Origin of the sequence: Sphingopyxis sp. H115, from assembly GCF_001468465.1 — a bacterium.
GTDB lineage: Bacteria > Pseudomonadota > Alphaproteobacteria > Sphingomonadales > Sphingomonadaceae > Sphingopyxis.
The window spans coordinates 1-48,953 of the sequence record NZ_LNSA01000031.1 but is presented as its reverse complement, the minus strand read 5'-3'; the positions used below and the strand labels follow the sequence as shown (position 1 = coordinate 48,953).

Annotated in this window: 64 protein-coding genes; 34 read left to right on the top strand and 30 right to left on the bottom strand. The window is 65.4% G+C overall.

Annotation, left to right across the window (positions count from 1 at the left end):
• The coding region (locus ATE71_RS17985) for a hypothetical protein (RefSeq protein WP_058804716.1) at positions 1-387 on the top strand (387 nt) is incomplete at its 5' end.
• 437 nt (positions 388-824) lie between these two features.
• Here ATE71_RS17985 and ATE71_RS17980 read toward each other — a convergent pair.
• The gene (locus tag ATE71_RS17980) at positions 825-1,259 is read right to left on the bottom strand and encodes a hypothetical protein (RefSeq protein WP_152998832.1); all 435 of its coding nucleotides are present in this window, start codon (positions 1,257-1,259) and stop codon (positions 825-827) included.
• Positions 1,260-1,366: 107 nt separating this feature from the next.
• Here ATE71_RS17980 and gyrB point away from each other — a divergent pair, with 107 nt between their 5' ends.
• Positions 1,367-3,943 (top strand): DNA topoisomerase (ATP-hydrolyzing) subunit B, encoded by a 2,577-nt coding sequence (gene gyrB / locus ATE71_RS17975; protein WP_058804714.1) that lies wholly within the window; start codon positions 1,367-1,369, stop codon positions 3,941-3,943.
• A gap of 100 nt (positions 3,944-4,043) precedes the next feature.
• Positions 4,044-4,448, top strand: a complete 405-nt coding sequence (locus ATE71_RS17970; RefSeq protein ID WP_058804713.1) for a septal ring lytic transglycosylase RlpA family protein — start codon at positions 4,044-4,046, stop codon at positions 4,446-4,448.
• Here the strand turns inward: ATE71_RS17970 and ATE71_RS17965 are convergent.
• Both ATE71_RS17965 and ATE71_RS17960 read right to left on the bottom strand, forming a co-directional pair.
• Positions 4,445-4,993 carry a putative immunity protein gene (locus ATE71_RS17965; RefSeq protein WP_058804712.1) on the bottom strand — a complete coding sequence of 183 codons (549 nt, stop codon included), beginning with the start codon at positions 4,991-4,993 and terminating at the stop codon, positions 4,445-4,447. The genes ATE71_RS17970 and ATE71_RS17965 overlap by 4 nt on opposite strands.
• Positions 4,994-4,996: 3 nt before the next feature.
• Complete coding sequence (locus ATE71_RS17960; protein WP_235588065.1) at positions 4,997-5,890, bottom strand: glutaminase; 894 nt, start codon at positions 5,888-5,890, stop codon at positions 4,997-4,999.
• Positions 5,891-6,026: 136 nt separating this feature from the next.
• Between ATE71_RS17960 and ATE71_RS17955 the strand changes: the two genes are divergently transcribed.
• The 3 genes from ATE71_RS17955 to ATE71_RS17945 are packed head-to-tail and all read left to right on the top strand — an operon-like array spanning position 6,027 to position 7,305.
• Positions 6,027-6,500, top strand: coding sequence for a VOC family protein (locus ATE71_RS17955; protein WP_058804710.1), 474 nt, complete (start codon positions 6,027-6,029; stop codon positions 6,498-6,500).
• Positions 6,497-6,841, top strand: coding sequence for an ArsR/SmtB family transcription factor (locus tag ATE71_RS17950; protein ID WP_058804709.1), 345 nt, complete (start codon positions 6,497-6,499; stop codon positions 6,839-6,841). Before ATE71_RS17955 ends, ATE71_RS17950 begins: the two co-directional genes overlap by 4 nt.
• Positions 6,838-7,305, top strand: a complete 468-nt coding sequence (locus tag ATE71_RS17945; RefSeq protein WP_058804708.1) for an SRPBCC domain-containing protein — start codon at positions 6,838-6,840, stop codon at positions 7,303-7,305. Before ATE71_RS17950 ends, ATE71_RS17945 begins: the two co-directional genes overlap by 4 nt.
• 271 nt (positions 7,306-7,576) lie before the next feature.
• Here the strand turns inward: ATE71_RS17945 and ATE71_RS17940 are convergent, their stop codons facing one another.
• Complete coding sequence (locus ATE71_RS17940; protein WP_058804707.1) at positions 7,577-8,305, bottom strand: Bax inhibitor-1/YccA family protein; 729 nt, start codon at positions 8,303-8,305, stop codon at positions 7,577-7,579.
• A gap of 199 nt (positions 8,306-8,504) precedes the next feature.
• On the opposite strand from ATE71_RS17940, the gene thpR reads away from it, so the two are divergent.
• Positions 8,505-9,119, top strand: coding sequence for an RNA 2',3'-cyclic phosphodiesterase (gene thpR / locus ATE71_RS21865; protein WP_082665292.1), 615 nt, complete (start codon positions 8,505-8,507; stop codon positions 9,117-9,119).
• Here the strand turns inward: thpR and ATE71_RS17930 are convergent.
• On the bottom strand, positions 9,029-9,517 hold the full coding sequence (locus ATE71_RS17930; RefSeq protein WP_058804705.1) for a low molecular weight protein-tyrosine-phosphatase: 489 nt from the start codon (positions 9,515-9,517) through the stop codon (positions 9,029-9,031). The genes thpR and ATE71_RS17930 overlap by 91 nt on opposite strands.
• Before the next feature lie 107 nt (positions 9,518-9,624).
• Here ATE71_RS17930 and ATE71_RS17925 point away from each other — a divergent pair, with 107 nt between their 5' ends.
• Entirely contained in the window at positions 9,625-11,220 is a 1,596-nt protein-coding gene (locus tag ATE71_RS17925) for an MFS transporter (protein WP_058804704.1), read from the top strand.
• Positions 11,221-11,272: 52 nt separating this feature from the next.
• On the opposite strand, the gene ATE71_RS17920 is transcribed toward ATE71_RS17925, so the two are convergent.
• Complete coding sequence (locus ATE71_RS17920; protein WP_058804724.1) at positions 11,273-11,848, bottom strand: superoxide dismutase family protein; 576 nt, start codon at positions 11,846-11,848, stop codon at positions 11,273-11,275.
• A gap of 182 nt (positions 11,849-12,030) precedes the next feature.
• On the opposite strand from ATE71_RS17920, the gene ATE71_RS17915 reads away from it, so the two are divergent.
• The 7 genes from ATE71_RS17915 to ATE71_RS17885 all read left to right on the top strand — a co-directional run bounded on the left by ATE71_RS17915 (position 12,031) and on the right by ATE71_RS17885 (position 17,384).
• The gene (locus ATE71_RS17915) at positions 12,031-12,783 is read left to right on the top strand and encodes an alpha/beta fold hydrolase (protein WP_058804703.1); all 753 of its coding nucleotides are present in this window, start codon (positions 12,031-12,033) and stop codon (positions 12,781-12,783) included.
• A gap of 75 nt (positions 12,784-12,858) precedes the next feature.
• Positions 12,859-14,694, top strand: coding sequence for a M2 family metallopeptidase (locus ATE71_RS17910; RefSeq protein WP_058804702.1), 1,836 nt, complete (start codon positions 12,859-12,861; stop codon positions 14,692-14,694).
• A 111-nt stretch (positions 14,695-14,805) separates the two neighbouring features.
• Positions 14,806-15,519, top strand: coding sequence for a uracil-DNA glycosylase (gene ung / locus ATE71_RS17905; RefSeq protein ID WP_058804701.1), 714 nt, complete (start codon positions 14,806-14,808; stop codon positions 15,517-15,519).
• Positions 15,516-16,274 (top strand): sulfite exporter TauE/SafE family protein, encoded by a 759-nt coding sequence (locus tag ATE71_RS17900; RefSeq protein WP_082665291.1) that lies wholly within the window; start codon positions 15,516-15,518, stop codon positions 16,272-16,274. The genes ung and ATE71_RS17900 overlap by 4 nt, the downstream gene beginning before the upstream one ends.
• 16 nt (positions 16,275-16,290) lie before the next feature.
• Positions 16,291-16,572 (top strand): DUF427 domain-containing protein, encoded by a 282-nt coding sequence (locus tag ATE71_RS17895; RefSeq protein ID WP_058804700.1) that lies wholly within the window; start codon positions 16,291-16,293, stop codon positions 16,570-16,572.
• Between the two features lie 10 nt (positions 16,573-16,582).
• Positions 16,583-17,044 (top strand): YaiI/YqxD family protein, encoded by a 462-nt coding sequence (locus tag ATE71_RS17890; RefSeq protein WP_058804699.1) that lies wholly within the window; start codon positions 16,583-16,585, stop codon positions 17,042-17,044.
• A 154-nt stretch (positions 17,045-17,198) separates the two neighbouring features.
• Positions 17,199-17,384: a hypothetical protein gene (locus tag ATE71_RS17885; protein ID WP_152998831.1), complete on the top strand. Its 186-nt coding sequence runs from the start codon at positions 17,199-17,201 to the stop codon at positions 17,382-17,384.
• A 107-nt stretch (positions 17,385-17,491) separates the two neighbouring features.
• Here ATE71_RS17885 and ATE71_RS17880 read toward each other — a convergent pair whose 3' ends face one another.
• On the bottom strand, positions 17,492-17,713 hold the full coding sequence (locus tag ATE71_RS17880; RefSeq protein WP_058804697.1) for a hypothetical protein: 222 nt from the start codon (positions 17,711-17,713) through the stop codon (positions 17,492-17,494).
• 114 nt (positions 17,714-17,827) lie between these two features.
• On the opposite strand from ATE71_RS17880, the gene ATE71_RS17875 reads away from it, so the two are divergent.
• From ATE71_RS17875 to ATE71_RS17865, 3 genes are all read left to right on the top strand, one after another.
• On the top strand, positions 17,828-18,175 hold the full coding sequence (locus tag ATE71_RS17875) for a DUF962 domain-containing protein (RefSeq protein ID WP_058804696.1): 348 nt from the start codon (positions 17,828-17,830) through the stop codon (positions 18,173-18,175).
• Positions 18,176-18,247: 72 nt separating this feature from the next.
• Positions 18,248-18,451: a DUF2061 domain-containing protein gene (locus tag ATE71_RS17870; RefSeq protein WP_058804695.1), complete on the top strand. Its 204-nt coding sequence runs from the start codon at positions 18,248-18,250 to the stop codon at positions 18,449-18,451.
• A 51-nt stretch (positions 18,452-18,502) separates the two neighbouring features.
• Positions 18,503-18,931, top strand: coding sequence for an OsmC family protein (locus ATE71_RS17865; protein ID WP_058804694.1), 429 nt, complete (start codon positions 18,503-18,505; stop codon positions 18,929-18,931).
• On the opposite strand, the gene ATE71_RS17860 is transcribed toward ATE71_RS17865, so the two are convergent.
• From ATE71_RS17860 to ATE71_RS17845, 4 genes are all read right to left on the bottom strand, one after another.
• Complete coding sequence (locus tag ATE71_RS17860) at positions 18,928-19,503, bottom strand: 2'-5' RNA ligase family protein (RefSeq protein WP_160328062.1); 576 nt, start codon at positions 19,501-19,503, stop codon at positions 18,928-18,930. The genes ATE71_RS17865 and ATE71_RS17860 overlap by 4 nt on opposite strands.
• Positions 19,504-19,618: 115 nt before the next feature.
• Positions 19,619-20,176, bottom strand: a complete 558-nt coding sequence (locus ATE71_RS17855) for a hypothetical protein (RefSeq protein ID WP_058804692.1) — start codon at positions 20,174-20,176, stop codon at positions 19,619-19,621.
• A 73-nt stretch (positions 20,177-20,249) separates the two neighbouring features.
• On the bottom strand, positions 20,250-20,708 hold the full coding sequence (locus tag ATE71_RS17850) for a nuclear transport factor 2 family protein (protein ID WP_058804691.1): 459 nt from the start codon (positions 20,706-20,708) through the stop codon (positions 20,250-20,252).
• 28 nt (positions 20,709-20,736) lie between these two features.
• Positions 20,737-21,591 (bottom strand): hypothetical protein, encoded by an 855-nt coding sequence (locus tag ATE71_RS17845; protein ID WP_058804690.1) that lies wholly within the window; start codon positions 21,589-21,591, stop codon positions 20,737-20,739.
• Between the two features lie 202 nt (positions 21,592-21,793).
• On the opposite strand from ATE71_RS17845, the gene ATE71_RS17840 reads away from it, so the two are divergent.
• The 5 genes from ATE71_RS17840 to ATE71_RS17820 all read left to right on the top strand — a co-directional run bounded on the left by ATE71_RS17840 (position 21,794) and on the right by ATE71_RS17820 (position 24,694).
• Positions 21,794-22,672, top strand: coding sequence for an arylamine N-acetyltransferase family protein (locus ATE71_RS17840; RefSeq protein WP_082665290.1), 879 nt, complete (start codon positions 21,794-21,796; stop codon positions 22,670-22,672).
• 73 nt (positions 22,673-22,745) lie between these two features.
• Entirely contained in the window at positions 22,746-23,609 is an 864-nt protein-coding gene (locus tag ATE71_RS17835) for a TauD/TfdA dioxygenase family protein (RefSeq protein ID WP_058804689.1), read from the top strand.
• Between the two features lie 7 nt (positions 23,610-23,616).
• Complete coding sequence (locus ATE71_RS17830) at positions 23,617-24,045, top strand: DUF1801 domain-containing protein (RefSeq protein WP_058804688.1); 429 nt, start codon at positions 23,617-23,619, stop codon at positions 24,043-24,045.
• A gap of 8 nt (positions 24,046-24,053) precedes the next feature.
• Positions 24,054-24,452, top strand: coding sequence for a DUF1801 domain-containing protein (locus tag ATE71_RS17825; RefSeq protein ID WP_058804687.1), 399 nt, complete (start codon positions 24,054-24,056; stop codon positions 24,450-24,452).
• Positions 24,449-24,694 (top strand): hypothetical protein, encoded by a 246-nt coding sequence (locus ATE71_RS17820; RefSeq protein ID WP_058804686.1) that lies wholly within the window; start codon positions 24,449-24,451, stop codon positions 24,692-24,694. The genes ATE71_RS17825 and ATE71_RS17820 overlap by 4 nt, the downstream gene beginning before the upstream one ends.
• Here the strand turns inward: ATE71_RS17820 and ATE71_RS17815 are convergent.
• The 4 genes from ATE71_RS17815 to ATE71_RS17800 form a co-directional block, all read right to left on the bottom strand.
• Positions 24,691-25,509: a ThuA domain-containing protein gene (locus tag ATE71_RS17815; protein ID WP_058804685.1), complete on the bottom strand. Its 819-nt coding sequence runs from the start codon at positions 25,507-25,509 to the stop codon at positions 24,691-24,693. The genes ATE71_RS17820 and ATE71_RS17815 overlap by 4 nt on opposite strands.
• A 75-nt stretch (positions 25,510-25,584) precedes the next feature.
• Positions 25,585-26,040, bottom strand: a complete 456-nt coding sequence (locus ATE71_RS17810) for a glycine zipper 2TM domain-containing protein (protein WP_058804721.1) — start codon at positions 26,038-26,040, stop codon at positions 25,585-25,587.
• 97 nt (positions 26,041-26,137) lie between these two features.
• Positions 26,138-26,575, bottom strand: a complete 438-nt coding sequence (arr, locus tag ATE71_RS17805; RefSeq protein WP_058804684.1) for an NAD(+)--rifampin ADP-ribosyltransferase — start codon at positions 26,573-26,575, stop codon at positions 26,138-26,140.
• A complete protein-coding gene (locus ATE71_RS17800; protein ID WP_201022980.1) occupies positions 26,575-27,114 on the bottom strand; it encodes a hypothetical protein in 540 nt (179 codons plus the stop codon). The genes arr and ATE71_RS17800 overlap by 1 nt, the downstream gene beginning before the upstream one ends.
• 126 nt (positions 27,115-27,240) lie before the next feature.
• On the opposite strand from ATE71_RS17800, the gene ATE71_RS17795 reads away from it, so the two are divergent.
• The 3 genes from ATE71_RS17795 (at position 27,241) to ATE71_RS17785 (ending at position 28,889) form a co-directional block, all read left to right on the top strand.
• Entirely contained in the window at positions 27,241-27,693 is a 453-nt protein-coding gene (locus tag ATE71_RS17795; RefSeq protein ID WP_058804683.1) for a DUF6265 family protein, read from the top strand.
• A 16-nt stretch (positions 27,694-27,709) separates the two neighbouring features.
• The gene (locus ATE71_RS17790) at positions 27,710-28,405 is read left to right on the top strand and encodes a helix-turn-helix transcriptional regulator (protein WP_058804682.1); all 696 of its coding nucleotides are present in this window, start codon (positions 27,710-27,712) and stop codon (positions 28,403-28,405) included.
• 79 nt (positions 28,406-28,484) lie between these two features.
• On the top strand, positions 28,485-28,889 hold the full coding sequence (locus tag ATE71_RS17785) for a GFA family protein (protein ID WP_058804681.1): 405 nt from the start codon (positions 28,485-28,487) through the stop codon (positions 28,887-28,889).
• A 3-nt stretch (positions 28,890-28,892) separates the two neighbouring features.
• Here ATE71_RS17785 and ATE71_RS17780 read toward each other — a convergent pair whose 3' ends face one another.
• The 4 genes from ATE71_RS17780 to ATE71_RS17765 are packed head-to-tail and all read right to left on the bottom strand — an operon-like array spanning position 28,893 to position 30,809.
• On the bottom strand, positions 28,893-29,348 hold the full coding sequence (locus ATE71_RS17780; RefSeq protein ID WP_058804680.1) for a DMT family transporter: 456 nt from the start codon (positions 29,346-29,348) through the stop codon (positions 28,893-28,895).
• The gene (locus tag ATE71_RS17775) at positions 29,345-29,572 is read right to left on the bottom strand and encodes a tautomerase family protein (protein WP_058804719.1); all 228 of its coding nucleotides are present in this window, start codon (positions 29,570-29,572) and stop codon (positions 29,345-29,347) included. The genes ATE71_RS17780 and ATE71_RS17775 overlap by 4 nt, the downstream gene beginning before the upstream one ends.
• A 2-nt stretch (positions 29,573-29,574) precedes the next feature.
• Complete coding sequence (locus ATE71_RS17770) at positions 29,575-30,180, bottom strand: glutathione S-transferase family protein (RefSeq protein WP_058804679.1); 606 nt, start codon at positions 30,178-30,180, stop codon at positions 29,575-29,577.
• 2 nt (positions 30,181-30,182) lie between these two features.
• Complete coding sequence (locus ATE71_RS17765) at positions 30,183-30,809, bottom strand: pyridoxamine 5'-phosphate oxidase family protein (protein WP_058804678.1); 627 nt, start codon at positions 30,807-30,809, stop codon at positions 30,183-30,185.
• Positions 30,810-30,952: 143 nt separating this feature from the next.
• Here ATE71_RS17765 and ATE71_RS17760 point away from each other — a divergent pair, with 143 nt between their 5' ends.
• Positions 30,953-31,843 carry a LysR family transcriptional regulator gene (locus ATE71_RS17760; RefSeq protein ID WP_058804677.1) on the top strand — a complete coding sequence of 297 codons (891 nt, stop codon included), beginning with the start codon at positions 30,953-30,955 and terminating at the stop codon, positions 31,841-31,843.
• A 100-nt stretch (positions 31,844-31,943) separates the two neighbouring features.
• Here ATE71_RS17760 and ATE71_RS17755 read toward each other — a convergent pair whose 3' ends face one another.
• Positions 31,944-32,945, bottom strand: coding sequence for a MipA/OmpV family protein (locus ATE71_RS17755; RefSeq protein WP_058804676.1), 1,002 nt, complete (start codon positions 32,943-32,945; stop codon positions 31,944-31,946).
• 265 nt (positions 32,946-33,210) lie between these two features.
• Between ATE71_RS17755 and ATE71_RS17750 the strand changes: the two genes are divergently transcribed.
• Genes ATE71_RS17750 through ATE71_RS17740 form a run of 3 tightly spaced genes read left to right on the top strand, consistent with a single transcriptional unit; the run spans position 33,211 to position 36,138 of the window.
• Positions 33,211-33,462, top strand: a complete 252-nt coding sequence (locus ATE71_RS17750; RefSeq protein WP_152998830.1) for a hypothetical protein — start codon at positions 33,211-33,213, stop codon at positions 33,460-33,462.
• 46 nt (positions 33,463-33,508) lie between these two features.
• Positions 33,509-35,437 (top strand): 1-deoxy-D-xylulose-5-phosphate synthase, encoded by a 1,929-nt coding sequence (gene dxs, locus ATE71_RS17745; protein WP_058804674.1) that lies wholly within the window; start codon positions 33,509-33,511, stop codon positions 35,435-35,437.
• 32 nt (positions 35,438-35,469) lie between these two features.
• Positions 35,470-36,138 (top strand): hypothetical protein, encoded by a 669-nt coding sequence (locus tag ATE71_RS17740; RefSeq protein ID WP_058804673.1) that lies wholly within the window; start codon positions 35,470-35,472, stop codon positions 36,136-36,138.
• Positions 36,139-36,194: 56 nt separating this feature from the next.
• On the opposite strand, the gene ATE71_RS17735 is transcribed toward ATE71_RS17740, so the two are convergent.
• From ATE71_RS17735 to purE, 9 genes are all read right to left on the bottom strand, one after another.
• Entirely contained in the window at positions 36,195-36,614 is a 420-nt protein-coding gene (locus ATE71_RS17735) for a DUF3035 domain-containing protein (protein ID WP_058804718.1), read from the bottom strand.
• Positions 36,615-36,641: 27 nt separating this feature from the next.
• On the bottom strand, positions 36,642-37,163 hold the full coding sequence (gene lspA / locus ATE71_RS17730) for a signal peptidase II (RefSeq protein WP_058804672.1): 522 nt from the start codon (positions 37,161-37,163) through the stop codon (positions 36,642-36,644).
• Positions 37,160-40,156, bottom strand: a complete 2,997-nt coding sequence (gene ileS, locus ATE71_RS17725) for an isoleucine--tRNA ligase (protein ID WP_058804671.1) — start codon at positions 40,154-40,156, stop codon at positions 37,160-37,162. Before ileS ends, lspA begins: the two co-directional genes overlap by 4 nt.
• 70 nt (positions 40,157-40,226) lie before the next feature.
• Positions 40,227-41,273: a glycerophosphodiester phosphodiesterase family protein gene (locus ATE71_RS17720; RefSeq protein ID WP_058804670.1), complete on the bottom strand. Its 1,047-nt coding sequence runs from the start codon at positions 41,271-41,273 to the stop codon at positions 40,227-40,229.
• A 43-nt stretch (positions 41,274-41,316) separates the two neighbouring features.
• Positions 41,317-42,246: a bifunctional riboflavin kinase/FAD synthetase gene (locus ATE71_RS17715; protein WP_058804669.1), complete on the bottom strand. Its 930-nt coding sequence runs from the start codon at positions 42,244-42,246 to the stop codon at positions 41,317-41,319.
• Positions 42,243-43,424, bottom strand: a complete 1,182-nt coding sequence (locus tag ATE71_RS17710; RefSeq protein ID WP_058804668.1) for a dipeptidase — start codon at positions 43,422-43,424, stop codon at positions 42,243-42,245. The genes ATE71_RS17715 and ATE71_RS17710 overlap by 4 nt, the downstream gene beginning before the upstream one ends.
• Positions 43,425-43,428: 4 nt before the next feature.
• The gene (locus ATE71_RS17705) at positions 43,429-43,920 is read right to left on the bottom strand and encodes a dihydrofolate reductase (RefSeq protein ID WP_058804667.1); all 492 of its coding nucleotides are present in this window, start codon (positions 43,918-43,920) and stop codon (positions 43,429-43,431) included.
• Positions 43,917-44,990, bottom strand: a complete 1,074-nt coding sequence (locus ATE71_RS17700; protein WP_082665288.1) for a 5-(carboxyamino)imidazole ribonucleotide synthase — start codon at positions 44,988-44,990, stop codon at positions 43,917-43,919. Before ATE71_RS17700 ends, ATE71_RS17705 begins: the two co-directional genes overlap by 4 nt.
• Positions 44,991-44,995: 5 nt before the next feature.
• A complete protein-coding gene (purE, locus tag ATE71_RS17695; protein ID WP_058804666.1) occupies positions 44,996-45,493 on the bottom strand; it encodes a 5-(carboxyamino)imidazole ribonucleotide mutase in 498 nt (165 codons plus the stop codon).
• A gap of 189 nt (positions 45,494-45,682) precedes the next feature.
• Between purE and ATE71_RS17690 the strand changes: the two genes are divergently transcribed.
• The 4 genes from ATE71_RS17690 (at position 45,683) to ATE71_RS17675 (ending at position 47,886) form a co-directional block, all read left to right on the top strand.
• Positions 45,683-46,327 (top strand): GGDEF domain-containing protein, encoded by a 645-nt coding sequence (locus ATE71_RS17690; RefSeq protein WP_058804665.1) that lies wholly within the window; start codon positions 45,683-45,685, stop codon positions 46,325-46,327.
• Positions 46,328-46,378: 51 nt separating this feature from the next.
• On the top strand, positions 46,379-46,708 hold the full coding sequence (locus tag ATE71_RS17685) for a hypothetical protein (protein WP_058804664.1): 330 nt from the start codon (positions 46,379-46,381) through the stop codon (positions 46,706-46,708).
• A 32-nt stretch (positions 46,709-46,740) separates the two neighbouring features.
• Complete coding sequence (locus tag ATE71_RS17680) at positions 46,741-47,310, top strand: TMEM165/GDT1 family protein (protein ID WP_058804663.1); 570 nt, start codon at positions 46,741-46,743, stop codon at positions 47,308-47,310.
• 114 nt (positions 47,311-47,424) lie between these two features.
• Positions 47,425-47,886, top strand: coding sequence for a Dps family protein (locus ATE71_RS17675; RefSeq protein ID WP_058804662.1), 462 nt, complete (start codon positions 47,425-47,427; stop codon positions 47,884-47,886).
• Between the two features lie 287 nt (positions 47,887-48,173).
• Here the strand turns inward: ATE71_RS17675 and ATE71_RS17670 are convergent.
• A partial coding sequence (locus tag ATE71_RS17670; protein ID WP_152998829.1) for a class I adenylate-forming enzyme family protein occupies positions 48,174-48,953 on the bottom strand: 780 nt, incomplete at its 5' end.

The following is a 48,953-nucleotide window of genomic DNA, read 5'->3' as shown; positions in this document are numbered from 1 at the left end:
ACACCAGCCCCCGCGCCGCTCCCGACCCCGACCGCAGGCTGGGAAGATCGCGCGGTCGACGCCGGCGCCTGGCGCTACGACGCGAACAGCCGGACGGCGGCCTTCGTCGCGACGGGCAGCGCCAGCCCGCTACTCAGCATGATTTGCAGCGGCGGCGCTATTCGCATGACCTCGGCGCTTGCGGGCAATGTCAGTCTCCGGACGAGCGCTGGAACAGACCAGATTCGCTTCGACGGCGGCAGCGCGAGCCTGCCGACCCGCGACCCGCGGCTCGACCGCATCGCCTTCAGCCGCGGCCGCTTCGCGCTCGAGGCGCCGGGCGGTGGCGCGCTGACGCTGCCTGTGCAGTCGGAGATCGGGCGCGTGATCGAGGATTGCCGGGGATGATTGCAGGGGCGGCTTTGTTGTGGGAAGTCGTCACCGTCAGCCGCCCCTCGTCACCCCGGACTTGATCCGGGGCCCATGACTTCGACGCCGCGCTGGATCCCGGGTCAAGTCCGGGATGACGAGGGGTGGCATATCCTCCCTGTGGCGCAGCCATGGGGAGGACTTTACGTCCGCAATCGGTCGTTACTCGCCGTCCTTCGATATCCTCGGCAAAGAAGGGTCCCGAAACGGTCCGAAAATCCGCTTTCCTACATTATCCCGCCGTGCCAGCCTGACCGCTGGCTCTTTGAACCGTTGGCCTTCCCGTCCGCGAGCATGTCCGATATCGCCCTTAAAGCGACAAAGGAGACAGTTTCGGCGCGCTGATGCCTGTCCTTTGTCGCCTTAAAGCCACAAAAGACACAATTTGAACGCGCGCATGCGGGGCTTTTGTGGCTTTAACCGCCCAGCTGGACCGTGCCGCCCTTGATCCAGCCCCAGCGGCAGGGGCCCTGATACTCGCGGACATTCTGCACCGACTTGCCAACGCCGCACATGTCGGGATCGGTTCCCGGCGCGGCAAAGACGATACCAAACCAGGCATCATTGTCCGCCGCCTCGCATAGCGACACGCGCGCGCCGCCGGCCAGCTTCGCCTTCACCGCGCGCGTTTCACCGGGCGCCCAATAGACGTCGGTGCCACCGCCCTTGACCCGGCTGATGCTCGAGCAGGCGGGCAGGCTCGGTCCCTCGGTCCCGATCATCACCGCGCGCGTTGCAAGCGGCTCGCCCGCGACAGCGGGGGCGTTGTCGGCAGGCGGTGCGGGCTGGCTGCACGCGGCGAGCGAGAGGATCAGAATGGCGGCGAGGGGGGATGCGAGACCTTGGTTCATGCCGCCGAAACTAGCCGCCGCGACGCGCCCGCGCAACGCCCGTCGCCCAAGGGCCGAGATCCGCATTTTCGCTTGGGTTTTGCGGCCTTCGACCCTATATAATCGATATGACAGACACCCCCGAGAACAGCGCGCCCGAAAGCGCCGCCAAACAGCCCAACGCCAATGCCTATGGCGCCGATTCGATCAAGGTGTTGAAGGGCCTCGACGCCGTGCGCAAACGGCCGGGCATGTATATCGGCGACACCGACGACGGATCGGGCCTGCACCACATGGTGTTCGAGGTGTCGGACAATGCGATCGACGAAGCGCTCGCGGGGCATTGCGACCTCGTCCTGATCACGCTCAACAGCGATGGCTCGGTCAGCGTCGAGGACAATGGCCGCGGCATTCCGACGGGCATCCACGCCGAAGAAGGCATTTCGGCTGCCGAGGTCATCATGACCCAGCTCCACGCCGGGGGTAAGTTCGAAAATACCAGCGACGATAACGCCTATAAGGTGTCGGGCGGCCTGCACGGCGTCGGCGTCAGCGTCGTCAACGCCCTCAGCGAATGGCTCGAACTGACGATCTGGCGCGACGGCGAAGAACATTGGATGCGCTTCGAGCATGGCGATTCGGTCGCGCCGCTGAAGGTCAACGGCCCCGCACCGGCGGGCAAGAAGGGCACGCGCGTGACCTTCATGGCCTCGACCGAGACGTTCAAGAATGTCACCGAATTCGATTTCGAAAAGCTCGAGCACCGCTACCGCGAACTCGCGTTCCTCAATTCGGGTGTGCGCATCAAGCTGGTCGACGCACGCCACGCCGAGCATGAAACGCACGACCTCTTCTATGAAGGCGGGATCGCGGCGTTCGTCAAATATCTCGACCGCAACAAAAATGCGCTGTTGCCCGATCCGATCGCGATCAGCAGCGAACGCGATGGCATCGGCATCGACGTCGCCTTGGAGTGGAACGACAGCTATTATGAAAATGTCCTCTGCTTCACGAACAACATCCCGCAGCGCGACGGCGGCACGCACCTCGCGGCGTTCCGCGCCGCGCTGACGCGCACGTTGAACGGCTATGGCGAAAAGTCGGGGATGCTGAAGAAGGAGAAGGTCAGCCTGACCGGCGAGGATATGCGCGAGGGCCTGACCGCGATCGTCTCGGTCAAGCTGCCCGATCCGAAGTTCAGTTCGCAAACCAAGGACAAGCTGGTTTCCTCGGAGGTCCGCCAGCCGCTCGAGAGCCTGATGGCCGACCGGATGAGCGAATGGCTCGAGGAAAATCCCGCGCATGCGAAGGCGGTGATCCAGAAGGTGATCGACGCCGCCGCGGCGCGCGAGGCCGCGAAAAAGGCGCGCGAGCTGACCCGGCGCAAGGGCGCGATGGATATCGCCTCGCTCCCCGGCAAGCTTGCGGACTGCCAGGAACGCGACCCCGCCAAATGCGAACTCTTCCTCGTCGAGGGTGACTCGGCAGGCGGATCGGCCAAACAGGGCCGCGACCGCCATGTGCAGGCGATCCTGCCGCTGAAGGGCAAGATTTTGAATGTCGAGCGCGCACGTTTCGACCGCATCATCTCGTCGAAGGAAGTCGGCACGCTGATCCAGGCGCTCGGCACCGGCATCCGCGACGAGTTCAACCTCGATAAACTACGCTATCACAAGATTGTGATCATGACCGACGCCGACGTCGACGGCGCGCATATCCGCACACTGCTGCTCACCTTCTTCTATCGCCAGATGCCCGAAATCATCGAGGGGGGGCACCTCTACATCGCCCAGCCGCCGCTCTACAAAGTCGCGAAGGGGCGGAGCGAGGTCTATCTGAAGGACGATAGCGCGCTCGAAAATTACCTCGTCGATGGCGGCATCGACGCGCTGATGCTCGAAACCACCGGCGGGGCGCGGTCGGGCGCCGATTTGCGCGGCTTGATCGAGCATGGGCGCCGCCTGCGCGCGCTGATGCGCTATGTCCCGCGTGGCCATAATTATGACCTGGTCGAGGCGCTGGCGCTGAACGGCGCGCTCGATCCGGCGCTCGACAGCGCCGGTCGCACCGCCGCGGCCGCGCGCGCGGCCGAATGGCTCAATGCCGCCGAACGCGCGCTGACCGGCGGCGCCGAGGCGAAATGGACGATCACTGCCGCGGGCGGCGGCTACACGCTCGAAAAGCGCTGGCGCGGGGTCAGCGACCATCATGCGATCGACGCCGCCTTCCTCGCCAGTCAGGAGGCGCGCCGGTTGCACACGCTTGCCGCCGAACAGGCCGAAACCTATGCACACCCCGCGCGGCTGGTGAAGGGCAGCAGCGCCGCGGCGCTCGCCGCCGATGCCGCCGCGCTTGCTGCGGCCGAGGCTGCCGAGGACGATGTCGAAGCGAGCGACAGCGACCTGCCCGCCGCGAGCGTCGGCAAGATCACGCCGATCACCCGCCCGTCCGAGCTGCTCGAAGCCATTTTTGCGCACAGCCGCAAGGGGCTCGCGATCAGCCGCTATAAGGGGCTGGGCGAGATGAATGCCGAGCAGCTTTGGGAAACGACGCTCGATCCCGCCAACCGTTCGCTGCTGCGCGTCGAAGCCGAACAGGCCGACGTCGCGCATGAAATCTTCGAACGGCTGATGGGCGACGAGGTCGAACCGCGGCGCGATTTCATTCAGACGAATGCGCTGTCGGTGGCGAATCTCGACGTCTAAAAGCGCATCCGACCGCAATTTCGGTTCCGTCTAACGCGCGGCGGCTTGCCTCGGCAGGCCGCCGCTGCTTTTGGCCCTCCACCGAAAAGGGGAGGATGTCATGCGGGTCTTTTCAACCCTGTTGATACCGATGATGCTGACGGTTTCGGCCGCGGCGCAGGACTTGGACGTCATCGACGAAGCGGCGATCGAGGTCCCCGACTTCACCGAAATCGACGGCGGAATGGCGAGCTATTATGGTAACGAACTTGCCGGCAACCGCACAGCGAACGGCGAACGTTTCGATCCCGGCCAGCTCACCGCCGCGCACCGCACCCTGCCCTTCGGCAGCATGGTGCGCGTCACCAACATGTCGAACGGCGACAGCGTAATCGTCCGCATCAACGACCGCGGCCCCTTCTCGCGCGGCCGCGTGATCGACGTCAGCCAGGCCGCCGCCCGCGAAATCGGCATGCACCGCAGCGGCACCGCGCGGGTGAAGCTGGCGTTGCTCAGCGACGACTAGGATCTATCGCTTTCCGGCGCATTGCCGCGAAGCTTCCGGTCGAGTATCCGCAACAATTCACCCGCCCGTCCTCCGCCCTGTGGCGGGGCGGGATAGCGGCACAATATCCCGATAAGCTGCGGCGTCCCCCGGGACGCGGCGCGCTCGATAAGACCGCGCCCCACGGTCGGATCGTTACCCATGGCCAGTTCCCCCGCCCGGGCGGCGTGCGCGGCGGCACCGAGAATATGGCGAACCTGCGCCGGACGCGCCAGGGGATGCAGGAAGGCTGCAGCCGGAGCGCACATGGCAGCCCGCGCTGCCTCGCTAGCCGCAGGATCGTGGGTTTCCTGCGCGGCTTTGTGCGCCGCCCAAGCGGTAGCGCGGAGCGCCTTCACGCGCTCACCTCCGCGCGCGAATGTCCACGCCGCTGCGATGGCCTCGCTCGGACGACCGTCTGACGCGTGGCCTCGTTCGAAGATGGCCAGCACCTGCTCCGCGTTACCGACCGCATAGGCCACAACCTCGCGAAGATCGGCCAGATCCAGATCGACTTCGGCAGCCATGGGCTAATCGAACACCGACCAGCCGGCGGCATAAGCGAAATGTTCGAGCGCCACGGCGCCGGCCAGCGAGGTTCCTGCCTCGTTGAGCGCGGGCGACCAGACCGCGATCGAGCCCTGCCCCGGCGCGATGCAGAGGATGCCGCCGCCGACCCCGCTCTTGCCGGGAAGGCCGACGCGGAAGGCGAATTCGCCCGAATTGTCATAATGGCCGCAGAGCATCATGATCGCGTTGATCCGCCGCGCGCGGTGCGGTTCGACGAGTTGCTCGCCGGTGAGCGGATCGCGGCCTTCCATCGCCAGGAACAGCCCGGCGCGTGCAAGCTGGCGGCACGACATCGCGATCGCGCACTGGCGGAAATAGACGCCGACGACCGACTCGACCGGATGCGTCAGATTGCCGAAGGCGTCCATGAAATGCGCAAGGCTGCGATTGCGCGCGCCGGTTTCGGATTCGGAAAAAGCGACGTCGAAATCAATTTCGACGCTGTCGTCGCCTGCACGGGCGCGCATGAAGTCGACGATCTCGTCAATCGTCGCATCGCCGCTGCGCCCGTCGATTAGCCGGTCGGTCGTCGCGATCGCGCCTGCGTTGATCAACGGATTGCGCGGGATGCCCTGTTCGCTTTCGAGCTGGACGATCGAGTTGAACGCCGACCCTGAAGGTTCGCGACCGACGCTGTCCCATAGCGAGCTGCCGACGCGGCGAAGGGCGAGCGCCAATGTGAAGACCTTCGACACCGACTGGATCGAGAAGGGCTCGTCGGCATCGCCCGACGCATGGACGGTGCCGTCGGGCAGCGCGAGTGCGAAGCCGAGCTTGTTAGGGTCTAAGTTGGCGAGCGCCGGAATATAGTCGGCGACGCGCCCTTGGCCGAGTTGCGCGGAGGCGAGCTTCATCGCTTCTTCGATATGGCTTCCGAGGTTGTCGGTCATCGGCTTCGCCTAGCATAATCGCCGCGCAATGCATGTATTTTCATTTTACTAGAAATATTCTATATATTCGAAATTATATCGCCGAATCGGGAGACGAGACATGGCCGATCATCCGCGTTCCAAGGGGCTTTCGAGTGCTGTCTGCTACAAGGACGCAAAAGCGGCGTTCCGCTGGTTGGAGGAGGCCTTCGGGTTCGAACCAACCTTCGTGCTGCTCGATGCCGATGGCAATCTGGCGCACAGCGAGATGGAATATGGAAATTCGTCGATCATGATCGGCAATGAATGGTCCGACGATCATCGAAGCCCCGCAAACCTTGGCGGCAAGAATACGCAGACGGTCCATGTCCAGCTGGGCCAAGGCGAGGACATCGACGCGCATTGCGAGAAGGCGCGCGCAGCGGGGGCGGACATCATCGCCGAACCCGAAACGCAATTCTATGGCGACCGCACCTACCGCGCGAAGGATTCCGAAGGGCATATCTGGACCTTTGGCGTGACGGTTGCGGAAAAGACGTCGGACGAATGGGACGCCGAAGGCGGCTTCACGACCAAGACGCGGCTCGACGATTGAGCGCCGCGGTCGACCGCACGCTCGCCGCGCTCGCCGACCCCGTTCGCCGCCGCGCGGTCGAGCTGCTTGGGCAGCAGCCGCGCAGCGCGGGCGAGCTGGCGGGCGCCCTCGGGCTCGCACCGCCGGCGATGAGCCGCCACCTGCGCGCGCTGAAGGACGGCGGGCTGGTCGAGGATGGGCATCCTCATTTCGACGCGCGCGTGCGCATCTACAGCCTGAAGGACGGCGCAACCGACGGGCTGAAACAATGGCTCGCCGAGACCGAGGCGCTGTGGACGCACCAGCTCGCAGCGTTCAAGCGCCATGTTGAGAACGGCCTCGAGGGTGGGGACCAAGGATGAGCGCGGCGGTGATCGTCGCGTTGCGCGTTGCCGCGACGCCCGAAGCCGCGTTCACCGCCTTCACGCGCGACATCGGCAAGTGGTGGAAAAGCCACCCGCTGTTCCAGCTTACCCGCAAGGGCGACGGCGCGCTGCGCTTCGACCCCTCGGGGCCCGGCGGGCGACTTGTCACGCGCTTCGACAACGGGAAAGAGTGGGAAATTGGCAAGGTACGGCATTGGCTGCCCGGCGAGCGGCTGGCGTTCGGATGGCGGCTACCGAACTTCAAGGCCGAGCAGACGACCGAGGTCGATGTCCGCTTCGAGGCGGTCGGTGCCGAAACGCGCGTGACGGTCGAGCATTGCGGCTGGGATGCCATCCCGCAGCAACATGTCGCGCGGCATGGCTTCGAGCTGATGCTGTTCCAGCGGCGGCTCGGGGAGCATTGGCGGGCGTTGCTCAAGGGGATGCAAGCCGGAATATGAAGAAAGGCAGGTTTGCGGTGGTGAGCTGCTATCTCGTGAACCCCGGCGAAAGCCGGGGCCCAGCGCGGAAACGCAAGGTTGGTGTCGGAATTCTGGGGGCCGGCTTTCGCCGAGGTTCACATCTCTGTTGGCCGCTCCCGGTCGGAATCGGCCGTGGGCGCGGCTGCCCTATGCGTGCGGGCGCGCAAATTTCGGAACGGCGCTAACGTCAAAAGAAAACCCGGCGAATCGCTCCGCCGGGTTTCCCCATTTTCGTTCCTCGTTGGTCCGCTTATTCGCGGCTGCCCAAGAGGTTGAGCAGGAAGGTGAACATGTTGACGAAGTCGAGATAGAGCGTCAGCGCGCCCATGATCACCGACTTGCCGACAAAGTCAGTCCCGCGGACATAGAAATACATGCTCTTGATCTTCTGCGTGTCATAGGCGGTAAGCCCCGCGAAGAGCAGCACGCCGATCACGCTGATCGCAAGGCCGAGCGCGGTCGACTGCACGAACATGTTGATCAGCATCGCGACGAGGATGCCGACGACGCCCATGATCAGGAAGGTGCCGAAACCCGACAGATCCTTCTTGGTCGTGTAGCCATAGAGGCTGAGGCCGAGGAAAGCCGCGGCGGTCGCGAAGAAGGTCGTCGCGATCGAGGTCGCGGTAAAGGCGAGGAAGATCGTCGACATCGACAGACCCATCACCGCGGCATACACCCAGAACAGCGCCTGTGCGGCAGCGGTCGACAGCTTGTTGATGCCGAAGCTCAGCACGAGCACAAAGGCCAGCGGCGCGAGCATCACCACCCACATCAGCGGGCTGCCGATCATCGAGGCGGTGAAGCCCGAGTTGAAAGCCAGCATCGCGACGATGCCGGTCAGTAGCACGCCCGAGCCCATATAATTGTAAACCGACAGCATGTACGACCGCAGACCGGCATCGACGGCCTGGTCCATTGCGTTCGCGCCGGCCCCGAAACCGGAAGCCGCCATATTGGGGTCGTTCCAATTCGCCATTTTTCATCTCCATCACCGGCCAGCCCATACCGGCCGTATCGGCAATATCGGGGGTTTGCCCCCGTGTTTCAAGCGAAACCGGACGCCAGCAACAATCCGGCAACATATTAGGGTCTGACCCTGGCGTCAGCGCGTCCGGAGCCTGACCCCCGCGCCCCGGGGTCGCGCTTCCGCGCATCGCGCCTTATGCTGCCTTGCCATGGCCTCCCACCGCCTGTTCGTCGCGCTGCGTCCGCCGCGCCTGGTTCGCGCCCTGTTGACCGCCGCGATGCACGGTATTGCGCGCGCACGCTGGCAGGACGACGACCAATTGCACCTGACGTTGCGCTTCATCGGCGAGGTCGATCGGCACCGCGCCGAGGATATCGCCGCCGCGCTCGGCGCCCTTTACGCTCCCTGTGTCACGGCCCGGATCGCCGGGGTCGACGTGTTCGACCATCAGGGACGGCCGCATATGGTGTGGGCGAGGGTCGAACCGCACGAGCCGCTCGCGGCGCTGCACCGCAAGGTTGACCAGCTGCTCGCGCGGGTCGGTGTCGGGCCGGAAACGCACAGCTTCACGCCGCATGTCACACTGGCACGGCTGAACCGGGGGGCGGGGCCGGTTGCGCCGTTCCTCGCGCTGAACAGCGACCTGGCCAGCCCGGCCTTCTGCTTCGACCGGGTGATATTGTACGAAAGCGAGCTGGGACATGGCGGATCGCGCTATCATCCCGTGGTGCGTTATCCGTTGGGCGAAAATTCAGCGACGAGCGCCGCGGCGACCGCCGAGACGTCGGCCCATGTCGCGGCGAAGCCGTCTTCCCTGCCATAATAGGGGTCGATGACGCCCTCGCCGCCGCGGTCGGGGATGAGGTCGAGCATCAGCCGGACTTCGGCGGTCGCATCGGTCGGACGGATCGCCAGCGCATCGCGCAGGTTGTTTTCGTCGGCCGCGAGGATCAGGTCGAAGCGATAGAAGTCGGCGGCCGACAATTGCCGCGCGCGCAGCGCCGATATGTCTGTGCCGCGGCGGTGCGCCTCGGCCTGCGCGCGGTGATCGGGCGGGTGGCCGACGTGCCAGTCGCCCGTGCCGGCCGAATCGAACGTCGCTTCGATCCCTGCTGCGGCGAACGCCGTCCGCGCGGCGCCCTCGGCAAGGGGCGAACGGCAGATGTTGCCGAGGCAGAGGAAGAGGATCGCGGGTTTGGCGGTTTCCCGGTCTTCGCGCATTCGACTAGCCTCCGTCTAAAGTTGAACCGACTTTCAACTTGCGCCAGCGCATGGCTCTGCTAGCCATGAGCGAACAAGAGATAGAGGGTCAGGGAGAGGGTTGCCAGATGGCCGATACCGCCAGCGAGAATATCATGCCCGGTGCACCGGCAGCCGAACCGAAAGCCACGGGGTACAGCTGGTATGTCCTGTCGGTGCTCGTCGTCGTCTATATCCTGAATTTTATCGACCGGCAGATCATCAGCATCCTCGCGGTCGACATCAAGGCCGATCTCAAGCTCTCCGACGGCGACATGGGTTTTTTGGGCGGCGCCGCCTTTGCGGTCTTTTACGCTCTGTTCGGCATTCCGCTTGGTCGGCTCGCCGACAATTGGAACCGCGTCAAGCTGCTGTCGATCGGGCTGACCTTATGGTCGGCGATGACAGCGTTTTCGGGCCTTGCTTATAACCAACTCACCCTGACGCTCGCGCGCATGGGGGTCGGCGTCGGCGAGGCCACCGCGAGCCCGACCGCTTATTCGCTGATTTCCGACTATTTCCCAAAGCGGCAAAAGGCGACCGCGCTCGCCATCTATTCGTCGGGGCTCTACCTTGGCGGCGGCGTGTCGCTGTTCATCGGTGCGCTGATCGTCGAGGCATGGAACAAGGCCTATCCGGCGGGCGGGCCGCTGGGGCTCGTCGGTTGGCAGGCGGCATTCCTCGCCGTCGGCATTCCCGGCCTGCTGCTGGCTTTGTGGGTCGCGAGCCTGCGCGAACCCGTGCGCGGTGCGATGGACGGCGCCCCGACGCACGGATCGCCGACGCCGTTCCGGGAATTCGGCAGGGATCTGTCGATGATCGTGCCGCCGCTGACGCTGTGGGGCGCGTGGAAGCGCGGGCCAGCGGCGCTCGCTATCAATATCGGCGTCGCGGCGGCGCTCGCCGGCTTTGCCTGGTGGATGATCGAGCTAACCGACAAATTGCCACAATGGTCGGCGGTCGCGCTCGGCTATTATGCCGTATTCTCGTGGGCGAGCACGCTGCGCGCGGACGATCCGGCGACCTTTCGGCTGATCTGGGGCACTCCCGCCTTCATCTGCACGACGTTGGGGTACGGCCTCGTCGCGCTCGCCGCTTACGCGCTCGCCTTCTGGTCGGCGCCCTATGCCGAGGTCGTGCTGGGGCTGCCCAAGCAGGAGCTGGCCTTCATTCTCGGGGCCAATGGCGCGGCGAGCGGTTTCATCGGCGTGATCATCGGCGGCCGCATCGCCGACGCGCTGCGCGCCAAAAATCCGGCGGGCCGCATCCTGATGATCATTTTTGGGGTCGTCGCGCCGGTCGTGCCGATCTGGATCGGCTATACGACCCCCGATCCAACGCTTTTCTACACCATGAACTTCCTCGCCGGGCTGTTCGGCGCGGCAGCGCTCGGCGCGGCGGCGGCAACGACGCAGGACCTGGTGCTGCCGCGCATGCGCGGCACCGCGACGGCGGCCTTCTTCCTCGGCACGACGCTCGTCGGCCTGTCGTTCGGCCCCTATATGGTCGGGCAGATTTCGGATCTGGCCGGCACGGTCGTCGACGGCAAGCCGGTCGGCGACCTGCGCACCGGTATATTGTCGCTGATCGGTGTCGCGCCGATCGCGCTCGGCCTGCTGATCTATGCCTATCGCGCGGTGCCCGCGGCCGAAGCGACGATCGCCGAGCGCGCCGCCAGCGCGTGACGAGAGGATCGACGGGACGCGCGCCGGATGGCAACGCCCCGCCTTGCCGGGTTCAGTTGGCGGGCGGGGTGACGATCACACCGCAGGCGATCCGATCGCCGCTGTTGCCGCTGGGATCGGTCCGGTAATCGTCGGGACCGGCATGGATGACGAAGGCGGCGCCGTCGGCATCGATCATCCCGCCCTCGCCGAGCAGGCGCGTACCAACTAGTTGGAAGGAGGCGCGGCCGATCGTGTCGGGTTCGACGACGAGGTTGGGCAGGTCGCCATGATGCGCGCCCATTGGATTGTCGCGGCCATGCTGCGCGCCCGTCGGGTTCCAGTGCGGGCCGGCGCTGGTGAATTTGGGGGCGTCGCAGCGGCCGACGGCATGGACGTGCATGCCATAGGTGCCGGTACCGAAACCGCGCGCGACGACCTCGAGCCGCAGCCCGCTACCGTCCTTGAAAATATCGACGCGGCCGCGATCGGCGCCGCGCGCGTCGGTCAATTCGGCATAGGCGTCGGGGACGGGAAGATTGGTGGCGGGATCCTTGCCGCCCATGCCCGCGCAGCCGGCGAGCGCGAACGCGCCGATCAGGACGAGCGCCCCGGTCTTGGTCTGTTTGCGGCGCGAACCCATCGTCATCATCTTGCTCCCTGTCGATCGAGACGGGAATCAAAACGTCCTTCCGGCGCGTTTCGATCCCTTCGGCGCAACGATGGCGCGTTTCGGCGCAAGTTCCAAGGGGATAAGTCGGCTTTTGGCGCCCGCAAGGTCGCCGCTTGCCCGGTTGCGCAAGTCCGCGCCAAGCGCGTAAGGGCAAGGGTATGACCATCGAACCGGAATTTTTCGAAGCGCGCGACGGCGTGCGGTTGGCGTGGCGCGCGACGGGCGAGGGCGCCCCGATCATCCTGCTCCACGGGCTGTTTTCGAATGCCGAGGTCAACTGGATCAAATTCGGCACCGCGGCGCGCGTTGCCGCCGAAGGCTATTGCGTGATCATGCCCGACCTGCGCGTTCACGGAGCGAGCGACGCGCCGCACGAGGAGGAATTTTATCCGCCCGACGTGCTGGTGCACGACCTTGAGGACCTGGTCGCGCACCTCGGCTTAGGCGGTTTCGACCTCGGCGGCTTTTCGCTCGGCGCACGGACGAGCGCGCGCGCGGTCGTCGCGGGGATGAGGCCGCGCCGGCTGATCCTCGGCGGCATGGGGCTTGCGGGGCTTGCGGGCTGGCAGCGGCGCGGGCGCTTTTTCAAGCGCGTGATCGCCGAATATGAAAGTGCGAAGCGCGGCGACGACACCTGGCTGTCGATCCAGTTCATGAAGACGATGAAGGTCGACCGTATCGCCGCGGGGCATTTGCTCGACAGTTTCACCGACACCACCCCCGAAATGCTCGCGGCGCTGACGATGCCGACGCTCGTCGTTTGCGGCGAGCAGGACCAGGATAATGGCTCGGCCGAAGAGCTGGTCGCGGCGTTGCCCGACGCGCGGCTGGCGACGATCCCGGGCACGCATATGTCGAGCGTGACCGAGGCCGAACTGGGCGAAGCGATCTCGGCTTTCCTGACGGCTTGACCCGGCGCGCGGCGGGCGCCAAGCTGCTGGCATCGCGCCACAGAGCGCTGTCAGAACATCCAGAGGACGCACCCCATGAAAGCCATGATTTCGACGCTGTCGCTTGCCCTGTCGCTCGCGATAGCAGCCCCCGCGCTTGCGCAGGCGGCCCCCGCCAAGCCTGCCGCAGCGCCGACAGCTGCCGATGCCGACGCCTTTATCGCTGCCGCCGAAAAAGATTTGTTCGACTATACGGTCGAGGCGAGCCAGGTGAATTGGGTCAACGCGACCTACATCACCGAAGACACCGATGCGATGGCGGCCCGGATCAATGCTGTGGGGACCGAAAAATCGGTCAAATATGCGCTGGAAGCCGCCAAATATAAGGATGTGCCGGGGCTGAGCGCCGATACCAAGCGCAAGCTTGACATCCTGCGCACCGGCCTGGTCCTTCCCGCGCCGACCAAGCCCGGCGCGGCGACCGAACTCAACCAGATCGCGACCGATCTCCAGTCGCAATATGGCAAGGGCCGCGGCACGCTGAACGGCAAGGAAATTTCGGGTTCGGACATTGAGGCCGAGATGGGCAATCTCGAGAACACGCCCGCCCAGTTCGCCGAAATGTGGACGAGCTGGCACGACAATGTCGGCGCGCCGATGAAGGACGATTATGCTCGCATGGTGGGTATCGCCAACGAAGGGGCGAAGGAGTTGGGCTTTGCCGACACCGGCGCGATGTGGCGGTCGGGCTACGACATGTCGCCCGAGGAATTCGCCAAGACGACCGAGCGTTTGTGGCAGGAAGTGAAGCCGCTCTATCTCGCGCTCCACACCTATGTCCGCTGGAAGCTGAACGAGAAATATGGCGATGCGGTGCAGCCCAAGACGGGCCCGATCCGTGCCGACCTGCTCGGCAATATGTGGGCGCAGGAATGGGGCAATATCTATCCGCTTGTCGCCCCGGCGGGCGCCGGCGATCTAGGCTATGACGTCGGCGACCTCTTGACCGCGCAGGGCAAGAGGCCGATCGACATGGTAAAGGCGGGCGAGAATTTCTATTCGTCGCTGGGCATGGCGCCGCTGCCCGAAACCTTCTGGAAGCGCAGCCAGTTCGTGAAGCCCGCCGACCGCGAGGTCATCTGCCACGCGTCGGCTTGGGATATCGACAACAAGGACGATATCCGCATCAAGATGTGCATCAAGGTGAACTCGGATGATTTCACGACGATCCATCACGAGCTGGGCCATAATTATTACCAGCGTGCCTATAATAAGCAGCCGTTCCTCTATCTGAACGGGGCGAACGACGGCTTCCACGAGGCGATCGGCGATTTCGTCGCGCTGTCGATCACGCCGCAATATCTGGTCGACATCGGCCTGCTCGACAAGGCGAAGGTGCCGAGCGCTGACAAGGATATCGGACTGCTCTTGCGGCAGGCGATGGACAAGGTCGCGTTCCTGCCGTTCGGCCTGCTCGTCGATCGCTGGCGCTGGGGCGTGTTCGACGGCACGATCAAGCCCGCCGATTACAACACGGCGTGGACGCAGCTACGCACCCAATATCAGGGCATCGTTCCGCCGGGCGAGCGGTCGGCGAACGCGTTCGATGCGGGGGCGAAATATCATATCCCGGGGAACACGCCCTATACGCGCTATTTCCTCGCGCGCATCCTGCAGTTCCAATTCTACGAAGCCGCGTGCAAGCAGGCGGGATGGACGGACCCGCTCCACCGCTGCTCCTTCTATGGCAACAAGGAGGTCGGCGCGAAGCTCAATGCGATGCTCGAAATGGGGGCGTCGAAGCCATGGCCCGACGCGCTCGAAGCCTTCACCGGCAATCGCGATATGTCGGGCAAGGCGATGGCCGACTATTTCGCGCCGCTGAAAGCGTGGCTCGACGAACAGAATAAGGGCAAGCCGTCGGGCTGGTAAAAGCGGCAGGGCGACAATAGAGAGGGCCGGGGGGCGACCTTTGGCCCCCATTGTCCGGGACTGCGGGCAAGGGGGCTGGACAAGCCCGTGCGGGTCTGGTGAAGGCCGGGCATGGCCGATGTTAAACTGCATCCCGACTGGCTCGCGGCAATCGGCGGCGAGTTCGAGCAGCCCTATATGGCGGCGCTCAAGCAGTTCCTCGCGGACGAACGCGCGAAGGGGAAGGCGATCTTCCCGCGGCCGCGCGACTGGTTCGCCGCACTCGACGCGACGCCGCCGCAGCAGGTGCGCGTCGTGATATTGGGGCAGGACCCCTATCATGGGCCGGGGCAGGCACATGGGCTGTGCTTTTCAGTGCAGCCGGGGGTACGGACGCCGCCGAGCCTCGTCAATATTTATAAGGAAATGCGCAGTGACCTCGGCATTCCGCCCGCGCCGCACGGCAATCTGCAGCATTGGGCGGAGCAGGGCGTGCTGCTGCTCAACAATTGCCTGACGGTCGAGAGCGGCATGGCGGCGTCGCACCAGGGCAAGGGGTGGGAAAAATTCACCGATGCGGTGGTCGCGACGGTCGCGACCGACCCGGCGCCCAAGGTGTTCATCCTGTGGGGCAGCCATGCGCAAAAAAAGGCGGCGAATGTCGCGGGGCTGGGGACCGGAAGCCCGCACCTGGTCCTGCGCGCGCCGCACCCGTCGCCGCTATCGGCGCATAACGGCTTTTTCGGCTCGCGTCCGTTCAGCCAGGCGAACGAATTTCTGGAGGCGCAGGGGCGCGGGGGCATCGACTGGCGATTGCCCGAAACGCCCGGGATCGCTGCGGCGTGAGCATCTTGGCCGATCCGGTGACGCTGGCGGCGCTGATCGCCGCGGTGATCCTGCTCGGTATGGCGAAGGGCGGACTCGCCGGGGTCGGCGCGCTCGCGACCCCGGTCGCCGCGTTGGTGCTGCCGCCCGCGACCGCGGCGGCGCTGCTGCTGCCGATTCTAATCGTTCAGGACGTGATCAGCGTCTGGTCGTTCCGCAAGACGTGGGATGGGTGGATCATCGGCTGGATGCTTCCGGGTGCTGCGGTCGGCATCTTTGCGGGTTGGTTCTATGCCGACCGCGTGAACGAGGCGCAGTTGATGGCGGCGCTCGGCGCGATCACGCTGGCCTTTGGTCTCTATCGCCTGTGGATCGAACGCGGCGGTCGCGTCGCCCAGGCATCGACCTCGCCGGGCTGGGTCGGCACGATCTTCGGCGGGTTCATGGGTCTGACGAGCCAGATCGCCCATGCTGGCGGGCCGCCATTCCAGATGTGGGTGACGCCGCGCAAGTTGCCACACCTGACTTTCATCGGCACCAGCGCGATCCTGTTCGCGATCGTCAACTGGATGAAGGTGCCTGCCTATCTGGCGCTCGGGGCCTTTCCGCACGAGGTGGTGGTGGCGGCCTTGTTGCTGATGCCGCTGGCGATCGGATCGACGCTGCTGACGGTGCGCTGGCTGAGGCGCATCGACGGCGCGCGTTTCTATGTTATCATCTATCTGCTGATGGTCGCGCTCGGCGCGAAGCTGCTGTGGGACGGGCTTGCGGGCTGACGCTGGGGGCGGATCGATGGTACAGGCACGGTGGAACGGCGCGGTAATCGCCAACAGCGACGACACCGTCGTCGTCGAGGGTAATCATTATTTTCCGCGGAATGCGGTCGCCGCAGGCGTGCTGGCGGACAGCGCGACGACAAGCGTCTGCCCGTGGAAGGGCATCGCCCATTATCATCATGTCGTGGTGGATGGCGCGGCGAACCGCGATGCCGCCTGGTATTACCCCGACCCCAAGGAGGCGGCGGAGGCGATCCGCGATCGCATCGCCTTCTGGAAAGGCGTCGCGGTCGGCTGACCGCTTTCTTATGCCCGAACCCATCCAGATATTGGTCGATGCCGACGCCTGTCCGGTGAAGGACGAAATCTATCGTGTCGCCTGGCGGTACGAGGTGGCGGTGAAGGTCGTGAGCAACAGCCGACTGCGCGTGCCCGAGCACCCGCTGATCGAGCGTATCACCGTGTCCGACGGCTTCGATGCCGCCGACGACTGGATCGCCGAGGCCGCGACCGCCCGGTCGATCGTCGTCACTGCCGACATCCTGCTCGCCGACCGCGCCTTGAAGGCGGGGGCGAGCGTGCTCAGCCCGAACGGCAAGTCCTTCACTATGGCGTCGATCGGCCCCGCGATCGCAACGCGCGCGATCATGGCCGATCTGCGTTCGGGAATGGGTGAGAACATGGGCGGGCCGCCGCCCTTTTCGAAAGCCGACCGCTCGCAATTCCTGCAGGCGCTCGACGCGGCGCTGGTCCGGCTGAAGCGCGGATAGAATTTTCTTTTCTTTCTTTTCAGCGGTTTGTGAAGATTATTCGCGCCAGTGACGACGATCACCGCCGCGCGCCCGGTCGCGCGGCATAAGCGGGTCATCGGGGACGCCCCGAGCCAGTTTTGAAACACCCGAACCGATTTGAAAGGAAATGACGATGACCAAGACGAAGATTTTCGCGCCCGTGCTCGCCCTCTCACTTCTCGCGTCGGCGACCCCCGCGATGGCGCAGTCGGCGCAGCCCGCGCAGGGCGGCATGACGATGACCTCGAACCCGCTTCAGATCTTGATCGGCCTGCTTTTGCCTGCCGTGCAGAAGGTGCGCGAAGCCGCGGCGCGCTGACACGCGGCTCGCGCCATTCGCATCGGGGCCGGTTCAACCAAGCCGCCCCCGCGCCGCAGCCCTTCCGCCCTTGCGACCCGGGCGGGAGGGCTGTCGTGATTCGCTCGCTAATTCCCCGCGCGTCGGTGCGCGGCGAAGGCGAGTAGCAGGGCGACCGAGATCACGCCGACGAGCATGCCTGCGGTCGTCGTCACCATCGTGATCGATCCGGCGGGATCGTTCGAGTTCCATGCGCCGCTTTGCGTCCGGTCTATCATCCACCAGGCACCCGCAACGACGATCAGATCGAGCAGCACCAGCCCGAGCAACGCACGCGTCGATTTTTTCATCGAGAATCCTCTCCCTTGTTTTTCTGGCGGCGAGCGTAACAGGATATCGGACGGCGGCCATGGGGAAATCGCCGCCGACTTGACCGCGCGGCGCGACCGCGACATCTTTCTCCCATGTCCCGGCTTTACACGAGCTTCGCCGACTTCTGGCCCTTTTACCTGCGCGAACACAGCAAGGCATCGACGCGCGCGCTCCATTATGTCGGGACTAGCCTTGTCCTGCTCATCGCCGTCGCTACCGTGCTGAGCGGGCGCTGGGGGTGGCTGATCGCGCTGCCGGTCGCGGGCTATTTCTTCGCATGGGTCGCGCATTTCGGGGTGGAAAAGAACCGGCCGGCGACCTTTACCTATCCGCTGTGGAGCCTCGCCGCCGATTTCAAGATGTGGGGGCTGTGGCTGACGGGCGGGCTGGGTCCCGAACTCGACCACGCGGGGGTGTCGCGGAAAAATCGATCAGACTGACCGAAACCGCTGTCTGGCACTTATTGCGAATCATTCTTAAATTCTTCGGGTTCGCAATGCTGGAGACGGGCCATGCCCACCGACCTGATCAAGACTTTCACTTACCTAACGATCCACCTGACGATCGGGTTCAGCGTCGCTTATGTGCTGACCGGATCGATCGCGCTCGCGGGCGGGATCGCGATCATCGAGCCCTGTATCAACGCTGTCGCATTCTTCTTTCATGAAAAGGCGTGGAAGCGCGTCGGTGCGCGGCGTAAGCTGCTCGCTGCTTAGGGCCCGCGATTCCCCGCCCTTTCCGCTTTGCCCCTCGAAGGAGATACGAGCATGACTGTCAATCGCGCATCCGCCCGCTACGAAGGCTTTGGCAAGGAAGGCAAGGGGTCGATCACGACCAAATCAGGCGTGCTGAACGCCCAGCCCTACGGGTTCGGCACGCGCTTCGAAGGGCAGCCGGGGACGAACCCCGAGGAGCTGATCGCGGCGGCTCATGCGGCCTGCTTCACCATGGCGCTGTCGTTCGGGCTCGCGCGCGCGGGTTATAACGGCGACACGCTCGAAACCAGCGCGGCCGTGACGCTCGAGCAACAGGACGGCGGCTTTACGATCACCAAATCGGTGCTGACGCTGACCGGCAAGGTGCCGGGCATAGACGCCGAAGAATTTGCCGCGATCGCCGCCGAGGCGGAGAAGAATTGCCCGGTGTCGAAGCTGTTGAACTGCGAGATCACGCTCGAGCATAGCCTGGAAGGTTAAGCGGCGTAGCGCAGGGGTGGGGGCATCTCGTCTTCCATGAAGGCAAAGGCACCCTGCGGCGGCGGCAGCAGCGGCCAGCGCTGCAGCACGCGGTGGCGGCGATGGCCGACATGGCTTTCGATCAGGGCGAGCTCGCGCGGCGCCCAGTTCCACGCGGCCGGCACCGGGTCGAAGTCGCACGCGCCATAGCCGAGCGTGATATGCGGCCGGAGCCCCGACTTGCGATGCATCGGCTCGATCCCCTGCGCGCCCAGAAGCGCGACGATGCGGTCGTAAAGATGGCGCACGCCGCCGATGCTGCCGACGGTGGTGAGCTCGGCGCCGGAATCGCGGCTCATGATCCGTCCGAACGGAATATGGCTCGCTGCGGGAAGTCCCGATGCAAAGGCCGCCGCGACGCGGCTGCGCAGGAAGGGCTGCGCCTCGGCCGTTTCGGCGATCGTGCAGAGCGTGAGGTGATAATTTTGCGGCTTGAGCCCCGCGAATAGGTCGCCCGACACGGGCGGCAACTGACGCGCGAGCCAGCCGGCGCGATCGGCGGCCACCTGAAACCCCAGAAAATAACGGAACATCGGGTCCATCGTCTATTTCTCCGAATCGGATTAATGTTCCTATTATGTTCTCTCTTCGGGCGAGAGTCGAATCCTATCCGTCGCCGGATAATTGCCGCGGTGCCCGAACGCGTTATCAGCCCTTTTCGGCGGCGCAGTCGCCCTTGCGCCTTTCTTCCTTGCCACCCGCGAGGAACCAGCGCGAATCGTTCGTCATCGCGGGATCGTTGACATAACAGACGTCGGTCGCGCCGGTGGCGGGGTCGACGAATATGGTCCATTGATGCTCGCCGCATTTATGCTGCTGGCACGACCAGGACGCGACCTTGCCGTCGATCATCTCGATCGGCGACGAGGGGCCGGCGGTGGTGGTGATCGCGGTGCGCACGCGCGCGTCGGTGACCGTCGCAGCGATGCCCGCCTTGACGAGCGGATGGTCGCCGAAGGCGACGCCGTCGACCTTGTCGAACGGATATTTGCCGACATAGGCGGCAAGGTCGGGCGCGCTGGCCTTGACCGGCGCGGCGGTTGCCGGAGCCTTCGCCGCCGGGGAGTCGGTCGCCGCCGCCGCCGCCGACACTTTGCTGTCGGGCGCCGGTGCGGCCGGGGCCCTTTCAGAGCTGCAGGCGGACAGCGCCAGCGCGGCACCGCCGATCAGCAGCACGATGGCGAAGGGCGAACGGGAAAGGCGCATGACATACCTCCTGCGGAAATGGGTGTGTGACTATTGGCGCAATGCGGCGCCAGGGCAATCGGTCGGGCGGGTGTCAGGAGGGCGGGCTGTCCGCGATCGCCATCCGCGTGACGTGAATATAGCTCGCTTGCCAGCCGTCGTCGTGGCGCCGGAAGATGTCGGTGAACCGGATCCGCACGCGGAACGGCTTGCCCGCCGAGCGGCCCGAGAGGATCGCCTCGGCGCTGGCAAGGCCGGCGTCCCGCCCGAGCGGCAGGATGACGCGATCGGTCAGCGCAACCGGGTCATAATCGTCGTCGGCCCCGGTCCATCCGGCGATGAAGGCCGCCTTGTCCAAGCGTTGGCCGCTGCCGTCGATGAAGACAAGGTCGTCGGCGACCATGGTTTCGAGCGCGGCGCGATCCTGCGCGATCTGCGCCGCGTCGAAGGCGTCGGCAAAGGCGCGGAGGCCCGCAGTCTCGCGTTCGGGCGTCTGGGCAACGGCGGGTGCCGCCATGCCGAAAACCAGCACTGCCGCTATCGTGTCGCGCATGGCGTCCCTTCCCGTCGTTATCGCCCGATCATTGCGCCGGGCGACAATCCTTCAGCCAGATCACATGCTTATATTCGTCGAAATCCTCGACTGTTCCGGTCAGCTTGATGCCCTTGTCCGGTTTGAGCTGGAGCGAATAGGCGGCCTGCCCGGGCGCCATATAGCAGACGATGTCGGTTTTGAACGGTGCCTGATTGGGCAGGCGGATCGCCTGTTCCCACGGGTCGGGAATTTTGTAGCCGACGCGGAAATCCTTGCCGTCCCTGGTGATATAGGCGACCGAGCCGTCGATCGTGAACTGTTTGCCCTTGTAGCGCGTGAGCACACCTGCGGCGTTGCGTTCGGTATCTTTCGACACCTGCTGCGAGAAGCCGAGCGCGCTGATTTTCAACGGGGCTGCGGCGACGGTGGTCGCGGCCGCGCCCTTCTTGGCCGCGGCGGCGCCGGGCTTGCCGCCCCGCACTTGGTTCAATATGCCGCACATCTCGGTTTTCGCAGCGTCGCTGCCGACCGCCTGGCCCGCGCGCAGCTTCGCCTCCATCACCACGGTACCGATGCCGCCGGTCTGCGTCGCGGTGATCTGGATCGGAAAGGCGCGCGCGCCGCCGGTCATCGGCTGTTCGATCAGCATAGATCCATATTCGGCTTCGTCGGCCATGATGTCATAACCCTTGGCCGCGACGAGCCCGCGCATCTGGCCGATGGCGACTGCGGGCGGCAGGTCGGCGACAGTGACCGCGGCGGTAAAGCGCAGCCCCGTGATGGGGTTGCCTTTCTTCACGAAAGCCTCCTCGCAGGTCGCGGCGTTTGCGGTGCCGGCGGACAAGAGGATAGCCGCCGGCGCGAGCGCGGCGGCAAGTTGGATAGCGATGTTGGTGCGCATAGGGGCTCCTGGACGATTATACGGTCTGCGACCTTATCTTGTCCCGCAGGTCTGCCGCAGCGACGGGCGACCTGCAATGGCTAAGTTGCCAAGATGAGGGCGCTTTGCGCGTCGGAGGGGTTGCACGATCCGTGCTTGACCTCAACTCGACTTGAGCTTTCATAAGTGTCGGACAGTTGATTCGCGAACGGAGCTTTTGTCCATGCTGCACCATCCTGCCACGCCTGCGCCTGATGCCATCGATACCGATGTCGATATGCCCGCTGCCGCCTTGCTGCCGCGCTACCTGGCCCGGATCGGATATCGCGGGCCGGTGGCCCCGACGCTGGAGGTGCTAGCCGCCTTGCAGGCGGCGCATATCGCGGCGATCCCGTTCGAGGCGATCGACGCGCTGACCGGCGTGGGGATCGATATCGGCGCCGATGCAGTCGACGCCAAACTGATCGGGCAGCGGCGGGGCGGCTATTGTTTCGAGCAGAACGGCTTGTTCCTGCGCGTGCTGCGCACGATCGGGTTCGAAGCCGAGGGCCTGCTGGGCCGGGTGCGCTGGATGCTGCCCGACGACGCGCCGCCGACGCCGCGGACGCATATGGTCGTGCGCGTGACGCTCCGCGGGCGGCGCTGGCTCGCCGACGTCGGGTTCGGCGCGGCAGTGCCGCCGCAACCGCTGGCTATGGACAGCGAAGGTGCGCAGCCGACACGGCACGAAAGCTATCGTGTCGTGCGGCAAGGCGCCGAATGGCAGGTCGCGCTGTCGATCGATGGCGAATGGCGGACGCTGTACCGGATCGAGGACGCGCCGCCGCCGGCAATCGATTATGAGCTTGGCAATTGGTATACTGCAGCGCACCCCGACTCGCATTTTCGCCACCAGCTGATCGCCGCGCGCACCACCGCGGAGGCGCGCTATGGCCTACGCGACAACCGGCTGACGACCCGGCTTGCCGACGGTCGCATCGACCGCCGCTACCTGACCGCCGACGAGATCGCGCGCGCCTTGTCGGAGATTTTCCTGTTGCCGGTGCGGCCTCACTGGCGCGCCGCGATCGAGCGCGCGGCGACCGCCGAAATCGTGGGTTAGGCGAACCGTGGCTTGACTCGGCGAGGCCATGGCTTTTCATGCTCCGACAAGAAAAGAGCAGGAGCGGAACGCCATGGCTTACGACGCGGTTGCAACGCAGCGGGTTTTCGAGCGGCTGAAGGTCGCGCCGATGACGCCGTCGATCGGCGCCGAGATTTCGGGAATCGATCTCAGCGAGGAGCAGGATGACGCGACGATCGCCGAAGTCCGCGCCGCGCTGCTCGCCTACAAGGTCGTCTTTTTTCGCGACCAGTTCATAACGCCCGAACAGCATATCGCCTTTGCCCGGCGTTTCGGGCCGCTCGAAATCCATCCCGCGACGCCGAAGGACCAGCCGAACCGCGAAGTGCTGCATATCGCGCACGGCCCCGATTCGCGCGGGCGCGAGAATTTCTGGCATTCGGACGTCACCTGGCGCGCCGAGCCGTCGCTGGGGTCGATCCTGCGCGCGATCGAGGTCCCCGATGTCGGCGGCGACACGCTGTTCGCCGACATGGCGGCGGCGTTCCGTAGCCTCTCGCCCGCGATGCAGGACTGGTGCCGTTCGCTGAGCGCGGTGCATGACATCGCGCGCGTCTTTGCCAAGAGGCTGGGCAAGAGCATGGAGGAATTGCACGAACAATATCCGCCGCAGTTGCATCCGGTCGTCCGCACCCATCCCGAAACGGGCGAGCAGGCGCTCTATGTCAACATCGCCTTTACCAGCCATATCGAAGGCGTGTCGGCAAAGGAGAGCGAATGGCTGCTCGCGCATCTTTATGCCCAAGCGGCGGTCCCCGAAATCCAGTGCCGTTTCCGCTGGCGCGCGGGATCGATCGCCTTTTGGGACAATCGCGCCGCGCAGCATTATGCGGCGTCGGATTATTTCCCGGCGGTGCGGCGGATGGAGCGGGTGACGATCGCCGGCGACCGTCCCTTTTATCGCGACGAGCGCTGAGGGGCCGGTGGCCGACAGGAAAGTCGTTCTGCTGTCGGGGGGCAATCCGCAGATACCCAAAGGCTATGGCGACGCGCCAGTGAAGGCTTACATCGCAGCGATGCCGGGGTGGAAGTCGGACGTGTGGAAGCGGCTCGACCGGCTGATCGAACAGGCGGTTCCGGGCGCCGCGAAGGCGGTCAAATGGAACTCGCCGCTCTATGGGCCGCCGGGGCAGGGTGAGGAGCCGACACGCTGGTTCATGAGCATCCATTGCTTCGAGCGCTACATTAAGGTCGCATTCTTTCGCGGGCAATCGCTGAAGCCCGTGCCGCCGGTCGCCTCGAAAAGCGGCGACACGCGCTATTTCCACATCCATGAGGATGACAAGGTCGACGCGGCGGCGTTTGCCGACTGGGTGAAACAGGCGGCGGCGCTGCCGGCCGAGACGATGTAAGGGACGATATGACGGCGGAACTGATCGATGCGAAGATCGCGGGACTCGGCGACTGGCGCGGTGAGATGCTGGGCAGGCTGCGTGCGCTGATCCACGCAGCCGACCCGGACGTCGAAGAGACGGTGAAATGGCAAAAGCCGTCGAACCCGGCGGGCGTGCCCGTCTGGGATCATGCCGGCATCCTGTGCACGGGCGAGACCTATAAGGACAAGGTCAAGCTGACCTTTGCCAAGGGCGCGGCGCTCGCCGACCCCGCCGGGCTGTTTAATTCGAGCCTCGACGGCAATGTGCGCCGCGCGATCGACCTGTTCGAGGGCGACGCGATCGACGAGGCGGCGTTCAAGGCGCTGGTGCGCGCCGCGGTCGAGGCCAATCTGGAAAAGCCGGCGCGTCCGAAGAAGCGATGAGCGGCGACGAGGCCGGGTCGGCGGCCGCGGCGGCGGCGCTGCTCGACGCGATCGAGGCCGATAATCGCGACCGCGAGGGATGGAAACCGGCGATTTCGCGCGACAGCGCGGCGGCCATCGTCGACGCGCTCGTTTGGCTCTATGGCGCGCGGTCGGGATCGGCGGCGAGCATCTATGCCGCTGATGCGCTGGGCAAAGCGATCGACGCCGTCTGGGGCCCAGCGGTCAAGCCCGGCGATTAATCGCAGCCTGAGCCCTCCTGGCGCGCAGCCCAGCTGATCGCGCCGTCGACCATGCGCAGATGGATGGGGTCGCTCCATGCCTCGGCCTTGTGCCCGAGCGCCGAGTAAAAGATGCGCGCGCGGCCCTCGCAGCGCCACCAGACAAGCGCATGCTCGCCCATCTGCAACTTCGGTTCGAGCCGCACCGTCGTTTCGTCGAGGCGGAGAAGGATATGCGCGTCGGCGGAGGGCGGGGCGTCCCAGCTGTAATATTCATCGGTCCAGCGCCAGGCTGCGGGAAGGTGGCGCGTCGCGGGGTGGCTGGGATCAGCGGCGATTAGGGTACCGGTCTGGAACTGGTCGGCGCCGCCGGGATGGCCGGTGAAGTTGCCGTTGCCGCGCAGCCGCACGAACCAGTCAGGATGACTGCCGTCGCCGGCGCTGTGCAAACCGACAAAGCCGCCGCCGCGTGTCAGAAACGCCCGAAAGGCGGCGCGCTGCTCTTTGGTATAGATGTCGCCGCTGGCGTTGGCAAAGACGATGACGTCGAATTTGGTGAGGCTTTCGGGGTTGAGCACTGCGGCATTTTCGGTAGCGAAACTGCTCCATCCCCGCGCCTTCGCCAGCGCAGCGATCGCCGGCACCGCCTGGGCGATGCTGTCGTGACGATAGCCGTTGGTCTTGCTGACGATCAGCACTGCCGGCCGGGTGAGCGCCGGTAGCGCGGGGCGCGCGCTGTCGAACGTCGGTGCGGGGCGGCGGGGATCGGGCGTCGCGGCGGGCGCCCCCTGAACGGCCAGCAGCAGCGCGGCGGCGAATTTGGCGGCGGCGATCATTTCACTCTCCCGATATTATCGAGCGAACGCTAGTGACACCGATACACCTTCGCCAGCCGCCGCGCCGGGCCCCTTTTATCGGCAGCGTACGTCGTCGTTGCCGCTGCGTTCGATCGCACGGCCCGCGACCGCGCCGCCGACCGCGCCGAGCACTGTGCCGAGCGTCTTCGAATCGCCCGGTGCGATGACATTGCCCGCGATACCGCCGACGACGCCGCCGACAATCAGTCCCGTCGAACCGTCGTTGCGGCGGCAATAATATTTGCCGTCGCGCCCGCGATAGATGCGGTCATTGTTCGACAAGCGGCGTTCGCGGTAACGGCGGTCACTCCGATAATAATTATCGGCATAATAGCCGCCGTGGCGCGGGTCGGGCCGGTCGTAATCATAGCGGCCATATTGGTCATAATAGCTGCGGTCATAATAGCCGTAGCCGCCATCGTCATAACCGCCGCCATAGCCGCCGGTTGAGGCGCAGGCGCCGACCGTGGCGGTTGCGGCGGCAAGGAGCAGGATCATCAGCTTGTTCATCGACATCACTCCATGGTCGCGTGCCGGGCCGGAGCGCGGGCAGGCTCATTGCCCCTCTGGTCAATAGACCCGCGAGCGGGGGCGAGGTTCCGACCGGTCAGTCGATGATGACGTCCTTCCCTTCGGCCTTCAGCTTCGCGAGTCCGTCCTTCATCGCCTGCAGCACCTCGGGCGCGTGCGGGGGCCAGCTTTCGACCTCGCCGACGATGCGCAAGGGTGCGCGGCTGCGGTAACTGCGGGTCGGGTTGCCGCGGAATTTCTGATCGGTGAGGTTGGGGTCGTCGAACCAGTCGCCGGTCGGTTCGACGATATAGATGCGCTCGCGCCCGTCCCCGGCGGCCAGTTCGCAGCCCCAGATCGCCGATTCGAGCGCGGCGGAGAAATAGATCCACGAGAGCGGCTTGTCGGCCGAATAATTGCTGTTCCGGCCTGCGGCGAGGAGGTCGCCGACGCCAAGGTCGGCGCGCGTGCCGTGGTAGAAGGTTGCGCCGGCATCGGGGCCGGTCGGGCCGGCGGCGGGGGGCGTATCGACCATCAATATTCGTTGCGCTCGGTGCGCAGCATCGCCTTGCCGTCCTTCCAGTTCACCTCGGCGGCGGGCTCGTCGGCCTTGCCGGGAGCAAAGAGTTCATAGACGATGGTGCCGTCCTCCTGCGTGCTCTCGATGACCCGCGCCGGAGTGAAGGCGTCGGTGGCGGTGCCCGCCGCGACGCGCACCGGGGCCGGGGCATCGGCCCAGGCAATGTCGCGCTGCATCTCGACGACGCGCCAGGCGCCAGCCTCTTCGATCAGGTCGAGTTCAACTTCGCTGCCGTCAGGACGCGTCCCCTCGACATCGTAGAAGATATTGCCGCCGCGTTCCTTGCGCTCGGCCTCGGCGATCGTCATGCCGGGGATACGCGTGCGTACGGCATCCTGCACGCCCGGCGGCAGGTCGGCGGCGGCGACGGAGCTGATCTGGGCCGCCGGACCGTCCTCGCGCACCGATTTTTCGGACTCAGCGGGGGCCTCGGCCTTGCCGCACCCGGACAGCGCCAGCGTTGCGGCGGTTATCGGCCAGACCCATTTCTGCATCGTCACGCTCCCGTTCCGGTCAACGCCGCCAGCCTATCGGGGGCACGGCGATGTGTCGAGGCGGATGCGGCGGAGAGGTTGGCGGCGCGCGGCCACGGGTGATAGAGCGTCGTCAGGGAGAAGTTCATGCAGGCGATCGCGGCGGTTTTGGCGATGGTGCTGGTGACGGCGAGTCCGGCGACGCGCGTCGCCGACCTAGGCTGGCTCACCGGCGACTGGGTAAGCGAGGCCGACGGGCGCTGGACCGAGGAAAGCTGGACGGCCCCGCGCGGCGGCGTGATGTTGGGGCACAGCCGCTCGGGGCGCGGTGAGGAATTGCGCGAATATGAGTTCATCCGCATCGTGGCGGGCGAGGATGGCACGATTTCCTATATCGCGATGCCGCAAGGCGGCGCGCCGGTGGCGTTCCGGCTGGTGCGGCAGGCCAATGCGCAGGGAGGAACGCGCGCGACCTTCGAAAATCCGACGCATGATTATCCGCAGCGCATCGCCTATGTTCGCGACGGCGACACACTGACCGCGACGATCTCGGCGATCGACGGGTCGAAGCCGCGCCGTTGGACCTATTTGCGGCGCTGAGCGGGGACAGGGCATCATGGCGGACAAGACGGCGCGGCTTTTCGCGATCATCGACACGCTGCGCCGCCACCGCCGGCCGGTGACCGCCGACGCGCTTGCGGAGGAACAGGGCGTGTCGGTACGCACGCTCTATCGCGACATCCAGACGCTGATCGCCTTGGGCGCGCCGGTCGAGGGCGAGGCAGGGGTCGGCTATGTGCTGCGCCCCGGCTTCTTCCTGCCACCGCTGATGTTCACGCCTGAGGAACTGGAGGCGTTGGTGCTGGGCGCGCGCTGGGTCGAGGGGCGGCAGGACGGGTCGCTGTCGCGCGCGGCCGGGCAGGCGCTTGCCAAGATCGCCGCAGCGAGCCCCGACGAACTCAAGCGGCGGATCGACGAGGCGGGGCTGTGGCCGGTGAACAGCCGCTGGCGCGAAACCGACGCGCCCCTGCTCGCGACGGTGCGCGAGGCGATGCGCGCCGAGAAGGTGCTGCACATCGACTATGCCGACGAGAAGGGTACGGCGACCGAGCGGTCGATCTGGCCCGCTGCGCTCGCTTATTTCGAGGACAAGCAGATCATCGCGGCCTGGTGCCTGCTGCGGCAGGATTTCCGCAGCTTTCGCATCGACCGCATCGCCGCGGCGCGAATCGGCGACGCGGGGTTCGGGCGGCGGCGCGCGGTGCTGATGGCCGACTGGTGGCGGCGGAACGGATGGGACGACGCCTCCTGACATGATGTGTCAGGGGCGAAGGCTACATCGCTTCGGGTGAAGGGCGCCAAGGACGGCGCCAGCAACCGGAGGATTTGCGATGCTCAAGACCCATCATGGTTCGTGCCACTGCGGCGCGGTCAAGTTCGAAGCCGACCTCGATCTCGAAGCGGGGACGGGCAAGTGCAACTGCTCGATCTGCACTAAGAAAAGGAACTGGAGCGCTCAGATCAAGCCCGAGGCGTTTCGCCTTCTGACCGATCCAGCCGCCTATGGCGATTATCAGTTCGGGTCTAACAGCGCGCATCACATCTTCTGCAAGACGTGCGGCGTCTCCCCCTTCGGCCACGGCTATGTCGAGGAGATCGGCGGCGCCTATTATTCGGTGTCGATCGCGTGCCTCGACGACCTGACTCCTGCGGAGATGGCGGCGCTTCCGGTGACGCATATGGACGGAGCGGGGAATAATTGGTGGAACCCGCCGGCGGTGACGTCGCACATGTAGCGGTCAGCTACGACGTGCGAGATACACGCCCGCGATCATCAGCGCGATCCCCGCGACGCGTTTCAGGTCGATCGCCGAGCGCAGCGCGCCGAACAGGCCGAAATGGTCGATCGTCGCCGCGCTGACGAGCTGGCCGACGAGGACGAAAAAGATCGCGTTGCCGACGCCGAATTTGGGCGCGATGAAGGTCACCGCGATCACATAGAAGGCGACGAATAGCCCGCCGAAATAGAAATGGGCGGGGATGTCGGGGGAGAAGCGGACCTGGCCGACCGATCCGGTGAGCAGGGCGCCGGTCGCCGCGATCAGGAAGGCAAGGCCGAAGAGGATCATCGAGGCGGCCATCGGCGCGCCGAGCCGCGCGCCGAGCCCGCCGTTCAGGGCGGCGAGGATCGGGATGCCGACCCCGGTCAGGAACATGATCGTGGCGAAGGCGGGGGCGGCGTTGTTCGCAGTCATGGCTTTTGCGCTTTCGATTGAGAGGCCTGCAACGCGCGATAGTCGAGAACGGGCAGCCCGCCGATCCCCCAATTTTCGAAATCGACCTCGTCGATCGTGACGACGGTGGTCGCCGGATTCTTGGCCAACACGCGCTCGAGCAGGTCGGTGACACCCGCGATCAGCTCGGCCTTTTGCGCGGGCGTCGCGCCCTCGCGCGTGATGCGGATATTGACATAGGGCATCGTCAAGCTCCTTCGGCCGGCCAGCCCGGCATCGCAGGGAAATCGGGGAGCGCTGCGATCCGGCCGGTCCAGTCGCGGATCGCGGGCCATTGCGCGAGATCGATCCCCCCGTCTGGCGCGAGCGCGAGATAGGGACTTGCGGCAAAATCGGCGATGGTCGGCCGCCCGCCGACGAGCCAGTCGCTACCCGTCAGATGCGCCTCGACCACCGGCAGGATGCGCGCGGTGACCGCGGCCGCGCGCTCGGTATCGACCGACCAGCCGAAAAGCCGTTTGGCGCGGAGCAGCGCGGGACCATTGAAAATCTCGTTCGCCGCGTGCGACAGCCAGACCATGATCGCGCCGCGCTCTTCGGGCGTATGCCCGTCCCAGTCGCCGGGCCGGTGCCGCGCGGCGAGATAGGCGAGGATCGCCTGGCTGTCGCGCAGGATGAAATCGCCTTCGATATAGACGGGAATCTGCGCCATTGGATTGAGCGCGAGGAAGGCGTCGGTCCGGCGCGCGGCGGCGTCGGTCGCCTGCTCGTCCCATTCAAGGCCCAGGAAGGCGAGCGCCATCCGGACCTTGTGCGCATTGCCCGACATTTCGGATGCGTGGAGGCGAATCATCTTCAATCTCCCTCGGGGTTGGCGCGCAAGGCAGCCAGCTCGGCGCGCAGTTGGTTGAGTTCGGCCGCCATCGGACTGATCGCGGCGGAAATTTCGGCCTCGGTGAAGCGCGGGGTGATGTGCTGCGAGCAATTCCATTCCCAGCCGATCACGTCGATGAGAAAGGCGCGCTCGGGGGTCGCGCGATAGCCTTCGGGCATCAGCGCGGTAACCGCGGCGGGATCGTCGGCGAGCTCGATGGTCGCCGCATGGCCGACGAGCTTCAGCCGATCCTTGTTCGGATAATCCATCAGAAACAGCGAGACGCGGTCGTTGCCGTTGACGTTGGCGGTGCTGATATATTGCTTGTTGCCGCGAAAGTCGGCGAAACCGATGCGATTGCCCCTAATATGGCGCAGGAACCCCGCGGGGCCGCCGCGATGCTGCATGTAGGGCCAGCCTTCGGCATTGACGCTCGCCATATAGAAGCTGTCGCGCGCCTCGATGAAGGCGATTTCCTTTTGTGTCAGTAAATCGGGGGTCCCGTCGGCGTTCGCGTCCATCTTGAGATAGGCGGCGCGCGAGCCGTGGCGCTCCTGCTCGGCCTTCACCGCATCGTCGAACAGCGTGTGCCGGTAATTCTGGGCCATGGTGCCGGACCTTTCCTTCAGGGAGCGAACGAAAGCCTTGGGAGAGGGGCGCGGCCTTCGTTCGCCCCCGGTGGATAGTATGTTGCACAGAGGGTGATAATGGCGGAACATCGAACAAGTTAATTCCGAAAAATGGAATAATCATGGACCGATTGCTCACGCTCGAAATGTTCGTCGCGGTTGCGAACGAAGGCGGTTTTGCCGCGGCGGCGCGTAAGCTCGGCAGTTCGCCGCCCGCAGTGACGCGCGGGATCGCAGCACTCGAAGCGCGGCTCGGCACCACGCTTTTTCATCGCTCGACGCGCGCGGTCGCGCTGACCGACGCGGGCGCGGCGTTCCTCGACCGGGCGCGGCGTATCCTGGCGGACCTGGCGGGGGCCGAGCGCGAATTGCGCGGCGCGGTGGCCGAGCCGCGCGGGCAATTGCACCTGACCGCGCCCGTCATGTTCGGACGGTTGCACGTCCTGCCCGTGGTTGGCGACCTGATCGCGCAGCATGGCGAGCTGATGGTGCGGATGATGCTGATCGACCGCAATGTCCGCATCGTCGAAGAAGGGATCGACGTCGCGGTACGGATCGGGCCGCTCGCCGCAACAAGCCTGAAGGCGGTGCGAATCGGTTGGGTGCGCCAGATGCTCGTCGCGAGCCCGGCCTATCTGGCGCGGCGCGGCGCGCCGACGTCGGTCGCCGATCTTTCGGAGCATGATCTGATCGCGGCTATGGGGCCGCGCGCGGCGGGCGAATGGCAATTCGCAAGCGGCCGCTGGCGCGTCGAATCGCGCCCCCGGCTGGTGCTCAACACGGTCGACGGCATCCTGGCGGCGGCCGAGGCAGGGCTCGGGATTGCCAACCTACTGAGCTATCAGCTGAGCGCTGCGGTCGATGCCGGTCGCTTGATTTCGTTGCTGCCGGACGACCAGCCGCCTCAGTTGCCGGTCAATCTGCTCTTCGAACCTTCGCGCGCGGCATTGCCGGCGGTGCGCCTGTTCATCGCCGCGATGAAGGGCCGGATGCGGATGGCGGGGCTGGTTTGAGCGGTGTGAGAAAGGCGCTATGGAGTAGGGAGCGGCCCCTCGTGAACCCCGGCGTTCGCCGGGGTTCATATCTCTAGCGGCCGCAACCGCTCGCCAGCCGTCAGAACTGATACGCCAGGCCTGCGCCGAGCAGCCATTGGTCTGCGCTGCCGGCATCCTTTACGATCGGCGAATCGGCGTAACGATCGCCCATGCGGCCATATTGCGCGCCGCCGAGCAGGACGAAGCCCTTGCGAAGGTCGCCCGACAAGGCATAGGCGCCCGCCATGCCGAGCGTATATTTGCCGATCGTCGTCTTCTGGCCCGCACCGCTGTAGACGGGCAGGCCGCTCGCCGCGCTGCCCAGCGGGTCGATGTCGAAATAATAACGGCCGAAACCCTTGCCATAGACGTTGAACGACGCCGAAATGCCGACGAAGGCTCGTTTCGAGAGCGGGGTGCCGTAATCGATCGTCGGCGACGCGGTCCAGCTGCCGTGCCGGCCCGAAATATCCTTGAGCGCGACGATGCGCAGTCCGAGCTGGTCATAAGCGCTGGTGACGACGCCCGTCTTGGTGACGCCGGTAAACACGCCCATTTCGACCGCCATCTTGCGGTCGGGCAACAGGTCGACGCGCGGATCCTTGACGCTGCCGGTGCGGTCGGCGCGCAGGCTGACGATGGGACCGAATTTCCAGTCGATCTTTTGCCCGCGGCGATGGCGGATCAGGTCGACCTGGAAATTGGTCCCGCGGGTCGAAAAGGAAAAGCCCTCGTACCGGCCGCGCAGGTAAAAGGCGGGCAGGATGCGGCGGTCGTCGGAGCCATTGTAATCGGGGGCGCTGAGTATCCCGCCCGCGACCGCGATATAGTTGCGCGACCATTTGCGGCTTTCGTCGTCGTCGTCGTCGCTCCGCGCACCGGGAAGCAGGATATTTTCGTCGATGTCGCTGCTCTGCATATACCCAGCCGAGGGGGCCTCGGGCGCGCCCGGCAGGCCCGAGCCGCCGGCTTCGGGCAGGTCGTAGGGCAAGGCCGCGTCCTCGGCCGCCGCGGGCGCGGCGGAGACGCCGACGACGGTTAGCAGGAAGGCAAAGGGAATCGAACGCTTCGGGAGAGTCATTCGGAAGAGCGGCATCAAATTGGACATAAACATCCTATGGTCTTGCCCCCTCGTGCCGGGGGTGTAGGTGATCGCCCTGATATTGCAAAGGCTTCGTCTTGCCGAACGGCGCTTTTCCTATCATCGTGCCTCTAATGCACCAGCAATCCCATGCCATACCCGGTCCCCGCGCTGTTGGTTCCGTGCCGTTGGAACGATGCTGCCGCGCGCGGGCTGTCGGCCGCCTGAACATGGTCGGCGCGGCGCCGCCGCCGCGAGCGGCGGCATGAGCCGCGTCCCGCGTTTCGCCGGCTATGTGCTGATGGCGCTCGCGGCCGTGCTCGCGGTCCTGATGCGGCGCAGCGCAATCGGCGATATCGGACCGTTTCCGGTTGCCGCGGTCGCGCTTCTGGTCGGGATGATCGGGGTCATGCTCGTCTTCACTGACCTGATGGTTCGCGGGCTTTATGCCCAGGTCGGCGCTGCCAAGGCGCGCGAAGACGAGGGGCGGGACGGGGAGAAGGAGAGCGACGGCTGAACCCTTTTCGTTCGACACCCCATGCGCTTGGCAGTATGACCGTCCGATGACCGATCGTCCGCATACGCCGCTGCTCGACACGGTGGATGTCCCCGCCGACCTCCGCAAGCTGAAGCCCGAAGACCTCCGCCAGTTCGCCGACGAGCTGCGCGCCGAGATGATCTCGGCCGTCGGCACCACCGGCGGACACCTCGGTTCCGGCCTCGGCGTTGTCGAGCTGACGACCGCGCTTCATTATGTGTTCGACACGCCGCGTGACAAGATCGTGTGGGACGTCGGGCACCAATGCTATCCGCACAAGATCATCACCGGACGCCGCGACCGCATCCGGACGCTGCGCACCGGCGGGGGACTGTCGGGTTTCACCAAGCGCAGCGAGAGCGAATATGACCCGTTCGGTGCCGCGCACAGCTCGACCTCGATCAGCGCGGCGCTCGGTTTCGCGGTCGCGAACAAGCTGACCGGCGCGCCCGGGCGCGCGATCGCGGTGATCGGCGACGGGTCGATGTCGGCGGGCATGGCCTATGAGGCGATGAACAATGCGCAGCAGGCGGGCAACCGGCTGATCGTAATTTTGAACGACAACGACATGTCGATCGCGCCGCCGGTGGGCGGCTTGTCCGCCTATCTCGCCAAGCTCGTATCCTCGCGGCCGTTCGTCGAGCTGCGCGAGATCGCGCGGCGTTTCGCGCGAAAGTTGCCGCAGCCGCTGCACAAGGCAGCCAAAAAGACCGACGAGTTCGCGCGCGGCATGGCGATGGGCGGGACGTTGTTCGAGGAACTCGGCTTTTATTATGTTGGGCCGATCGACGGGCATAATCTGGACCATCTGATTCCCGTGCTTGAAAATGTGCGCGACAGCGAACATGGGCCGGTTCTGATCCACGCGGTGACGATGAAGGGCAAGGGCTACGCCCCCGCCGAGGCCGCCGCTGACAAATATCATGGCGTCCAGAAATTCGACGTCATCACCGGCGAACAGGCGAAGGCGCCGCCGGGACCGCCCGCCTATCAGAATGTTTTTGGTGAAACGCTCGCGAAACTCGCCGATACCGATCCGCGCATCGTCGCGATCACCGCGGCGATGCCTTCGGGCACCGGCGTCGACAAATTCGCCAAGGCGCATCCGACACGCAGCTTCGACGTCGGCATCGCCGAACAGCATGCGGTGACCTTTGCGGCGGGTTTGGCGGCGCAGGGAATGCGGCCGTTCGCGGCGATCTATTCGACCTTCCTCCAGCGCGCCTACGACCAGGTCGTGCACGACGTCGCGATCCAGAATCTGCCGGTACGCTTCGCGATCGACCGCGCGGGGCTCGTCGGCGCCGACGGCTCGACGCACGCGGGGTCGTTCGACGTCACCTATCTGGCGACACTGCCCAATATGGTGGTGATGGCCGCGGCCGACGAGGCCGAGCTCGTCCATATGACATACACCGCCGCCGAATATGACGATGGCCCGATCGCCTTTCGTTATCCGCGCGGCAATGGCACCGGCGTGCCGCTGCCCGAGGTTCCGCAGAAGCTCGAGATCGGCAAGGGGCGCGTCGTTCGCCAGGGCAAGACCGTTGCGATCCTGTCGCTCGGTACACGGCTCGCCGAGGCGCTGAAGGCGGCCGACACGCTGGAAGCCCGTGGGCTGTCGACGAGCGTGATCGACCTGCGCTTCGCCAAGCCGCTCGACGAGGAACTGATCCGCAAGACGCTCGCCGCCCATGAAGTATGTGTGACGATCGAGGAGGGCAGCATCGGCGGATTGGGCGCGCATATACTGACGCTCGCGAGCGACGAGGGGCTGATCGACGCCGGACTGAAGCTGCGCACGATGCGCCTGCCCGACGTCTTCCAAGATCAGGACAAGCCCGAGCTGCAATATGACGCCGCGGGGCTCAACGCGCCGCAGATCGTCGATACCGTGCTGAAGGCGCTGCGCCACAACAGCGCGGGCGTCGAGGAAGCGGGCGCGCGGGCTTAGCTCGAACGCCACGCCGGGGCAGGGGGCACGGCATGGACTTCCTGAAACTCATCCAGCAACTCGACGAGCTTCTGTACGAAGTGATGTCGTGGCTGATCTTTTATCCGGTCACCTTGTGGCGCGCGCTGACACGGCCGCTGAAGATGATGGATTATTCGGAGGCCGAGCTCACAGACCCCGCCGAGCGCCAATATACCGATACGCTGTCGCCGCCCTTGTTCCTGATGCTGACGCTTGTGCTCAGCCATGCGCTCGAACTGTCGCTGGTCGGGCAGAGCGACGTGGTGCTCGCGAAGACGGGGCTCGGCGCGCTGGTCGATGACGATTCGACCTTCATCCTGATGCGCGTCGCCTTTTTCAGCATTTTCCCGCTGGTGATGGCGGCGCGGCTGGTGCGCGCGCGCAACGTCAAGCTCGACCGGACGCCGCTGAAGCCGCCTTTTTACAGCCAATGCTATGTCACCGCACCCTTTGCGCTGATGGTCGGCCTGTCGTCGATCCTGATGCGGTTCAAGACGGTCGAGTGGACGCTCGCGGGCTTCGCGCTGCTGCTGTTCGCGCTGCTCTGGTTCGGGACGTTGCAGATATTCTGGTTCGCCCAGCATCTGCGCGTTTCGCGCTGGCGCGCCGCGCTCCACGCCTCGCGCGCGATGGTCGAAGGACTCGTGGTGTTCGTGCTCGTTTCGCTGGCTTTCATCTGAGCCAAACCAAAACGGCCCGGGATCGCCGGGCCGTTTTCGCACAAATATCGGAAGGCTCAGGCGCCCGGGATCGCCGCCGATGCTTCGCGGCCATCGCCTTCGGGAGCGGCGAGGATGTCGCGGACGACGAGGCCCTTGTCGACGACCTGCGTGCCGGGGCTGCCGACTTCGCTGCGGATGCCAGGGTCGGCGCGTTCGCCGTCGGCACTGCTGATGATCGCGGTTTCATTGGCGCTGCGCGGGGCGGGGCCGCCGAACAGCGCGCGCAGCGTCTGTTCCGCGGTCGTTTCGCCGCCAGGGCGGACCGAGCCGGGTGCCGGCGGGGTCAGCGAAAAGTCGGGCGGCACGACGAGCGGAGCCTGACGCGACACCATCATCTCGTCGGGGCGGTCGCGGCTGAACAGGCTGTTCGACCCGCAGGCCGACAGGGTGGTGGCGACGATCGAGGCAGCCAGGATGGCGGTGGTCCGGTTCACTTTAAACATACTCCCAATGCGCCCCGTTTACTTGGCGGACGGCTTGGCGTCCGCGCTCTCGGCCTTTTCGCCCAAGAGCAACGCGCGCGCAACCAGCAAAAGCACGCCGAGCGTGATGCACGCATCGGCGACGTTGAAGATCATGAAGGGGCGGAAATCGCCGATATGCAGGTCGGCGAAGTCGACGACATAGCCGAAGCGCACGCGATCGACGATATTGCCGAGCGCGCCGCCGAGGATCATCGCGAGCGCGATCACGTCGCCCTTCGCCTGTTCGCGCGTCATCCAGAAGGCGACCGCGGCGGCGACGATCCCCGTCACCGCGACGAGCGTCCAGCGCGTCGTGTCGGTGCAACTTGCGAACATCGACAGCGAAATGCCGCAATTCTCCGCCCAGGTCAGGTTGAAGAAGCCGGTGATTTCGATCTGCCCCTTGGGCTCGAGCGATAGCGGGACGGTGACGATCCATTTGGTGATCTGGTCGAGGATAAAGGCAACCGCGGCGAAGATCAGGCCGAAGCGCAGATAGGGGGAACGGGCGCTGCTCATCCCGCGTCCAATACCGTCTCGCAGCGATTGCACAAGGCGCCGTCGGTCTCGACCTCGGGGAGGTGGCGCCAGCAGCGGCCACATTTGTGGTTTTCGGTGCGGGTGACGTCAACGGCGATCGACATTCCGGCCTGCGATAGCGACGGGTCTATCGGACCGGCAGCTTCGATGCTCGCGACGGACACGATCAGAAATTCCGCCCAGTCGAGGCCGCTCAGAACGGCAAAATTATCATCGTCAATCCGGATTCCGACTTCGGCTTCAAGGCTCGACTTGATGATCTTGTCCCGACGAAGCGGCTCGATTTCTTCATTTACGCGAGCACGAACCGCCCTTGCTGCATTGTAGCGATGGCGCAGCTCGTCGCGTCCCTCGATGACGGGGGAAATCGCCCACTCCAGCAAATGCACGCTGCCCGCCTCCGGATAGCGCGTCCCCCACACTTCCTCGCTGGTGAACACCAGCACCGGCGCGGCGTAGCGGACGAGCGCGTGGAACAGCACGTCGAGCACGCTGCGATAGGCGCGGCGCGTATCGGTGCCGAGCGGCGCGGCGGGGCCGAGGTCGCAGTAGAGGACGTCCTTGCGGATGTCGAAATAGAAGGCCGAGAGGTCCTCGTTGCAGAAATCGGCGAGCAGGCGCGTGTAGCCGTTGAAGTCGAAATCATCGACCGCCCGGTGCATCTTGGCGTCAAGGTCGGCGAGCAGGCTGAGCATGTAACGCTCGAGCTCGGGCATCGCCGCGACGTCGCTGATACGCTCCTCTTCCGTAAACCCGTCGAGCGCGCCGAGCAGGTAGCGGAAGGTGTTGCGCAGCTTGCGATATTGGTCGGCGACGCCTTTGAGGATTTCGTCGCCGATGCGGTGGTCTTCGGTGAAGTCGACGCTCAGCGCCCACAGGCGGATGATGTCGGCGCCGTTGGTTTCCATCACCTTGACCGGATCGGTCGTGTTGCCGAGCGACTTCGACTGTTTGAAGCCCTTGCTGTCCATCGTGAAGCCGTGCGTGAGCACCGCCTTGTACGGCGCTTGGCCGCGCGTGCCGCAGCTTTCGAGCAGCGACGACTGGAACCAGCCGCGATGCTGGTCGCTGCCTTCGAGGTAGAGGTCGGCGCTGTGCGTGCCGCCGTCTTGGCGGACGAGCGCGGGCCATTTGCCGCTTTCGAGCACGAAGGCGTGGGTGCAGCCCGAATCGAACCAGACGTCGAGAATGTCGGTGATGCGTTCGTAATCGGCGGCGTTGTACGCGTCGCCCAGATATTCCTGCGCGCGCGCATCGCTCCACGCATCGACGCCGCCTTCCTTCACCGCATTGACGATGCGGTCGTTGACGAGCGGGTCGTTGAGATATTGGCCGGTCTTGCGGTCGACGAACAAGGTAATCGGCACGCCCCAGGCCCTTTGACGGGACAGCACCCAGTCGGGGCGGTCCTTGACCATGCTGCCGATGCGGTTGCGGCCCTTTTCGGGGACGAAGCGGGTGCGGTCGATCGCGTGCATCGCGGCCTGCCGTAGCGTGGGGGCGTCGCAGAGGCCTTCCTCGGCCGGGTTGATCGCGCCGCCTTCGCTTTCCCAGCGCTGCTCGCGCGGCGCCTTGGGCTCGATATGCGTCATCACCTTGTCCATCGGCACGAACCATTGCGGGGTGCAGCGATAGATGACCTTCGCCTTCGAGCGCCAACTGTGGGGGTAGCTGTGCTTGTAGTCGGCGCTCGCGGCGAGCAGCCCGCCGGATTCGCGCAGGTCGGTGCAGATCGGGCCGTCGGGGGCGTTGAACTTGGGATTGATCACCGAGCCCTGACCGCCGAGCCAGCCCCAGTCGGCGCGATATTTGCCGTCGCCCTCGACCGCGAAGACGGGGTCGATGCCGTTCGCCTTGCACAGGTCGAAGTCGTCCTCGCCATGGTCGGGCGACATATGGACGAGCCCGGTGCCGCTGTCGGTGGTGACGAAATCGCCCGCGAGGAAGGGGCGCGGCCGCGCGAAGAAGCCGCCGAGTGCGTGCATCGGGTGGCGGGCGATGGTGCCGGCAAGGTCGGAGCCTTTGATCGACAATTTGGGCTCGGAAAAGAAGGACGCGCCAAAATCACCGAAGCACTTCTTGAATCGGCTCACGGCATCTTTGACGAGATCCTTGGCGATCAAATACAATCCGGGTTCGCCAATAGCAGGGTTTTCCGCGTGAAAGCTTTCAACCAGCCAATATTCGATGTCCGGACCATAAGCCAAAGCTTGATTGACCGGAATCGTCCACGGCGTCGTCGTCCAGATCACCGCATGCGCGCCGACCAGTTCGGCGATCGGGCTCTCGACGATCTCGAACGCGACGTCGATCTGGGTCGAGACGATATCCTCATATTCGACCTCGGCCTCGGCGAGCGCGGTCTTTTCGACCGGCGACCACATCACCGGCTTGGCGCCGCGATAGAGCATGTCGTTTGCGGCGAACTTCAGCAGTTCGCGCACGATGGTGGCTTCGGCCTCATAATCCATCGTCAGGTACGGGTGGTCCCAGTCGCCGCCGATGCCGAGGCGCTTCAACTGCTCGCGCTGGGTGTCGACCCAATGCTGCGCATAGGCGCGGCATTCGGCGCGGAATTCCTCGACCGGAACCTCGTCCTTGTTCAGCTTCTTCTTGCGATATTGCTCCTCGACCTTCCACTCGATCGGCAGGCCGTGGCAGTCCCAGCCGGGAACGTAGGGCGCGTCCTTGCCCTTCAGCGTCTGGGTGCGGACGACCATGTCCTTCAATATATGGTTGAGCGCATGGCCGATGTGCATGTCGCCATTGGCGTAGGGCGGGCCGTCGTGGAGGATGAACTGGTCGCGGCCCTTGCGGCTTTCGCGAATCTGCCCTTCGAGATTGCTCTCGAGCCATTTCGCCAGAATCAGTGGCTCCTTCTGCGGCAGGCCGGCCTTCATCGGGAAGTCGGTCTTGGGCAGGAAGACGGTGTCGCGGTAATCGCGTGCTTCGGGTGCGGGCGTGTCGGTCATGGTGCGCGGCGCTTAGCGCAGATTCGGGCGGGAGCAAACCTCTCTCCCTCTCCCTTTGAGGGAGAGGGGATTAGCGTTGCCGCGGCCGCAGCGCCGGGCCGACTTCGCGGATATCCTCGACCCAGATATAGCCGTTGAAGCTGGCGGGCACTTTCGCGAGTTGCTGCGCGCTGGTCAGGCCTTCGTTCGACTTGCCCTTTTCATAGGGGCCAAAGACGATGACCTTGGCGCCGACGCTGCCCATGCGCGCGATCAGCCGGTCGGGCCAGCCCCAATAGGCCCATTGATAGTTGATCGGTATCGCGATCACGCCGTTCCGGCAGCTTTCGGGGACGATGCCGGTCCAGCCCCAGGCCACGTAATCTTTCGAGCAGGCCAGCGCCTCGTGCCCGAGGTCGAAGGACCAATTGTCGGGCATCAGCTCGCGCATCCGTTTTACCGGCCCTTCGGCTCCGTAAAAGGCATCGCCGAGCTTCAAGCTGTCGCGGCCCGACGCTTTGAGGATGGCGAACAACTGATCGGCTTCGGCAGCGTCCTTCGACTTGAAGTTGAAGAGGATGGGGTGAACGGGCAGCGCCGCCAGCCCTTCCTCGACCGTGGGCATCTTGCCCACGCCCTTGCCACGCAGCGGGAAAGTCTTGCCGCCGTCGGCGGTATAGCCGTAACCGATGTCGAGCGCCTTCAATTGGGCGAGTGTCAGGTCGCGCGTCGCGCCCGTGCCGTCGGTGCGGCAATCGACGGTCCAGTCGTGGAACAGCACCATGCGCCCGTCCTGCGTCGGCGCGACGTCCACCTCGACCATTGCGGCACCGTTGCCGACCGCCCAGCGCATCGAATCGGGGGTGTTTTCGAACACCTCGTGCGTCGGCGTATAGGCATGGCGGGCGGTGCAGGTGTCGCGACCGAAGGCGGCGCGCTTGTCGTAGAGGTGATGGACGCCGCGGTGCGCGATCAGCTTGGGCTTGCCCACCGGGTCGGGCGCGAGCCAGCTCGCGTTCGACAGGGTGAGCCACGCGACGAGCGCGGCGAAAATCCAGAGCAGGATTTTCGTGCGCCGCTTCATCGGCTTTTGTGGCGGGCCCGCAAGGGCCGCGGCCCAGTCGTCATCGTCGGTCATGATGCCCCTCAAAACCCCTTCCCCCTCCCTCCAAGGAGAGGGGTTATATCTTTGCCAGCAGTCGCTTCGCCTCGTCGCAATCCGCCGCGATCTGCGCCATCAGCGCGTCCATGCTGTCATATTTGGCCTCGGGCCGGATGAAGGTGTGGAAGGCGACGTCGACTTCCTGCCCGTAGAGGTCGCCCGCGAAGTCAAAGAAATGCGGTTCGAGCAGCTCCTTCGGCGGGTCGAAGCTCGGGCGGATGCCGAGATTGGCGGCGCCTTTGAGGATTCGCCCGTCGGGAAGTTTTCCGGTGACGGCGTAGATGCCGTAGCGCGGGCGCAGATACTGCCCCATTTCGAGGTTCGCGGTGGGGAAACCCAGCAGGCGGCCGTTCTTGTCGCCATGCTGGACGATATTGCGCACGGTGAAGGGGCGCGTGAGCAGGCGCGTCGCGGCGGCGCAGTCGCCCGCCTGCAGCGCCTCGCGGATGCGGCTCGACGAGATGACCTCCTCGGCATCGTCGACCGGCGCGACCATTTCGGTGAAGAAGCCGAGGCGGCGGGCGTGGTCGGCGAGGGTAACGACATCGCCGCCGCGGCCCTTGCCGAAGACGAAATCGGCGCCGGTGACGACGCCGGCGGCGCCATAGCGACCGAGCAGCAGTTCGGTGATGAAATCCTCGGCGGTCGTCGCGGCGAGCGCGGCGTCGAACGGCAGCACGAGCATCGCGTCGGCGCCGGCCGCGGCGAACAGCTCCTGTCGTTGATCGAGCGTGGTCAGCCGAAAGGGCGGGACGTCGGGTTTGAAGAAGCGCACCGGGTGCGGGTCGAAGGTCGCGACGATCGCGGGGCGCCCCTCGTCCGTCGCATGGCGCACCGCGCGGCCCACGACCGCCTGGTGCCCGGCGTGGAAACCGTCGAAATTGCCGAGCGCGATCACCCCGCCGCGCAGGGGCCCGTCGATGCGGTTGTGGCCGTCGAGGCGGATCATGGAGCGGGCGGGGTCAGCGGCACGAGCCCCGCCTTGAGTACACGGATCGCGTTGCCGCCCATCGCGGCGCGAATCTCGTCGTCGCTGAAGCCTGCGTCGATCAGCGCCTGCGTCACCTGCACCAGTTTCGACGTATCGAAACGCACGGTGGTGGCGCCGTCATAGTCACTGCCCAGCGCGACATGCTCGATGCCGACGAGGTCGCGGACATGCTTCATCGCCTTCGCGATGCTCGCGGGCGATGTTTCGCACACCGCGGCATCCCAATAGCCGATGCCGATCAGGCCGCCGGTCGCGGCGACGCCCCGGATCTGCGCGTCGGAAAGGTTGCGGTTGACCTTGCAGGTCGCCTGCACGCCGCCGTGGCTCGATACCACCGGGCGGCGCGCCATCTTGAGGATGTCGGCCACGCAGGCGCTGGAGCAGTGCGCGATATCGACGATCATGCCCTTTGCCTCCATCTCGGAAACGACTTGCCGCCCGAACGGGGTGAGCCCGCCCTTCTTCAGCCCGTGCATCGACCCCGCGAGATCATTGTCGAAGAAATGGGTGAGCCCCGCCATGCGGAAGCCCGCGGCGTAGAGCTTGTCGAGGTTGGCGAGCTTGCCTTCGAGGACGTGTAGCCCCTCGATGCTGAGCATCGCGCCGACGGGCGGCACCTTGCCGCGGCGGTCGGCGAGCAATTTGTCGATATCGTCCGGCGCGGCGACGGCGTCCAGCTTGCCCGCCGAAGCGCCGACCGCGCGGTGCAGCTTTTCGGCGTGCCAGAGCGAACGTTCGAGCAGCGAGGTCCAGGTGCGGATCGGCTGGAGCTGGGCGATCACGAGGCTGGTGATATTGTCGGTGTCGGCGCCGTTGGCGTCGTAATTCTGGTCTTTCGGCGACTTGGTCGTGCTCGCCAGCACTTGCAGCGCGACATTGCCATCCTCGAGCCGCGGCAGGTCCATATGGCCGCGTGTCGCGCGATCGAGGATGCTGCGCTTCCACAGCAACGTATCGCTGTGCAGGTCGACGATCGTCAGCGTCCCGTGCAGCGCCTCGGCGCGCGCGCTGACCTTGGGTAGCGGCTTGCCGTCGATCCGGTTGAGATCGCGTTCGATCATCCCCGGCGCGAGCGTGAAAAAGGCGAGCGCGGCGAGTGCGACCAGGATCAGGAGGGCGATCAACCAACGGCGCATCGGCCTATTTCCTCACCAGCGTGACGAAGCTGTACGCCGGGCGGCCGGCCTCGTCGGCGCGATGGTCTTCGCGCGCTGTCTCGCGCCAGTTTGCCGTGGCCGGATAGTCGATGATCGCATCGCCCTTGGGTTCGAGTGCAACTTCGGTCAGTTCGATGCGGTCGGCGAGCGGCAGGAAGAGGCGGTAGATTTCCGCGCCGCCGATCACCATCACATGCGGTGCGTTGGCGAGCTTCAGCGCTTCCTCGATCGTCGCCACCGGCTCGGCGCCCTCGTCCTGCCATTCGGGATCGCGGGTGAGGACGATGTGGCGGCGGCCTTCGAGGATGGCGGGCAGGCTGTCGAAGGTCTTGCGTCCCATGATCATCGGACGGCCCATGGTGAGCTGTTTGAAACGGCGAAGGTCGGCGGGCAGATGCCATGGCATCTTGCCGCCCGCCCCGATCACGCCATTGGCTGCACGGGCAAGGATCAGCGTAATCTCTGGGCGATTCATACGGGCGAAGCTCCGACCCAGGTGGCGTGCCCGAGTTTGCGCCCCTCGCGCACCTCGGTCTTGCTGTAATGATGGACGTGGCAATTTTCGTCGGCGAGCAGCGCCGGGATCTCGGCGATATCGGCGCCGATCAGGTTGCGCATCGTGACGGGCAAGGGCCCGCAAGCTGTGCTGCCGAGCGGCAGGCCGGCGACAGCGCGCACATGATTCTCGAACTGGCTCGTCACCGCGCCCTCGATCGTCCAGTGACCGCTGTTGTGGACACGCGGCGCCATTTCGTTGAACACCGGTCCGCCTTCGGTGGCAAAAAATTCGCCCGTCAGCACCCCGACATAGTCGAGTTCGGCGGCGATGCGCGCCATCAGTTCGCGCGCTTCGGCCTGCTGGTTGGCGACGATCTGCGGCGGCGGTAGGCTGGAGGTGGCGAGGATGCCGTCCTTATGGACGTTGACCGGGCTGTCCCAGAAGCGGATTTCGCCGTCGATGCCGCGCACGAGGATCACCGAAAATTCATGCGCGAACGTGACGAAGCCTTCGAGCACCGCGACGTGGCGATCGATGCCGTCCCACGCGGCGTCAGCGTCGGCTGGCGTCATGATGCGCGCCTGCCCCTTGCCGTCATAGCCCATGCGCACCGTCTTGAGGATCGCGGGGGTGCCGATTGCTGCCAGCGCGGCATCGAGCGCGGCGCGGTCGGGCACGGCGGCGAAGGGGGCGGGGCGGCCGCCAAGGCCGGCGACGAACGTCTTTTCCTCGAGCCGGTCCTGCGCGATCTTCAGGCCCGCGACGCCGGGGCGGACCGCGACATGGCCTGACAGGAAGCGCACCGTGTCGACCGGCACATTTTCGAACTCATAGGTGACGACGTCGCACGTCGCGGCAAAGCCGGCGAGGCGTGGTTCGTCGTCCCACGCCGCCTGCGTGTGATGCGCCGTGACTTCGGCCGCGACGCTTTCGGCTTCGGGGGCGTAGACATGGACCTTGTAACCTAGCTGCGCAGCCGCGAGGCCAAGCATCCGACCAAGCTGGCCGCCGCCGAGGATGCCGATCGTCGAACCGGGAGATAGCAAGATGGTCAGCCCTCGCGAACGGGGGTGGGGGCGACGCTGCCGGTCTGCGCCTCGCGCCAGTCGCCGAGTTTTTGTGCCAGATCGGCGCTATTGTTCGCGAGCAACGCCGCGGCGAAAAGCCCGGCGTTGGTCGCACCCGCCTTGCCGATCGCAAAGGTCGCGACGGGAATGCCGCCGGGCATCTGGACAATTGAATAGAGGCTGTCGACGCCGCTCAGCGCCGCCGACTGGACGGGCACGCCGAGCACCGGAACGCGCGTCATCGCGGCGACCATGCCGGGCAGGTGCGCGGCGCCGCCCGCGCCGGCGATGATCGCCTGCAAACCGCGCTCGGCTGCGCTTTTGGCATAATCGACGAGGCGGTCGGGGGTGCGGTGCGCCGAAACAATCCGGACCTCGTGCGCGATGCCGAAATCTTCGAGTATCTGGACCGCGTGCGCCATCGTCGGCCAGTCCGACTGGCTGCCCATGATCACACCGACTTGCGGCGCACTGTCGCCCATCACCCGTCCCTCCTGCGGGCAGCGATGAATCGCCGCCGCCTTCCCCCTAGCGACTGCACAGCGCGCGGGCAACGGCGCCAATTATGCGTCCGCGCGTTTACCGATTGGTATCAAGTCGCGGCTAGGGTCGCCGGGCAATATCCACCGGCATGGGGCCGGGGAACGTGGGTTCGCATTCGGGGGCGTTGAATGGACAGCGTAGGGGGGGCACGGATCGCGATCGACCAGTTCGGCGCCGTTCCCGTAGACTCCATTGAGGACCAGCTGCGCGAAATACGCCGCGAACGCGACGCCTTGCGCCGCGAGAACCGCGTATTGAAGATTGCCGTCGCCGAGCTCGAGCGTGTGTCCGAGCGCGACACACTGACCCCGCTGTTCAATCGCCGCTATTTCCTGACCGCGATCCACCACCGCATGGCGCGTTTCGAGCGGCATGCCGAGCGCGCCGCGGTCGTCTTTATCGACGTCAACCAGCTCAAATATATCAACGACAATTTCGGCCATGCCGCGGGCGACTTCGCGCTGATGGAAATCGCCAAGCGGCTCGCCGCTTCGATCCGCGCGACCGATGTCGCGGCGCGTATCGGCGGCGACGAATTCGGCCTGATTCTTGACCAGTCGAACGAGGCTGGCGCGCGCGCGCAGGTCGACCGATTGTGCGAGGTGTTGAGCGCCGCTCCTGCCGAATATGACGGGCACGAGATCGCGCTGTCCGCCTGTTTCGGCATCGCGATGCTGCAGACCGGGATGACCGAATCGGACATATTGGCCGCTGCCGACCGCGACATGTATCGCAGCAAGCAGGGGCTGGGTTCGGGCCTCGGTCATCGCTAACCGTCCGTTAACCATAAAGGCGCATCGTCACCGTCAGGACAGGGGTGGACGATGCAAACCCAAACCGAACAATATCAGGACATACGGGACCGGATTACCGGCCAGATCGGCGCGCTGGCGGAAGCCTTGCCGCACTGCGCGCTCGCGCAGCTTGTGCAGGGGATTGACGATATCCGTTGCCTTGCGCGCGACAATGGCTTTGTCGCGGTTGAGACTTTGGCGAGCCATCTGGAATCGGCGGTTGCGGGCGGCGGCTATCGCGCCGCGATCCTGACCTATCTCGACGCGATGAGCGACGCTGCAGGCGCGCCGCGGGGGGCCTTGCCAACCGCGATGCAGGAAGCCTGGCTGGCGTCGGTCGCCGTCCGGCTCGGCCATTGACGGCGGCCGCCTGACCATTCAAATCCGACGTCATGGATGCAATCATGCTTGCGCTGGTGGCGGTGCTGCTCGCCAATGCCGACGGGCGCAGCGGAATATTCCTCTCACGGCTGGTAAGCGCGCGCAGCGACCGGCGCGTCACCGTCGCTATCGCGTTTGGCGCTTTTCTTTTGAACGCGTTGGTCGCGGCGATTGCGGGCGCGATCGCCAACCGGATGATCGGGCAGGGCGTGGCCGCCTTGCTTGTCTCGCTCGCGATGCTGTCGGCGGCGGTCGCGCTGCTGTGGCGCGGCAGGTCCGAGACGGGGCCGGTCGCCGGCGGCGATGCGCCGCCCTTCCTGCTCGCGGGGCAGTTGCTGGCGCGCCAGTTCGGCGACCGGAGCCATTTCCTGATCGGCGCGCTTGCGGCGACTAGCGGCGCGGGGCAATGGGCCGCGGCGGGCGCCTTGGTCGGCTGGACACTGGCGATGCTGCCCTTTCTCGCCTTTGGTCCGGCGCTTGCCCAACGGCGCACGGCGCGCATTCTGTGCTGGCTGAGCGCGCTGGTTCTCGCGATATGGGGGATCCGCACCGGGCTCGGCGCCTTTGGATTAATCGGCTGAAAGGCATATGACCAAGCGTTTCATCGTTTTTATCGATGAAGCTTACCCAAAGCTTCAATGGGAAAGCATCGCGCGGTACCGCTATATGGGCGGTGCAACAGAAAGGATGCTCCCATGTCCGAGAAAAACAACAACGCCCCTGCCGTCGCCGACGCGCTGAACGCGCTGCTCGCCGATAGTTTCGCGCTTTACCTCAAGACGAAAAATTACCATTGGCACGTCCAGGGACCGCGGTTTCGCGAGCTGCACCTATTGTTTGACGAGCAGGCCGCGCAGATTTTCGCGACCACCGACCTGATCGCCGAACGCGTGCGCAAGAATGGCGCGGCAACGCTGCGTTCGATCGGCGACGTCAGCCGCCGCGCTTCGATCCGCGATGATGATGCTGCGGGAACAGATGCAGAGGCGATGATCCGTAACCTGGCGGGCGACAACAAGACCCTGCTCGGCCAGCTGAAAGAGGTGAAGGCGGCCGCCGAAGCCGATGGCGATATTGCGACAAGCGGGTTGGTTGACGGCTGGGCCGATGAAACGCAGCAGCGCATCTGGTTCCTCGAGGCGACGCTGGGCTATTGAGGTTGGCAGTTCCTGTGTCGGAGTTGGGGTAGGAAGTGGACGTCGGTTCCGCCCCCTCGTCACCCCGGACTTGATCCGGGGTCCATGACCTCGACGCCGCGATGGATCCCGGATCAAGTCCGGGATGACGAAGAAACAATGTCCACTTCCGGTCGTTTCCCGACATTTTGCCCGAACGGGAACTCATCTCGGGGAAAAGGGCAAATCTGTCTAAGGTGGGCGACCGTCCGATTGCCCGGCGCAGACCACGCGGGCGCAAACGGGCCAGCTTTCAGATGCAATCGGCATCACGCGGCATAGGCATCCCGCAATTCGCGCTTCAGCACCTTGCCGATCGGGCTGCGCGGCAGTTCGTTTACCACCCTGATCGCGCTCAGGCGCTGGGTCTTGCCGACCTTGGCGTTGCAGTCGGTGCGGACGCGTTCCGCATCGACGCCGGGCTTCAGTACGACGAACGCCACCGGCGTCTCGCCCCACTCTTCGCTAGGCATTCCGACAACGGCGGCTTCAACGACGCGATCGTCGGCGATCAATATGGCCTCGAGGTCGCTCGGAAAGATGTTGAAGCCGCCAGAAATGATCATGTCCTTCGCGCGGTCCATAAGCGTTAGGAACCCGTCTTCGTCGATCCGCCCGATGTCGCCGTGGCGATAGAAGAGATTTCCTTCCGCATCGTACCAGTGCATCGCCTTGGTGGCGTCGGGACGGTTGTTGTACCCCGTCATCATCGCGGGGCTACGGCCGACGACCTCGCCAACCGACCCCTGCGGCAGTTCGTTGCCCTCCTCGTCGATCACTTTCGCGATATGCCCCGGCGCGGGCCTGCCGACGGTGTGAAGCTTGTCGGGGAATTGATGCGCTTCGAGGATGAACGCCGCGCCGCCCTCGGTCATCCCGTAAATTTCGACCAGCCCGCCAGGCCAGCGTTGCAGGACATCGGCCTTCAGCGCCGCAGGGAAGGGCGCCGAGGTGCAATATTTGACGACGAAACTCGACAGGTCGAAATCGCCGAAATCGTCGAGCGCCATGATCCGGCGATATTGCACCGGCACCAGCATGCAATTTGT

Coding starts and splice junctions, on each gene's coding strand:
- ATE71_RS17980 (WP_152998832.1), bottom strand. CDS start 1,259: ATGAACCAAGGTCTCGCATCCCCCCTCGCCGCCATTCTGATCCTCTCG.
- gyrB (WP_058804714.1), top strand. CDS start 1,367: ATGACAGACACCCCCGAGAACAGCGCGCCCGAAAGCGCCGCCAAACAG.
- ATE71_RS17970 (WP_058804713.1), top strand. CDS start 4,044: ATGCGGGTCTTTTCAACCCTGTTGATACCGATGATGCTGACGGTTTCG.
- ATE71_RS17965 (WP_058804712.1), bottom strand. CDS start 4,993: ATGGCTGCCGAAGTCGATCTGGATCTGGCCGATCTTCGCGAGGTTGTG.
- ATE71_RS17960 (WP_235588065.1), bottom strand. CDS start 5,890: ATGAAGCTCGCCTCCGCGCAACTCGGCCAAGGGCGCGTCGCCGACTAT.
- ATE71_RS17955 (WP_058804710.1), top strand. CDS start 6,027: ATGGCCGATCATCCGCGTTCCAAGGGGCTTTCGAGTGCTGTCTGCTAC.
- ATE71_RS17945 (WP_058804708.1), top strand. CDS start 6,838: ATGAGCGCGGCGGTGATCGTCGCGTTGCGCGTTGCCGCGACGCCCGAA.
- ATE71_RS17940 (WP_058804707.1), bottom strand. CDS start 8,305: ATGGCGAATTGGAACGACCCCAATATGGCGGCTTCCGGTTTCGGGGCC.
- thpR (WP_082665292.1), top strand. CDS start 8,505: ATGGCCTCCCACCGCCTGTTCGTCGCGCTGCGTCCGCCGCGCCTGGTT.
- ATE71_RS17930 (WP_058804705.1), bottom strand. CDS start 9,517: ATGCGCGAAGACCGGGAAACCGCCAAACCCGCGATCCTCTTCCTCTGC.
- ATE71_RS17925 (WP_058804704.1), top strand. CDS start 9,625: ATGGCCGATACCGCCAGCGAGAATATCATGCCCGGTGCACCGGCAGCC.
- ATE71_RS17920 (WP_058804724.1), bottom strand. CDS start 11,848: ATGACGATGGGTTCGCGCCGCAAACAGACCAAGACCGGGGCGCTCGTC.
- ATE71_RS17915 (WP_058804703.1), top strand. CDS start 12,031: ATGACCATCGAACCGGAATTTTTCGAAGCGCGCGACGGCGTGCGGTTG.
- ATE71_RS17910 (WP_058804702.1), top strand. CDS start 12,859: ATGAAAGCCATGATTTCGACGCTGTCGCTTGCCCTGTCGCTCGCGATA.
- ung (WP_058804701.1), top strand. CDS start 14,806: ATGGCCGATGTTAAACTGCATCCCGACTGGCTCGCGGCAATCGGCGGC.
- ATE71_RS17895 (WP_058804700.1), top strand. CDS start 16,291: ATGGTACAGGCACGGTGGAACGGCGCGGTAATCGCCAACAGCGACGAC.
- ATE71_RS17890 (WP_058804699.1), top strand. CDS start 16,583: ATGCCCGAACCCATCCAGATATTGGTCGATGCCGACGCCTGTCCGGTG.
- ATE71_RS17885 (WP_152998831.1), top strand. CDS start 17,199: ATGACCAAGACGAAGATTTTCGCGCCCGTGCTCGCCCTCTCACTTCTC.
- ATE71_RS17880 (WP_058804697.1), bottom strand. CDS start 17,713: ATGAAAAAATCGACGCGTGCGTTGCTCGGGCTGGTGCTGCTCGATCTG.
- ATE71_RS17875 (WP_058804696.1), top strand. CDS start 17,828: ATGTCCCGGCTTTACACGAGCTTCGCCGACTTCTGGCCCTTTTACCTG.
- ATE71_RS17870 (WP_058804695.1), top strand. CDS start 18,248: ATGCCCACCGACCTGATCAAGACTTTCACTTACCTAACGATCCACCTG.
- ATE71_RS17865 (WP_058804694.1), top strand. CDS start 18,503: ATGACTGTCAATCGCGCATCCGCCCGCTACGAAGGCTTTGGCAAGGAA.
- ATE71_RS17860 (WP_160328062.1), bottom strand. CDS start 19,503: ATGTTCCGTTATTTTCTGGGGTTTCAGGTGGCCGCCGATCGCGCCGGC.
- ATE71_RS17855 (WP_058804692.1), bottom strand. CDS start 20,176: ATGCGCCTTTCCCGTTCGCCCTTCGCCATCGTGCTGCTGATCGGCGGT.
- ATE71_RS17850 (WP_058804691.1), bottom strand. CDS start 20,708: ATGCGCGACACGATAGCGGCAGTGCTGGTTTTCGGCATGGCGGCACCC.
- ATE71_RS17845 (WP_058804690.1), bottom strand. CDS start 21,591: ATGCGCACCAACATCGCTATCCAACTTGCCGCCGCGCTCGCGCCGGCG.
- ATE71_RS17840 (WP_082665290.1), top strand. CDS start 21,794: ATGCTGCACCATCCTGCCACGCCTGCGCCTGATGCCATCGATACCGAT.
- ATE71_RS17835 (WP_058804689.1), top strand. CDS start 22,746: ATGGCTTACGACGCGGTTGCAACGCAGCGGGTTTTCGAGCGGCTGAAG.
- ATE71_RS17825 (WP_058804687.1), top strand. CDS start 24,054: ATGACGGCGGAACTGATCGATGCGAAGATCGCGGGACTCGGCGACTGG.
- ATE71_RS17820 (WP_058804686.1), top strand. CDS start 24,449: ATGAGCGGCGACGAGGCCGGGTCGGCGGCCGCGGCGGCGGCGCTGCTC.
- ATE71_RS17815 (WP_058804685.1), bottom strand. CDS start 25,509: ATGATCGCCGCCGCCAAATTCGCCGCCGCGCTGCTGCTGGCCGTTCAG.
- ATE71_RS17810 (WP_058804721.1), bottom strand. CDS start 26,040: ATGAACAAGCTGATGATCCTGCTCCTTGCCGCCGCAACCGCCACGGTC.
- arr (WP_058804684.1), bottom strand. CDS start 26,575: ATGGTCGATACGCCCCCCGCCGCCGGCCCGACCGGCCCCGATGCCGGC.
- ATE71_RS17800 (WP_201022980.1), bottom strand. CDS start 27,114: ATGCAGAAATGGGTCTGGCCGATAACCGCCGCAACGCTGGCGCTGTCC.
- ATE71_RS17795 (WP_058804683.1), top strand. CDS start 27,241: ATGCAGGCGATCGCGGCGGTTTTGGCGATGGTGCTGGTGACGGCGAGT.
- ATE71_RS17790 (WP_058804682.1), top strand. CDS start 27,710: ATGGCGGACAAGACGGCGCGGCTTTTCGCGATCATCGACACGCTGCGC.
- ATE71_RS17785 (WP_058804681.1), top strand. CDS start 28,485: ATGCTCAAGACCCATCATGGTTCGTGCCACTGCGGCGCGGTCAAGTTC.
- ATE71_RS17780 (WP_058804680.1), bottom strand. CDS start 29,348: ATGACTGCGAACAACGCCGCCCCCGCCTTCGCCACGATCATGTTCCTG.
- ATE71_RS17775 (WP_058804719.1), bottom strand. CDS start 29,572: ATGCCCTATGTCAATATCCGCATCACGCGCGAGGGCGCGACGCCCGCG.
- ATE71_RS17770 (WP_058804679.1), bottom strand. CDS start 30,180: ATGATTCGCCTCCACGCATCCGAAATGTCGGGCAATGCGCACAAGGTC.
- ATE71_RS17765 (WP_058804678.1), bottom strand. CDS start 30,809: ATGGCCCAGAATTACCGGCACACGCTGTTCGACGATGCGGTGAAGGCC.
- ATE71_RS17760 (WP_058804677.1), top strand. CDS start 30,953: ATGGACCGATTGCTCACGCTCGAAATGTTCGTCGCGGTTGCGAACGAA.
- ATE71_RS17755 (WP_058804676.1), bottom strand. CDS start 32,945: ATGACTCTCCCGAAGCGTTCGATTCCCTTTGCCTTCCTGCTAACCGTC.
- ATE71_RS17750 (WP_152998830.1), top strand. CDS start 33,211: ATGAGCCGCGTCCCGCGTTTCGCCGGCTATGTGCTGATGGCGCTCGCG.
- dxs (WP_058804674.1), top strand. CDS start 33,509: ATGACCGATCGTCCGCATACGCCGCTGCTCGACACGGTGGATGTCCCC.
- ATE71_RS17740 (WP_058804673.1), top strand. CDS start 35,470: ATGGACTTCCTGAAACTCATCCAGCAACTCGACGAGCTTCTGTACGAA.
- lspA (WP_058804672.1), bottom strand. CDS start 37,163: ATGAGCAGCGCCCGTTCCCCCTATCTGCGCTTCGGCCTGATCTTCGCC.
- ileS (WP_058804671.1), bottom strand. CDS start 40,156: ATGACCGACACGCCCGCACCCGAAGCACGCGATTACCGCGACACCGTC.
- ATE71_RS17720 (WP_058804670.1), bottom strand. CDS start 41,273: ATGACCGACGATGACGACTGGGCCGCGGCCCTTGCGGGCCCGCCACAA.
- ATE71_RS17715 (WP_058804669.1), bottom strand. CDS start 42,246: ATGATCCGCCTCGACGGCCACAACCGCATCGACGGGCCCCTGCGCGGC.
- ATE71_RS17710 (WP_058804668.1), bottom strand. CDS start 43,424: ATGCGCCGTTGGTTGATCGCCCTCCTGATCCTGGTCGCACTCGCCGCG.
- ATE71_RS17705 (WP_058804667.1), bottom strand. CDS start 43,920: ATGAATCGCCCAGAGATTACGCTGATCCTTGCCCGTGCAGCCAATGGC.
- purE (WP_058804666.1), bottom strand. CDS start 45,493: ATGGGCGACAGTGCGCCGCAAGTCGGTGTGATCATGGGCAGCCAGTCG.
- ATE71_RS17690 (WP_058804665.1), top strand. CDS start 45,683: ATGGACAGCGTAGGGGGGGCACGGATCGCGATCGACCAGTTCGGCGCC.
- ATE71_RS17685 (WP_058804664.1), top strand. CDS start 46,379: ATGCAAACCCAAACCGAACAATATCAGGACATACGGGACCGGATTACC.
- ATE71_RS17680 (WP_058804663.1), top strand. CDS start 46,741: ATGGATGCAATCATGCTTGCGCTGGTGGCGGTGCTGCTCGCCAATGCC.
- ATE71_RS17675 (WP_058804662.1), top strand. CDS start 47,425: ATGTCCGAGAAAAACAACAACGCCCCTGCCGTCGCCGACGCGCTGAAC.